A 46,073-nucleotide genomic window follows, 5' to 3' on the forward strand; every position below is an offset into this window, starting at 1 on the left:
GGGATGAGGGCCGTTTTCCCTCGGTCGATGATCAGGGGAATGTCTTGCGTCGGGCGACACGCGGGGTGTTCCTACCACCCCGATTTCCATCGCTGACTTTGAAAAAGCCCCGCCGGGAGTAACGGTTCACCGGTGGGGTCGTTGGTGCCGGGATATTCCCTTGCACCCACGGCGCGGCCGAATTTGAGATTTCGCCTGACCTGGTGTAAGATGGGGTGCCATGCCCTTGTGCACGGCGATCGTCTCTCACGGTTTTTACGAGGCTTTGAGTCCTGCGTGCTCGGACGCGAAGGTCGTTTATCACGCCACGAGGAGGTTAGGCTCCTAATGAAAGTCATGTTGACCCAGGATATAGAGGGATTGGGACAGGCTGGTGAGATCAAGGAAGTCGCTGGGGGATACGCGCGCCATTATCTGATCCCGCGGGGGTTGGCCCTCCCGGCCACCAAGGGGGTGCGCAAGCAGGCTGCGGCCATCCGTGAGGCCGCGGAGCGCCGTCGGGCTCGGGAGATGAATGAGGCGCAGGCGCTGGCGGAGAAGCTGAACGCGCTCACGCTTCGGTTCACCGCCCGGGCGGGCGAAAGCGATCGCCTGTATGGCTCCATCACCTCCTCGGACATCGCGGAGGCCATCGAGCGAGAGGTCGGACAGGCCGTCGATCGGCGGCACATTGAGCTGGAGCGCCCGATCCGCCAGCTGGGCACCCATCAGGTCTCCATCCGCCTGATGTCCAACGTGACCGCCCAGGTGACGGTCGTCGTTGAGCGCGAGGGCGGTGAGGAGGCGGAGCAGTCTGAGGAACAGGAGAAGCAGGAACAGCAAGAACAACAGGCCGAGGAGGCCTGATTCACGGGCGGCTCTCAACGGGAAGCGCCTCTCTCAGGAGAGGCGCTTTTGCTTTCGCCCATATTGGCCATGTGCAACGAGGGCGGGGCGTACGGCGCCGTCGCGTTCCTGCAACCCGGCATCCAGGAGAGCGATGCTCGGCGGCTTTATGGAGCCTCCAGTTTGTCCGGCTGGGGATACGGCGTGATGGGCAGGGGCATCACGATGAGATTCTGGAAGCCGCCGCCCGGCAGCGAGCGGTAAATGACGATCGCCAACCCATCGGGAGGGGGATTGGGGGTCTTCGGCACCTCGTAATCGTCACGCACGATCTCGCCGGGGAACCAACGGGTGGTCGGGTAGGTGCCCTGAACCGGGTGCACCCGGTCGCTCTGCACGAGCCGGCCGTTGTCGAAGATGAGGGCATCCTGGCGGGTGGGACGCAGCGAGATGGACCAGTCATGCCGGATGGGCGCCATGGCCTCCCAATAGAGTCGGATGCGCGGGCCGGGGTAGAAGCGACGGGGGAGCGCCGGGTGGATCTTCGGCTGCGGGCGGTCGATCCCCATCAGCATCAGGCCGTCCCCCAAAGGCATGTACAGGGGGACCTCCAGCGTCGAGCACTCCGGGCACTCCATCTGCGGTTCCGTGCGCACCTCGATCAGGGTCAGCCCGGCCGACGAGAAGCGAGCGTCCGGCAGCACCTCCGCCTGGACGATGGGGATGGCCTCCACCGTGCTGAGGAGAAGGTGCCCCGCGGCCAGCGCCTCCCGGGCCTCCGCGGCGCCACTGGGTTGCAGGTCCGGCCGCACACCCCAGATCTGCGTCAGGTAGTCCAGCGCCAGCAGCTGGTCTAGCGTGCCGAGGATCGCCGCGTCGGCGGGGGGATCGTCCGCGATGATGCGCCAGCCCGGGTCGAGCCCCACATCCCCCGGCCGATTGGAGGAGTCGGCGCCAGGCAGGCTGAGGGTGAACCGATAGCCGACCAGCACGCATAGCGCCAGGATGGTGGCAACTTGCAGGGCCTGGCGGACTCTTCCCCGTCCAAGCTGCCAGACCTCGGTGGCCGCCATGGCGAGGCCCAGCACGATCAGCGGATAGGCCGGCATGATCACCTGATACCAGTTGCCCAGGCGATCGATGAAACAGAAGGCGAGGTAGATGACCAGCGTGCTGTAGATCAGCGTAGCCCGACGGCGCCCCAGCCGGGAGATGCCCCACAGGCCGACCAGGAGCACTGGCCACGTCAGCTCCCGCCATATCAACGCGGGGAACTCGTCCGTCCATAGGGGGAGGAGGCTCCACGTCAGCTCATCACGTCCCTGCCGGGTGCTCACGAACGACCAGAACCATTGCCATGTGCTCTCCCATTGGCCGACGCCACGCCATTCGGGATGCTGGGCGCCGCGCACGTATACGTAGATGTAGCTCAGGAGAGGCAGCGCACACAGCCCGGCGGCCTTCGCGATGAACCGGGGGCGGCGTACCAGGTCGGGACGGCGGGTCAACACGAACCACAGGATCGGCGGCACGACGAACAGCACCGTTACCATGTGGGCCAGCCCGATCCCCGTCAGGAGGGCCAGTGCCAGCAGGTAAGGCTCGCCATCCCGGCCGCGTGACTGGGCTGCCTCCCAGCGGAAGGCCAGCCAGATCATGAGCAGGGTCTGCGCGACGGCCGACGTATACTGCTCGGTGGTCGTCGCATAGTACCAGAAGAAATACGTCACGGCGTAGAAGGCGGTGCACAGCTCCGCGATGATCCAGCGGCCGTCGGTGACGTCGATCAGGAGCCGGTATAGCAGCCACAGGGCGAGCAGGGCCCACAGGGTGGAGTAGCTGGAGAGGATGCGGATCGGGTTGCTGTACGGGCCCAGCAGTAGGCGGCCCAGACGGAACCAGACCCAGCCCCCCATGGTGTATAGGGGATAACCGGGCGCGTTGGATGGCCGCGCCTGGACCTGTGCGTACTGGTGGGTGATGAGATCTCCGCCGCGCAGCTCCTCTGGCTGAAGCCCATCATCCAGGGTCCACAGGTACAGCGCGAGCGCGGCGAGGATGAGCAGCACTCCGACCCACCGGGTGGTGTATTGTGGCCAAAGGCGGGTGAAGGCGAACCGTCGCAATCGCAGGCTGGAGGGTGTCATCTCGACGTTCACTATAGCATAATCCGACACACGTGCCAAGTGGCACAACGCCGCGATGATGTGCCCGGAGCGGGGCGGAAGCGGCGGCAGCTTCGAGTGGCACGAAAGAGATCATTCGTGTATCCTATTGGAGAGAGCTTCCGGGGGGAAAGACCTGGCGGTGGGCTGCTGGTAGTGCCACGTCGCCGGGGATCTCAGAGCGTGTCTGAGAATCGAACCGATAAGGTGTCTGAGGGACTCCCTCTGTTCCTGCCTTTCCCGGCCCTTTCCGCAGGGATCTGGGCCGAGGCTGGGCAGGTCGAAGACGGGAGAAGGACTTTTTCCGGAGGGATTCGCCCCTCCGGGCCTCTCCATGGCAGAAGCAACGGCATTTCTCAGACACACTCTCAGAGCCATCACGAGGAGTCGAGGCGAGATGGATTCACGAGAGCTGGTGCACAACCTGCTGACCGGCGGCGACTACGATCGTGTGGGCCTCTTCGATCACTTCTGGCCTGAGACGCCGGAGGGATGGGTCCGGGACGGGTATCCGACCCGCGTCGTGGTTGAGGATGGCCGTGAGGAGGTCAAGCCGGAGGAGCCTCATCGGCACTTCGATTTCGATATGTATCCCTGCGGCGGGTGGTTCGACGTGTATCCACTGCGCGGGTACGAGGAGGTGCTGGAGGAGACCGACGAGTGGATCGTGAAGCGGAACGGCGCCGGCGCGGCGCTCAAGTATTGGAAGCATAAGTCAGGCACCCCGGAACACATCGATTTCCTGATGACCAGCCGTGCGGTTTGGGAGCGTGACTATCGGCCTCACCTCTTGCAGGTGGATTGGGAACGGCTCAAGCTCGATGAGAATCGGGAGGCCTTCACGGAGGCGCGGGCCGCGCATAAGTGGGCCTTCTATGGGCACATGTTCGTGTGGGAGACCATGCGACAGAGCATGGGGGATTACATCATGTACCAGAGCCTGGCCCTGGACCCCGGCTGGATCCACGATTTCAATCGCGTCTACACCGACTTCTTCAAGGCCCACTTTCAGGCGCTCTTTGACGAGGTGGGCTTGCCTGATGGGATCTGGGTTTATGAGGACCTGGGGTATCGGAACGGCCTGTTCGCCTCTCCCAGGATGTTGCGGGATCTCGTCCTCCCTTACTTTGCCGAGCTGGTGGATTTCTTTCACGGATATGGGCTTTCGGTGGTGCTGCACTCCTGTGGCAATATCACCGAGGCGTTGCCGCTCATCGTGGAGGCCGGATTCGACGCCTTGAACCCGATGGAGGTCAAGGCCGGGTGTGATCTGCTCGCCTTCGCCGAGCAGTACGGGGATAAGCTGGCCTTCGTCGGCGGGCTGGACGTGCGCATCCTGGAGACGAACGATCGGGATGTGATCCGGCGCGGGGTGTCCGATCTGATCGAGGGGATGAAGGCCCGGGGGGCTCGCTACATCTTCGGGACCGACCACTCGGTGACGCCGTTGGTGACATATGACAGCTATCGGTATGCCGTGGACGTGTATCGGCAGCACATGATGTATTGATCTCCCCCCATGATCACGAGTGGCAAAGGCAGGGGCCGCTGGATCGGCCTCTTCGATTCGGGGGTCGGCGGGTTGTCCGTCTGGCGAGAGGTGGCCCGAGAGCTGCCCGGCCAGCCGCTGCTCTATTTGGCGGACCAGGCGCATTGCCCGTACGGCGTGCGGCCATTAGAGGAGATCCGGCGCATCGTGCAGGCGGTGGTGCAGTGGCTGGTCGATCAGGGGGCGGAGGTGATCGTTGTGGCGTGCAACACGGCCTCCGCGGCCGCCCTTTACCACCTGCGCGAGCGCTTCTCCGTCCCCATCGTCGGCATGGAGCCCGCGATCAAGCCCGCGGTGCTGCGCACGCGCAGCGGCCGGGTGGGCGTCCTGGCCACGCCGGGGACCTTCGCCGGGGAGCCATACGCCCGGCTGTTGGCCCGCTATGCCCGGGGCGCAGAGGTCATCGCCCAGCCCTGCCCGGACTGGGTCGAGCATGTGGAGTCTGGGCGGATGGAGGATCCCATCACGGCCGAGTTGGTGGAGCGGTATGTGCGGCCGTTATGCGCCGCTGGCGTGGATGAGCTGGTGCTGGGGTGCACGCACTACTCGTTTCTGCGGCCGTGGATCGAGCGGGCGGCCGGGCCCAGTGTGGATGTGATCGATCCCGCCCCGGCGGTGGCGCGACAGACGCGGCGGGTAAGCGCGGGGATCGGCCTGGCGCCTGGGGATCGGCCGGCCGCCTATCGGTTCGTGACGACGGGGGAGCCGAGGCGTTTCGAGGAGCAATTGCGGCGACTGGTCGGCTGGGCGGGGGAGGCGGAGGCGGCTCGCTGGCGCGATGGGCGCATTTTATCCCCAGTTATCCCAGATAAACCCAAATAACCCAAGCGTTAACCCAAATATCCCAAAGTGATCTTGGGATATTCTTGGGATACTTGGGTTAACTTGCGATATCTTGCGATATTTTTGGGTTTTCCGCGCTCAGGATAGCGTGAGAAAGCGATACCAGCCAGCCCAATCCTCGCGTGCGGCCTCGTAGCGCTCGTTGAGCGCCTCGTGCAGGCGGGCGTTCTCGATGGCGATGGCCCCCAGATCGGCGATAGCCTCCAGGAACTCCACCTCCTCCTCGCTGAAGCGGTGCGGCTGGGCGGAGTAGGCGCGCAGCACGCCGATGATCTGATCCTGCACCTTGAGGGGGACTGCCAACACGGAGCGGATGCCCTCCCGCGCGGCCTCCTCCGGGTACTGGAATCCTACCTCCCGCTCCACGTCGTAGATCATGGCGGGCTTGCCCTGGAGCACCTCACGGTCGATGGGGCTTTCCTTGATCCAGATGTCCCCCTTCTTCAGGTAGCGCTCGCTCAGCCCTTCGGCCGCAACCAGGTGCAGCCGACGCTTACGAGGGCCCAATAGCCGGATAGAGGCCGCCTTGCAGTTCACCTCCTCGATCACATTGCGCAACAGGGCCTTGAGCACCTCGTTCAGCTTGAGGCTGGAGTTCACCTCGGAGGCGATGGTGTGCATCGCGCGGTACAGATGGGCATTGCGGATGGCTCGGGCGGCCAGGTTGGCCACGGCGCCTACCAGCAGTTGCTCGTCCTGGGTGAAGTGATGAGGTTCGGCCGTGTATACTCGCAGCACGCCCAAGTTGCGGTCCTGGATGCGGAGCGGGACGGCCAGGACGGAACGGATGCCCTCGGCACGGGCCTCATCGGGGTACTGCAGGCCGCCGTCATGCACGATGTCGTGCAGGGCCACCGCGTTGCCTCTGAGCACCTCACGATCGATAGGGCTGTGAGCGACCTCGACGGGCCCCTTGGCCAGATAGCGCTCGCTGAGCCCCACGGCCGCCTCCATCTCCAGCGTCTGGCGCTCCTGATCCAGCAGCCGGATCGATGCCGCTTTGTATCCCAGTTCGCGCACGATCGTCTCCAGCATGCGTTGCAGGAGCTCCTGCCGCCCGTAGCTGGCGTTCATCGCCTTGGCGATGTTATAGAAGGCCCGGATCGCCCGGTGAACCAGTTTTTCTTCGTTCATCACTTATCATCCTCCCGCTTCATCCGACCCACAGGCTGGCGAACATCACGGCCAGTACGATCACCGTCACCCCGACGAACGCCCAATCACCCTGGCGAGCCAGGCCGATCGCCACGCCGATCAACCGGACGACGGGGGACGTGATCAGCACGATCAGGCCCAGGGAGAAAAGAAGGCTGGGCCCATGGGCATGGGGCAGGTCGGCGAGCGGCACCACATCGTGAACGGGGGGGAAGCCTGCGAGGGCCTGCCATATCGCGCCGGCGATGAACAGCACGGCGCTTATGATGAGGGTGATCATCAGCAGTCGTTGTACGATGCGGTCTGTCTGCCGCGTACTGCCCATCGCCTCCAGTGCGGCCTCATCCTCTTCACTGATGTCGGCCGCGTCGGGGATGAGCGTGCTATAGTCTCGCTCCTTCATCCCGTGATCGCCTTCCATGCCATCTGAATCGCGAATATGACGAGCAGGACCTGGAACATGCGCTTGAGCGTCAGGGAGCGGGCTCGCCCCCCGAGGCGGGAGCCCAACTGGGCCCCGATCAGCACGCCCAATGCTGTGGGGACCGCCACCTGGGGATCGATCAGGTCTTGCACGTAGTACACCATCGCGCTGGTGGCGGCCGTCACGCCGACCATGAAATTGGACGTCGCGATGGCGGCCTTTAACGGGGCGCCCATGACGACGCTCATGATGGGAACTTTGACAACACCTCCTCCGATGCCCAGCAGGCCGGAGAGATTCCCGGCGATGAAGGCTGCTCCCAGGCCGAGGGGGAGATTCCGAACGCCATACCGCACCAGCTTCCCCGTGAATGGGTCCTTGTAGACGGTATCGAACAGCCCTGTCGGGCGGGAGATGGCCTCGTCGCGAGGGATTTGGCGCATGCTGTACATGACGAACAACAGAAGGACGGCGAACAGGCCATGCAGGACGCGAGGGCTCAGCAGGGCTGCGGTGAGCCCGCCCGTCAGAGCGCCCAGAGTAGTGGTGATCTCCAACACCATGCCCAACTTGGTATGGGTGAGGCTGCGTCCGGCGTACACTGCTCCTGCCGCCGTGGAGGTGGCGATCACGCTCACCAGGCTGGCGCCGATGGCCACCTTGATGGGAATGTGGAAGAAGACGGTTAGCAAAGGGATGATGAGGACCCCGCCGCCGATACCCAGCAGGGCCCCCAGGGCGCCGACGATGATCGCGATCAGGAACAGGACCAAGAACATGCCGTTCTCCCGTGCTGGGGCTTGTTTCGTATGGGAAGCGTCGTAGGGCCGTGAGTGGATGATGCCACTGCGGCGAGCGTTATTTCAGGATGTAGTAGGTTCCTCGCTTGTTGCCGATCTTCAGGAGCAACCCTTTGTCAACCAGGTCTACGAGGTCCAGCCGCAGCGTCTCCGAGGAGACGTGGGGACACAGCTCTCGATACTCACGGTTCGTGATGCGGCCGTGCTCCTGGATGTACTGCAGCGCCCGCAGCTGCCGCTCGTTCATGTTCGCTTCCCACTGCTGCGGCACAGTGGCTCGCTCGATGACGTTCTGCAGGATCACGGTGAAGGAGTAAGGAGTGGCTCGGAACGTGGGCTGTGGATGGCCGGCCTGTACCATGGCCTCGATCATGCGATCGATGCCCAGCCCCAGCTCCTCGATGTATCCCCATTGGAAGAGGCCGTTGACAATGCGTGGGTTGCGGGAGAAGTGCTCCTCCACGATGTTGTCCAGCGTGATATATCCAGGTAGTCCTCCGGGTGACTGCACCTCCAGCCGATCATCGAACATCCGGACCTCGATGCGGCGACCGGCCAGCCGGTAGTCGCGATGGCAAACGGCGTTGATGAGCGCCTCTCGCACCGCGAAGGGGGGATACTCCGGGCGCTCCTCTCGTTTGAGCCCGCGCACCACCGCCTCCACGCGCATCTCCTCCATGACGATGTTCCAGGCGCGCTCGATCAGGCGGGGGAGTGGCCCCGTGATCTCCTCCCGGCGGCCGTAGCCCGGTAGCCCCTCCGGCCCGCGCGGCTCCGTGCCCACGAACTTCACGAACACGATGGCCGACTGGGGCAGGAAGACCTGCGGCTCGCGCCCGAAGAGCAGCATGCCGGCGACGGTCGGCCGACCATCGGCCGTCACCGCCGTGATCTGCCGCAATAGCGTCTCCCGGTCCACGGAGAGCGGGCGGCGCTGACGCTCCTCGCGCTGGGCGATGTACTCGTCAATGATCGCCTCGTCCAGATCCTCGCGGCTGGCGCCGGGCACGGGCTCGGCCTCGAACTCGCCGCTGGACTTGGTGGCGGCCAGCTGTCGGATGGCCTCGCCCCCCAGCGGCTGATTTTCCGTGCCGGAGCGGACCAGCACGCGACCGTCCGCCAGCGAGTGCAGCTCCGCGGAGCGCGAGACGCGAATGCCGACGACGAAGCCGCCGGGGACCTCGATCTGCTCCCATTCGGTGGCTATGGGAGGGCGACAGGCGATCTGGGCCTGGCGCAGGGCCTCCTCGACCTCGTCGGGGAACAGCCCTGTGGAGACCTGCCCCTCCGGCGTCATACCGATGATGATCGTGCCGCCGTCGGTGTTGGCGAAGGCGACCAGCGTCTCCGCCAACAGGTCCGGGTCGGGCGTCGAAAGGAATGCCGTTTGCGGTCCCGGCTTTTTCCCCAGAATGCTTGAGGCGTTCATCGCATCCTCTGGCTCACCTGATCTCGTTTTGGACGGCTAAGCCGTCGAATCTCCCACCTCGCCCGACCTGGCGGTCGCTTCAGGTCGGGTTGTTTTCATTCCCCTGGCCCTCGGGCCCTTTGGCCTGAGAGGGCGTCTTGGCCTGGTTGTTGGTCGCGAGCCGGGCCACGGCTGTGACGCTGTCCCCATCCTTCAGGTTGACCAGCCGCACCCCGCGCGCGGCGCGGCTCATTCGTGAGATCGCACGCACCCGCAGGCGCAGGGCGATCCCGTTGGCCGTCATGAGCGTGATCTCGTCCTGTTCGGATACCACGCGGCCGGCGACCACGAAATCGCCGTTCTGGAGGCGTCGGGCGTTGGTGGTCCGCACCCCGCCCGCGTATCGGTTGCGAATGGGATACTCGGACAGCGGCGTGCGCTTCCCATAGCCGCTGGCCGTCACCACCAGGAGGTCCGCATCCGGGTCGACCACGTCCAGGCTGGTGACGTAATCGCCCTCGCGCAGCCGGATGGCGTTCACACCTGCGGCCGTCCGGCCCATGGGGCGTACCTGGCTTTCGGGGAAGCGCAGGGCCCATCCGTGGGCGGTGACGATGATCAGATCGTCATTCCCGCTGGTCAGCCGGGCCCATCCCAGCTCATCGTTGTCGTCAAGGTGCATGGCGATGATGCCGCTGGGGCGCACGGAGGAGAGCTCGGAGAGCTTCATGCGCTTGATGCGCCCATGCTGAGTGAGCAGGGTGATGTATTGCGCCTGCTCGAAATCTGGGACGGCCACGGCCGCGGTCACCCGCTCGTTGGCCTCCAGGTTGAGGATGTTCACGATGGGCACCCCCTTGGCGTTGCGCCCCGCCTCGGGGAGGTTGTAGGCCCGCTCGGAGTACACGCGGCCCCGGTTGGTGAAGAACAGGATATGATCCAACGTGCGGGCGGCGAACAGGTGGAGCACCTCGTCCTCGCCCCGGGTCTGCATGCCGGTGACCCCACGGCCGCCGCGCCCCTGGGCGCGATAGGCCCGCGCCAGCGTGCGCTTGACGTAGTTATCCGCCGTGATGCTGACCAGGATGTCCTCCTGCGGGATCAGGTCCTCCTCCGAGAAGGACTCGGAGGCGTTGGGGCTGATGACGGTGCGGCGATCGTCGCCGAACTTCTCCTTCAGCTCCTGGAGATCGTCCTTGATCAGCGCCAGGATCTTCTCCGGGTGCGCCAGGAGGTCCTCCAGATAGGCGATGCGCTCCATCACCGCCCGATACTCATCCTCGATCTGCTGGCGTTCCAGGGCGGCCAGCCGGCGCAGTTGCAGGTCCAGGATCGCGCGGGCCTGGATCTCCGTCAGGTCGAACCGGCTCATCAGGGCGGTGCGGGCGGCCTCCGCGCTCTCCGCCTGGCGAATGGTGGCGATCACCTCGTCCAGGAACTGCAGCGCGATGCGCAGGCCCTCCAGGATGTGCGCTCGGTCTCGGGCCTTCTGCAGGTCGAAGCGGGTTCGGCGGGTGATCACATCCTGGCGATGCTCGACGTGGGCCTGGAGCACCCGCTTGAGGCTGAGCAGGCGCGGCTCCCCATTGACCAGCGCCAGCATGTTGACGCCAAAGGTGGTCTGCAACGGCGTGTACTTGAAGAGCTGATTGAGCACTTTCTTGGGGGGCGAGCCGCGCTTCAGTTCGATCACGATCCGCATCCCCTGGCGGTCCGATTCGTCTCGCAGGTCGCTGATCGCGTCCAGCCGCCCGGATCGCACCAGGTCCGCGATACGCTCGATCAGGGTCGTCTTGTTGAGCTGGAACGGGATCTGGTGGACCACGATGCGGTGGCGGTTGCCGCGCATCTCCTCGATGGTGGTGACGGCACGGATGACGATGCGTCCGTTTCCCGTGGCATATGCCTTGCGAATGCCCTCCACCCCCAGCACGATGCCGCCAGTGGGGAAGTCCGGCCCCTGGATGAACTCCAGAAGCTCGTCCAGGACCACGTCATCCCGGCGCTCCCAGTTGTCGATGAGATAGCAGAGGGCGTCCACCACCTCTCGGAGGTTGTGCGGCGGGATATTGGTGGCCATGCCCACGGCGATGCCGGCGGCGCCGTTCAGGATCAGATTGGGCAACTTGCCCGGCAGGACCACGGGCTCCTGTAGGGAGGCGTCGAAGTTGTCGATCCAGTCGACGGTGTCCCGATCGATGTCCTCCAGCAGGGTCTCCGCGATGGGGGAGAGGCGGGCCTCGGTGTAGCGCATGGCGGCGGGGGTATCGCCGTCGATGGAGCCGAAGTTGCCCTGCCCGTCCACCAGCGGATAGCGCATGGAGAAGTCCTGAGCCATGCGCGCCATGGCGTCGTACACGGCGGAGTCGCCATGGGGGTGATACTTCCCCAGCACCTCGCCCACGATACGGGCGGACTTCCGGTAGGGGCTGTTCGAGCGCAGCCCCATGTCGTGCATGGCGTAGAGGATACGGCGCTGGACGGGCTTGAGGCCATCACGCACGTCGGGCAGGGCCCGCGCCACGATGACGCTCATCGCGTAGTCTAGATACGCGCCGCGCATCTCCTCTTCGATGTCGATGGTGCGAACGGTGCCGATGTAGTCAGGTTGTTCGGTCAAGCGTCCCTCTCTCCCAATCCGTGATTCCATTAAACCTTGCTTCTTACATTATACCCGATCCGACGTGGTTAGGCCATTTACGGGGCGGTAGTATCATGTATCTTTATTCGTTGTGGAAGGTGCGGCGGGGGTCTTGAGGGGCACAGCCCCTCAAAAGAACCTTCCAGTTCCCGCCCCCCATCTGCCTTGCCCGGCCTCATCCACCCGAATCGGGCAGGGAAAGGGCAGATGCAAGGCGGCAAAAGGGAATGCTTTGGCGGAGGGAGGTCCCTCCGCACCTCCCCTGGGAGCCTGCGCTGGGCTCTGTGGGTTGTTTCGAGACGTTCTCACCACTTTGGATACACGATCGGCAGTAGTGTATCCTGACTACCCGCCCCGGGCGTTCAGTGTTATACTGCCCATCGTCATGAGCGATGGCGGTGCCGATGCGCCGGATTTGGCATGGTTCGATGGTTTTGACAGAATGAGGAGAGGATGGGATGGCACAGTTGATCACCACATTGGGCCCCAAGGGCCCCGATGAGCTGGGGATGATCCTGGCTCACGAGCACGTCTTCGTCGATCTGCGCACCCCGGACCAGCCCGGGTACGCCGAGGCGGAGGCCTCCGATGTCATCCGGCTGATGGCGCCCGAGATCGAGCGGGCGCGGGCGGCGGGCGTCACGGCGATCGTGGAGTGTAGCGCCGTGGGCGTGGGGCGGCGGGCCGATATCCTGAAGGCCGTCTCCGAGGCGACCCAATTCCCATTGGTGGTCCCCACCGGCATCTATCGGGAGCCGTGGGTCCCCGATTGGGCGCATGCGGCCGGCGAGGAGGAACTGCGGGATTGGATGGTGGGCGAGCTGCAGGGGGAGATCGAGGGGAGCGGCGTGCAGGCGGGATGGATCAAGCTCAGCGCGGGCGATGACGGGATCACCGAGTGCGAGGCGAAGATCCTGCGGGCGGCGGCTCGGGCCGGAGTGGCCACCAACGCCGTCATCGGCAGCCACACGGTGCGCGGCCGCGTCGTGCGCGATCAGCTGGACATCATCGAGGAGATGGGATACACGCCGGAGCGGTTCATCTGGATCCACGCCCAGAACGAGCCGGACTTTGATATGAACCTGGAGATGGCCCGGCGCGGCGCGTGGATCGAGTACGATGCCATCGGCGGCGGCTCGTTTGACGACGACTTCTTCATCGACCGGATCCGGCGCATGTTGGACGCTGGTCTGGGGCATCGCGTCCTGCTCAGCCACGACCGGGGCTGGTACGATCCGGCCCAGCCGGGCGGGGGGACGCCCAGGCCCTTCACGTATATCAGCGAGGTATTCCTGCCGAAGCTGCGGGCGGCCGGCGTGGACGAGGGCGCCATCCAGCAGTTGACGCAGGAGAACCCATTCCGGGCGTTCGCCCGTTGACGGGCGATGCCCGGTTCGGCTCTCGTGTGGTCTTGAGCGGAGAGGAGGATCGACGTGAAGATCACGAACATCGAACCCTATCCTGTGTGGGCGGGGCATCGCAATTTCCTGTTCGTCGTCGTGGATACCGACGAGGGGATCTATGGCATCGGCGAGGCGGGGATCGCCGGCCGGGAGCGGGCCATCATGGGAGCGATCGAGCACTTCAAGCCCCTGTTGATCGGCCAGGATCCCATGCGCACCGAGCACATCTGGCAGGTTCTGTTCCGCGGCGGCTTCTACCCGGCCCAGCGCATCCTCTCGGCCGCCATTTCCGCCATCGACATCGCGCTATGGGACATCAAGGGCAAGGCCCTGAACGTGCCGGTGTACGATCTTTTGGGCGGCCGCGTGCGGGATCGGGTCGTGTGCTACCCCCACAACGTGGCCCATGGCTCAGAGGTCACGCCCCTGGTGGAATCGTGCCTGCAGACCAAGGAGGAGGGGTGGAAGTTCGTGCGCTGGGGATTGCCCCAGGAGGGGGAGATGCTGGAGCCGCGTCGGGCGGTGCGCCTCGCCTTGCGGCAGTTCCAGGCGGTGCGGGATGCCGTCGGCGGGGAGGTGGAGATCGTCTTCGACGTGCACACCCGGCTGGATCTGCCGGAGGCGGTGTGGCTTTGCCAGGAGGTGGAGCCGTTTCGCCCGTTCTTCATCGAGGACCCGTTGCGCTGCGAGAACCCTGACTCGTTCAAGACGTTGCGGCCTCGCACCCGGGTCCCGCTGGCCGCGGGCGAGCAGTTCAGCTCCAAATGGGAGTTCCGTCCGCTCATCGAGGAGGAGTGGATCGATTACGCCCGCGTGGACCTGTGTATCGTCGGCGGCCTGACGGAGGCGAAGAAGATCGCCGGTTGGTGTGAGACGCATTACATCAGGCTGGCCGTGCACAACCCGCTGGGACCGGTCGCCGCGGCCGCGTGTCTGCATCTGAACCTGACGGTCCCGAATTTCGGCGTGCAGGAGCAGTCACGTCGGCCGGGGACCCTGCTGACGGACGTCTTCCCCGTGCAGCTGGAGTGGAAGGATGGGTACCTGCTGCCGCCCACTCGCCCCGGCCTGGGGATCGAGTTCGACCGTGAGGCGGCGAAGGAGCATCCCTTCCGCATGTGGGAGCCGCCTCATCTGCATCGGATGGACGGCTCGTTCACGAACTGGTAGGGAAGGGCCATGGGACGTGCGATCGCCTGGCTGGAGGCGATGGCCCGGCGGGAGATCGCCGGGTGCCGCCTGATCGCGCACGATGGGACCGTTCTGTTCACGCCCGATGGCCAGGGGAACTACGCGGCGTTGTGGACGCGGGACTTCGCCTACATGGTGGAATACGCGTTCGGCCTGATGATGCCCGAGGAGGTCCGCGCGGCGATCGCGTATCTGTTGCGCGGGCAGCGTGCCGATGGCTGTGTGCCCGATCGGGTGCAGGCGGACGGGATGCCCGTGTACAGCGCGGGGCCGGTGGAGGCTCCCCTGGGCGACCCGCCCACGGACAACGCGCAATTCATGGTCAGCCTGGTGCACGCCTACGTCGATCGCACCGGCGATCTGGCGTTCGCCCGGGAGCATCTGGGGGCGCTCAGGCGGGCGCTGGACTTTGTGCCCCGCAGCGGGGACGGCCTGGTGTATATCCCGCCCGGGCGGCGTCAGTCCCCCTACGGGTTCACCGATACGGTGGCCAAGACGGGCGAGTTGCTCTTCTCCTCGCTGCTCTACTGGGTAGCCTGCAGGCAGATGGCCGACCTGTGCACCCGTTGTGGCGAGGAGCCCTCCCCGTATCACCGGCGCGCCGGGCGGATCGAGCGGGGGCTGGATCGGCTGTGGGATGAGGATGTGGGCGCCTACCGGGCGGCGACGGTGGATTGCCGCCAGATCGATGTGTGGGGCAGCGCATTTGCCGTGTACATCGACTTCGTCCGGGGGGATCGGCGCGAGCGGGTGCTGCGGTTCCTGCGCGATCGCTATGAGGAGTACGTCTGGCGCGGGCAGGTGCGGCATCTGCTGCGCGGGGAGTATTGGGAGCGGCTGTTGATCCCCGTCGAGCCCGACACCTATCAGAACGGCGCGTATTGGGCCGCCGCGTCGGGCTGGGTCCTCTACGCGCTGGCGCAGATCGACGTGCCGTTGGCCCGCCGGATGCTGGCGGATCTGCTCGAGGACTTTCGGACGGATGGGATCTGTGAGTGTGTGCATGTCGGCTATCGTAAGCTGGAGCACTATGTGGTCAGTGTGGTGAATCCCCTGGGCGCGCTTCGGCGCGTGCCGTGGTTAGATGATGGTGTGTAGGTTAACAGGTAAAAGGCTGAAAAATTGGTTTTGAAGGGGCGCAGTCCCTCCAAACCTCCCCCTATATTTCCAACCGAGTTCCGTACACTACCTGGTAATGTTAGGGTACCTGATGAGGAGTGACCGATGAACAAGATCGAGCGAGTACAGGCGGCTTTGCGCGGGGAGCCGGTGGATCGGGTGCCGGCCAGCTTCTGGTTCCATTTCCCGTGTGACCGACGCGCCGGACATGCCCTGGCGCGGGCGCACCTTGAGTATTATCGGGCTGCGGATCCCGACTTCCTCAAGGTGATGAACGACAACGGGTACGAGCGGATCGGCGTGGATGGGATTCAGACGCCAGAGGACTGGCGTAAGCTCAAGCCGGCGCCGCTGTCGTCGAAGCCGTTCCAGAACCAGCTCGATGGCTTGAAGGAGCTTGCGGATGCCGTCGGCGATGAGGTGTTGTTGGTGACTACGGTGTTCAACCCGTACGCCACGGGCAATGACATCAGCAGGCGGAAGGTGACCGAGCATCTGAAGGCCGATCCGGAATCGGTGAGCGCCGGGCTAGCGGCCATCGCCGAGAGCCTGGCCGAGTTCGCCCGGGCGTGCATTGAGGCGGGAGCGGCGGGGATCTACTTCTCCGCTCAGGGGGGCGAGGTAGATCGCTTCACGGAGGAGGAGTTCGAGAGATACATCAAGCCGCATGATCTGGCGGTGCTTCGCGCGGCGGAGGAGGCCGGCGCCACCTTCAACTTATTGCACATCTGTGGCGAGCGACTGCGGCTGGACGCGTATGCCGACTATCCGGCACATGCCGTGAACTGGGCGCCTCAGCTGGGCAATCTCGGCCTGCGCGAGGGCCGGGAGTTGTTCCGACGCACCATCGTCGGCGGGGTGGACCAGCGCGGTCCCATCGTCACCGGCCCGCGGGAGGCCATCGTGGCGGAGGTGCGTGCCGCCATCGCCGAGATGGGAGAGACGGGCTTCATGATCGGCGCCGGGTGCACGGTGCCCAGCGACATCTCCATCACCCATCTCGTGTGGGCGCGGGAGGCCGTGGTCGCGTGATCCACTCCCTATGATCGTCGATTCGTATCCTCTGCGTGACGGGGTCGGGGATATGCGGGTGTTGTTTCGCCCGGGTACGGGCGGACTCATTGATGATCTACCGAGCGAGCAGTTCCGGCCGGCCTTGCGCGATCCACGGGCGTTACTATGGGTGGACCTGGATGCGTCGGAGGATGGCGCAAGGGCTCGGAAGCTGCTGCGCGATGTGTTCCACTTCCATCCGCTGACGGTAGAGGACGCTCTGGGAGGAATCGATCACCCCCGGTTGAACGACTTCGGCGAGTACCTGTTCCTCGTCGTGTGCGCGGTGGATGACGGGGAGACGGCCGATCCGGGTGGGCTGGCGATCTTCCTGGGACCCAACTACCTGATCACCTGTCACATGGGGATGCCATCGGCGGTGCGAACCCTGCTGAGCCGGGCGCGGGAGGATGAGGGGATCCTGGCGGGCGGCGCGGCTCGCCTGCTGTGCGAGCTGTTGCGTGATGTCGCCTCCGGGTTCGCCGCCCGGATCGAGCAGATCGAGCGCGACCTCGAGCGGGTGGAGGCCGCAGCCCTGGGACGGCCATCGCCGGAGGTGGTGCGTCGCGCCGCCACGATCCGAGGGGCGATCGCCCGGTGGCGCCCGGTGCTCGCGTCGCAACGGGATGTGGTCGGCGGGCTGATCGATGAGGACCATATCGTCATCCCCTCCGGGGCGTTGCCCCATCTGCGCGATCTGCTCGCTCACCTGGGGGAGCTGGTGGCGAGCGTCGCATATCTACATGACCGGGCTGATGGTGTGATGGATCTCTGCCTGGCGGTGGCCGCGGGGCGTCTGGCGGTGTGGGGATCCGTATGGATGGTGTTCTCCGGCGTTATGTTGCTCTCCTTATTGGCCGCCGTCATGTACGCCGGGGGAGTGCCGTGGGGGTGGCGATATGGCCTCCTGCTTGGAGGGCCGGCCCTGGTCGGCGTGGGGTACATCGTGTGGCGGACGCGGCGTCAGCGGGATCCGCGGTGGTGAGGGGACATGAAAGCGAGATCTCAGCGGGATGAGCCCGATCGAGAGCTCCTCGTGGTGTTGCAGGAGCTTGATGCCACGCTGCAGCAGCTGCGACGGGAGGGATTCCTCGCCCCGGCGGGAGGAATGGGACGGTTTCTCTTCTATCGGTTCCTGGGCGGGATCGCTGCCGGGCTAGGCAGCGTGATCGGCGCGACCGTGGTGTTGGGGCTGCTGATCGCCCTCGTCCGCCAGCTTCAGCTTCTGCCGGTCGTGGGAAGGGTCATCGCCGAGATCGTTCGGCTGGTTCAGGCGAACCTGCTGCAGCCATAGGGCGTTGCATTCGATATGCGATCTCATGCCGTATGTCATGGTGGCGAGTGGCCGGTTGCGGTAAGATGTGGGACGGTGATCGGCGGGATCCCTTGGAGCGTGTCTGAAAATTTACCGGCAGGTGTCTGAGGGTCTCCCTCAACGACCAGCTCCACAGGGGGAGGTGTGGAGGGGGCCTCCCCTCCACGGAAAATCCCACCTTTCCGGTCTGCACCTGCCTTTCTCGGCCCTTCCCAAAGGACTCGGGCCGAGGCTGGGCAGGTCGAAGGCGGGAGAAAAGCTTTTTCCGGAGGGGCGGAGCCTCTCCGGGCCTCCCCACAGCATTCTCAGACACACTCGTTAGACAGGGGGTAGAATGGCGGAGGAAATGCCGGAGACCCGGTTGCGTGTGGGAGAGGCCACGGTGCAGCATGGCAGCGAGAGCGAAAATGAGTTGCTCTTCCTGCGCACCCGGTGGGCGAAGCTGCAACAGGAGCTGGCTGATGTGGAACGGCGGACCCTGGATGCCGGGGAGGCGGGGCGCAGTGCCACTCTGCTGGAAGCCCGGCGTCATCACCTCCAGCGGGAGCAGGCCATCATCGATGAGCTGTTCGACGAGACGGCGCGCGCCAGTCTGGAACAGGCCATCGGCTACCGGCTGAAGAGGTTGCAGCGGGACTTGTTCCGGTCAGGGCGAGGCGGTGACAGCCGGCGTTATTACGGTCAGGGATACTGGGACAGGGAGGCCGATCGCGAGATCCTGAATGGCCTGCTTCAGGACTGGCAGGCATGGAAAAGGTCCCTGCATGGGAATTCAGCGCAAGGCCCCCCATGACGGCCCGCTGAGAAGAGCCCCCTTGGGCCAGGACCCTCGTCGCTTCCTCTTTGCAGATTCCCTTTCCTCGCATTTATGAGGCGTGCGCCTCCCACTGAGCGATCACCTTCCGACCCTTGTCCGACAGGACCCAGATGGCGGTGTCCGTGACCAGGCAACGCTCTTGCAGCGGGCATAGCGTGCATTGCCCCGTGCACTGGCTGGTGACGGGCTGCAGGTAGCCCCGCTCGGCCAGCGTGGTCAGGATCTGTCGGAGGGTCGACTCGCTTAGATGCAGCTCCCGGGCCAATTCGTCCAGGGAGCGGGATCTTCCTTGGGCGGCGATCTGCAGGACCCGGATCAGCGGGTTATCGGTCATATCACACCCCAAGGCCCAGCAGGGCGAAGGTCTGATAGACGATCACGCCCGCGACCAGGGATACGACCAACAGCAGCCCTACGCTCAGGGCGCTCCACTTCCAGGAGCCGGCCTCTTGCCGGATGATCGCCGTCGTCGCCGCGCAGGGGATGAAGAGCATCTGCACGACGAGGAAGGCCAGCGCGGCCGCGGGCGTCAACGTGAGAGCCACGCGTCGGGCCAGCTCCATCCCCTCGCCACGGTAGAGGATCCCCAGCGCGACGATGGTGTTCTCCTTGGCGGCGAAGCTGCTCAGCAATGCGGTGATCAGTCGCCAATCCGTCCACCCCATCCAGCGGCCGATGGGCGTCAACGCTCGCCCCAGCCAGGCCAGCGCGCTCTGCTCCACCTCGCCCGTGGGCAGCGTGGCCAGCGCCCAGATCAGGATGGAGAAGATAAGGATGATCGTCCCCGCCTTCCGGATAAAGGCCACGGTGTTGTGCCAGACGAACAGCCCGATGGTGCGGGCGTTGGGCCAATGGTAGAGCGGGAGCTCCATGATGAAGGCGGAGTCCTCGTCGGAGAAGCCCACGCGGTGGATGACCATCCCCAGGAGGCCCAGGATAACGATGTTGAACGTCACCAGCCCCCAGGTCACGATGGCGGCGTGTGGCCCGAAGAAGGCTGGGGCCAGGAAGGCGATGACGGCCAGCCGGGCGGCGCAGGGGACCAGAGGGCTCAGGATGATGGTCATCAGCCGGGTGCGCCGATCCTCAATGATGCGGGTTCCCATCACCGCGGGCACATTGCATCCGAACCCCAGGAACAGCGGCAGGAAGCTCTTCCCGTGTAATCCCATGAGGTGCATGAAGCGGTCCATGACGAAAGCGGCGCGTGCCAGATAGCCGACGTCCTCCAGCAGGCCGAGCATGGCGAAGAAGATCAGGAGGATCGGCAGGAACGTGAGCACGGTGCCCACGCCGCCGACGATGCCTTCGGCCAGGAGCCCGGATATCCACAGGGGAGCGGCGGCCAGGGCAGACTCGATGCCGGATCGCATGGGCTGTACGATCCCCGTATCCAGCCATGCCTGGAGGGGGGTCGCGATCGCGTAGGTGATCCAGAAGACCACCCCGAAGATGCCGCTGAGCACCGCCAGCCCCCAGATCGGATGCGTCGCCACCCGATCCAGGCGATCGGTGAGCGTGATCGGCCCGGTGCTGGGGCGGACCATGGCGGCCCGAATCATGCGCTCCACCCACTCATAGCGCCCGCCTACGATGTCCAGGAAGGCATCCTCATGGCTCCTCAGGATGGCCTCGACCTCGGACCAGATCTCGGCCGGGGTGGCCTCCCGCATCAGCGCCGTGATCTCGGAATCCCCCTCCAGCAGCTTTAGGGATACCCAATCCTCCGGATAGGGGGCGGGGACATACGGGGCGATAAGGCGACGTACCTGTTGGAGCACCTCCGCGTGGGAGCTGCGAATCCCCGGCCGATTGGGGGTGAATTGCTCCGGATGGGTTGCGGCGTGTCGGGCGGCCTCCAGCAGTTCGTGTAGCCCCTGGTTGCGCGTGGCGACCAGCGGGATGACCGGGATCCCCAGCGCGGCCTCCAGCACGTGGGGCTCGATCTGGATCCCGTTTTGCTCGGCCACATCCAGCATGTTCAGGCCCAGCACGAGGGGGCAGGGGAGCTGGAGAAGCTCGGCCACCAGGTAGAGGCTGTGTTCCAGCGCGGCCGCGTTGACGATGACGATGGTGGCGTCAGGGCGCTCCCGGATGATGTAATCCCGTGCGACGCGCTCCTCCGGTGAGTTCGCCGTCAGGCTGTACGTTCCCGGCAGGTCGACCAGGATGATGTCGATGTCCGGCAGGTGGATCGTGCCCACCTTCTGCTCGATCGTTTTCCCCGGCCAGTTGCCCACGTGCTGGTTGAGCCCGGTAAGCATGTTGAAGACGGTGGACTTGCCCACGTTGGGCTGCCCCGCCAGCGCGATGCGGAGTGTGCCTTGCCGAAGGCGTTGTGCCTGTTCCTGTGAGATTTGTGCTCCATTGGTGTGGCAAGAGGCTTGTATGAGGGATGGGGCCATAATCGCTCACCTTGTCGTGGAAACCAGGATATGGCGGGCCTCGCCGCGGCCCAGGGCCACGCGCGTGCCCCGAACCAGCGTGATGATGGGGCCTCGCCCGTAATTTTGCAGCACGGTGACTTCCGCGCCCGTCGTAAATCCCATCGTTGCCAGCCGATTGACGAAGCCGCGTCCCCCGCGCAGGGAGCGGATGATGCCGCGCGCTCCGGAGGGGAGGGAAGCCAGATCAACGACCTGGTCGGTGAAGGGCGTCGTGTTCGGTGTCATTCGATGTGCCTCCATACGGAGCTGGGATTCATGATGCTTGTGGTGCGTGTGCGATCGTTGACGCTGACCGGACGGATCGGCCGTTTCAATCCGTCCCCCGGCTGCATGCCGCGCATATCCCATGGACGGATAGGCTGGCGTGTGCCTCTGTGATGCCGTGTTCCAGCATCAAACGACGCGTGATCTGCGCGACCTCCGGGGCTTCGAATTCGATGACCCGGCCGCACTTCATGCAGACGAAGTGATGGTGCTCCTCGCCCCGGGCGGGCTCATACCATTCGGGGCCGGGGTCGCGGCTCAGCCGTCGGGTGCGGATAAGCCCCAGGTTCTTGCAGAGCTCGAGGGTCCGATAGACTGTGGACAGGGTGACCCCGGGATCTCGCTCGTGGGCTCGGAGGTACAGGTCTTTGGCCGTCAGGTGGGTGTCGCTCTCCTGCAGGACCTCCAGGATCACGCGCCTCTGGCGAGTCATGCGCCCCCCGGTGCGCGTCAGCGCGGCTTTCGCTCTCTGGACCAGGTCCTCCATAGGTGCTCTTCCTTTGCTGTGAATCGTTCGCATTGGCAATAATAGTGTAACCCGGATCGTGCGGAAACGGTATGATAAAGATTACCCGCATAAGGAAAGGCCACACCCCGTGAAGGGTATGGCCTCCTTTGGTGGAGATGCCGGGAATCGAACCCGGGTCCGGGACATTCGGCCTCGGACGTCTACAAGCTTAGTCAGGGTTTTGCATTTGTCACCAGGCGGGCCGCCCCTGACGGCGTCCCTTTGCCTGGCCAGCCGCTGATCTTAGATCGGCCTTAGCGGCGTCCGGCCGATCGCACCCTGCTGTCTATGACGGTGACACCCGACGCCAGCCGGGACCACGTCGGGGCACCGAGGTCACCCGCAGGTGACCAGCTGTTCTCCTCCGCGTCCGCTATTACGCGGCGACGGCCATAGCCGTGCGCGGCGCGAACGCGAAGTTGAACGCCTTGCCAGTGTTCTTGGCACTTTTTGGGTTCTGCTCTGGTTTAACGAGGGAAGAGCACCTCGGCTTGCAGTCCTCAGCCAGCCTGCCCCGTCGAAACCTGTCATCCCCAGACTGGCAGCTATATTTTACCCCAGTTTGTTGATTTTGTAAAATAGAGTTTCATTAGAATTTCGGGTGGGGGCGACCGCCGTGTCATGGCTCCACAGAAACCCTACCTTGTCCAGCTTGCGCCTGCCTCTCTCGGCCCTTTCCGCAGGGGGCTGGGCCGGGGCCGGACAGGTCAGAGGCGGGAGAAAGACTTTTCCGGAGGGACTTCGCCCCTCCGGGCCTTCTCATGGCAGGAGCAACAGGATCTCTCAGACACGCTCTCAGCCGCAAGAGGGCGGGTAAGAAACCCGCCCTACTTGCTACTTGCTACAAGATGACGGGTGGAGGGCCTCCCTGTCTGCTTGCGGGAGGCCCTCGTTTCTCCCCTGTCGGGAGCGTTGGCGGCGGGAGGTTACTGGCTCGCTAACTTCTCACGCGCTTTCGCCGCCCAATCCGGATCGGCCAACATGGCCCGTCCGATGGCGACCAGATCCACCTTTCCCTCTCGGATCACCTGATCGGCGAAGACCGGATCGGTGATTCCGCCCGCGACGACGACGGGAATGTCGATCTCAGCCCGGATGGCGGCTGCCATGGGGACGAAATATCCCTGGCTGGTGCCGTCCCAGTCGGGCGGCGCGGCACCGCCCAGGCCGCCCGATACGTCCAGCAGATCCACGCCGGCGGCGGCCAGCGCCTTCGCTGCCTCTCGTCCTTCCTCTTCCGTCAGGCCGCCCGGCAGGAGATCGTTGGCCCCCAGCCGATACAGCAGCAGGTGATCCTCGTCCACCACCTGGCGCACGGCGCGGGTCACCTCCAGCGGCATGCGCAGGCGGCCCTTCAGGTCGCCGCCGTAGGCGTCGGTGCGTCGATTGGTCAGCGGGGAGAGGAACTGGCTCAGCAGATACCCGTGCGCCCCATGGATCTCGACGAAGTCGAATCCGGCGGCCAGCGCTCGGCGGGCGGCCGCTACAAACGCCTCGACGATCTCCGGGATCTCCTCGAGCGTGAGCGCCCGGGCTGGCTCGGAGGCGCCGGGGACGATGCCGTCCGATGGCGCCACGGGCTGGGTGCCTGCGGTCTCCCGGGTGGCCTTGCCGCCGCCATGGGTGATCTGGATGCCGACCACGGTATCGCACGCTTTCACCGCCTCGGCCAGACGACGCAGCCCTGGGATCAGGGCGTCATCGTAGATGCCCAGCTGCTGTTTGTTTACCCGGCCGTCCCGGCGGATATACGAGTGCTCGACGATGACCATGCCCACGCCCGCCCGCGCGCGCCGCACGTAATGCTCGATATGCGCGTCGGTCACGGCGCCGCTGTCGTCCGACATGTTGTTGGCCATGGGCGGCAGCACGATGCGATTCTTCAGGGTGAACCGCTTGACGGTCAGAGGGGAGAACAATCCGCTCATCAATCTCTCTCCTTTACGCAACACGCAATACGTAACGCTATCGCTCCACGGTATTCCGGGCGATGACCTTGCTGTACCATCGGCCGCTGCGCTTGATGATGCGCCGCTGTGTGGGATAGTCCACGTAGACGATGCCGAATCGCTTGCTATAGCCGAGCGCCCATTCGAAGTTGTCCAGGAGCGACCAGACGAAGTAGCCGCGCAGCTTGACGCCATCCTGGATGGCGCGATGGGCCTGGATGAAATGCTCGCGCAGGTAGGCCTCTCGTCGCTCGTCATCCACCTGCCCCTGTTCGTTCACCTCGTCGGGGAAGGCGCACCCGTTCTCCGTGATGTAGAGGGCAGGGGGATCGTAATCGCGCTGCAGCCGGGTGAGCAATTCGTATAGCCCTTCAGGATACACCTCCCAGCCCATCTCCGTGTATTCCGGCCCCTCCGGCTTTACGGCCTGCGTCTTGGGGATCTCCGCGTCCGGCGCGTCCTTCACGACGCTGCGCGTGTAGTAGTTGACGCCCAGGAAGTCCAGCGGGGCCTGGATGCGGGCCATATCACCGGGGGCCACCTGGGGCGCCAGGTCTCCGTACAGCTCCAGCATGTCCGGCGGGTAGGCCCCCCGGAACAGCGGGTCCAGGAACCAGCGGTTCTGGAATCCGTCCTGTCGGCGGGCGGCGGCCTGATCGGCCTCACTCTCGCTGGCCGCGTGGGCCGGCGAGAGGTTCAGGGTGATGCCCACCTGGGTGTCGGCGTCCCCGGCATCTCGCAGCGCCCGGGCGGCCTCGCCGTGGGAGAGCAGCAGGTGGTGGGAGACCTGGAGCGCCAGCCGAGGATCGGTGAGGCCCGGCGCGTGGACCCCGTACAGATGCCCCACGAAGGCCACCACCCATGGCTCGTTGTGGGTGATCCATTGCTTGACGCGATCCCCCAGGCGGCGGCCGATGAGGGCCGCGTAGTCGGCGAAGTAGTACGCCACGTCTCGGTTCCCCCATCCGCCGATCTCCTGCAACGCCTGGGGCAGGTCCCAGTGATAGAGGGTGACGAAGGGGCGAATGCCGGCCTCCAACAGCCCATCCACCAGGCGATTGTAGAAATCGAGCCCGGCGGGGTTGGCCTTCCCGCGGCCCGTGGGCAACACTCGCGGCCAGGAGATGGAGAAGCGGTAGCCCTTCAGGCCGATCTCCTGCATGAGCTGGATATCGTCCTTCCAGCGGTGGTAATGGTCGCAGGCCACATCACCGGTGTCGCCGTTGAGGACCTTCCCTGGCGTGTGCGAGAAGCGGTCCCAGATGGACTCCCCCTTCCCATCCTCGTTCCAGGCGCCTTCGATCTGATAGGATGCCGTTGCGGCGCCCCACAGGAACCCGGCGGGGAATTCATGTTCTTCTGCCATACGGTGTCCTCCTTTGCGATAAGCTTGCTCCGGCCTGCTCATTATACCTGATCCTGAGAGCTTCGCCAGCGCGTCGGAGGTGGGGTAGCGTATCTTTTTCGGTGGAAAGCGGAGGCATCCGGCGCTCGCCCCTTGTATTGACCATTCCCCACCGCCATTGTATAATCTCGCCGCCATGAGCCCTGCAAATGTGATCCGTCCGACCGCCCTCTCCGGGATGACCATGGTCGTCATCCCCACCTACAACGAGGCCGACAACTTAGCCGACCTGGTTCGGGAGCTGCTCGGCCTGGACGTGCCCGACCTCCACGTGTTGATCGTCGATGATGCCTCTCCCGACGGAACGGGGGAACTTGCAGACCGGCTGCGGGAGCGCTATCCGGGCCGTATGCACGTGATCCACCGGCCGGGGAAATTGGGGCTGGGCACCGCGTACGTGACCGGTTTCCGATACGCGTTGGAGCAGGGCGCCAGCTTCATCGTGCAGATGGACGCCGATTTCTCCCACTCGCCATCGTACGTGCCGCGCTTGCTGGCCCCTCTGAGCGAGTACGACGTCGTCATCGGTTCCCGCTATGTCCCCGGCGGCCGCCTGGATGAGCGCTGGAGCTGGTGGCGCTACCTGCTGAGCTGGTGGGCGAATTCCGTGTATACCCGGCTGATCCTGGGCATCCGGGTGCGGGATGCCACGGCCGGTTTTAAGGCCTGGCGTCGGGAGACCCTGGAAGGGATCGACCTCAGCCGCATCCGCTCCAACGGCTATGTGTTCCAGGTGGAGATGGCGTACGTGACGGAGAAGCTGGGCTTTCGCGTGCTGGAAGTGCCCATCTACTTTGAGGATCGACGCATCGGTCGATCCAAGATGACGGTCCCGGTGAAGCTGGAGGCCGCCTGGCGGGTGTGGGAGCTGCGCTGGCGCTATCGGCATCTGCAGCGGATCGGCCATCCGGCCGTGACCACGCCTGCCCCAGACCACCTCTGAGGCTGCGGACACCGTGTTCCACCGTATACGAGGGAGCGTGCTGGCTGCGCTCCTGCTACTCCTCCTCCCGCTGCTGTGGTTTGCGCCGGTTCTGACCGGCCGCCACACGTTGCTCCCCGCCGATAATTTCTACGCCTGGGAACCCTGGCGCAGCTTCGCTGAGCAGATGGGGGTGGACGTCCCCCACAATGAGCTGCTGAGCGACCTCATCCTGGAGAATTATCCCTGGAAGCGGTTCATCCGGGAGAGCTTGAGCGCTCGTCAGATCCCTCTGTGGAATCCCTACCTGTTCTCGGGCATGCCGTTCCTGGCGGATGCCCAGCATTCGGCGTTGTATCCCTTCAGCGTGCTCTTCTGGATCATGCCGCTGGAGGTGGCTTACGGCTGGTTCACCGCGTTGCAGATCGCCCTGGCGGGGTTGAGCCTGTACGCGCTGGCGCGCGTGCTGCGCCTGTCCCGTCCGGCGGCCTTGATCGGCGCCGTCGCCTACATGCTCAGCGGCTTCTTCATGGTCAGCGTGGTCTTCACCATGATGATCGCCGCGGCCGCGTGGCTGCCCGCCCTGCTGGCCTGCATCGAGGTCGTCATCCGTAAGCAGGAAGACAAGGGAGATGTCCCCTATTCGCCTGTGCCCTACGTCGCGCTGGGAAGCCTGATCCTGGGGATGCAGGTGTTGGCCGGGCATGTGGAGATCACCTACTACGTGCTGGTGGTGTCCGGCTTCTACGCCGCGTGGCGGCTGGTGGGCTTGTGGCGTCGGCTGGGGCGGTGGCAGCCGGCGGTGCGATTGGGCGCCTGGCTGCTGGCGATGGTGGCGGTGGGCCTGGCGCTGGGCGGCATTCAGCTCCTGCCGCTGATCGAGCTGGCCCAGAGGAACTTCCGCCAGGGCTCGGTGACCTACCGGGATGTGGTGGGCTGGGCCTGGCCCACACGGCAGGTGCTCACCTTCGTGCTCCCCGATGTCTTCGGCAATCCCAGCCATCATGGCTACTGGGATATCTGGTCGTTCCGCTGGGTCCCAGCCACCGTGAACGCGCTGGGGCAGCCGGCTCGAACCATCTTCTGGGGCGTGAAGAACTACGTCGAGGGGGGAAACTATCTGGGCCTGCTGGCGATGGGGCTGGCCGGGGTGGCGCTGGTTCGGGCCGTCCTGGACCGCCGCGGCGGGGAGAGCCGCAGACGTCGGGATCAGACCGCGTTCTTTGCTCTCCTCAGCCTGATCTCCCTGGCCAACGCGTTCGGCACGCCCGTGTACGCCCTCTTCTATTACGGCCTGCCCTGGTATAAGCAGGTGCACTCGCCGTTCCGCTGGGTCTTCCCCCTCACCCTGTCGGTCGCCGTGCTGGCGGCGTTGGGGGCGGACGCGCTCCTGCGGGCGTCGGAGGATCGGCGATGGCTGCGTCGTGTGGCCCGGCTGATCGCCCTGGCGCTGATCGTGGCCGGGGGAGGCGCATTGCTCGCCGTGGGCGCCAGCCTGGTGTGGCCGGATCCCTTCATCGCCGCGGGCCAGCGCGTGGTCGACGGCTCCGACCTGGCGCAGATGGCCTTTGCCGATGGCCGGATGTTCTGGAGCTACCAGGCCGTCAATCTGCTCAAGTTCGGGATCATGGCGGTGCTCTCCGGCCTGGTGATCTGGGTGGCGGCCCACCGTCCCACGGGTGACCGCCGATCGATCCGACGCCTCTGGCCCGCGCTGGCGATCGTCGTTCTGGCGTTCGATTTCTGGCTGGCCTTTGGGCGCTTTAACCCGGCTGTCGACCCCAAGTTGCTTCGCTTCACGCCGCCCAGCATCGCGTGGTTGCAGGATCGTTTGGACGAGCCGGATGGCCCCTGGCGCTTCACCACCTTCAACGCACCGGGTGAGAAGACGCTGAACGCGAACGCGGGATGGCTCTACGACCTGCAGGATGTGCGCGGGTACGACTCGATCATCCCCAAGCAGTACACCGACTACATGGACCGCATCCAGCCGCAGGCCGGCGAATTGCTCTACAACCGGATCGCCCCCATCTACACGCAGGGAAGGGGGCCCTCCGGCTATGAGGCGTTGGACTCCCCCTGGCTGGCGCTGTTGGGCGTGCGGTACGTTGTGACGACGCAGCACATTCCCAATGCCACCTATGAACTCGTCTATCAGGATGAGGTCCGCATCTATCGCAATCGGGAGGCCATGCCGCGCGCCTTCGTCATGCGTTGCGCCGCGGCGGAGCCGACGTCCGAGGTAGACTGGGCGGCTGTGGACCCGCGGACGGAGCTGGTGTTGGAGACGGAGGAGGCCGTCGAGGGGACGGGATCGGGATCGGCTTCCTTCCTGCATCTTGCGCCGTGTACCCTGGACCCGGCTCGCGTGGTGCGTTACACCGGAAACGAGGTCGAGGTCGAGGCGTCCGGGGGCGAGGGCGCCTACCTGGTGTTGGCGGATGCGTACTTCCCCGGGTGGAAGGCGTACACGCGCCCAGTCGCAGGCTCTTCGTCCGACGAGCGGGAGCTCACGATCTATCGGGCGTACGGGAACTTCCGGGCCGTAGAGTTGGGGGCGGGGCAACAGATCGTGCGCTTCAAATACACCCCCATGTCCTTCAAGCTGGGGGTATACGTCTCCTTCCTGTCCTGGGTGACGCTGCTGCTGGCCGCCGGGTGGTGGGCCTGGGGACGCTTCTATCGCGAGGTGAGCGGGGAGGCGGCCGAGGTCCGCCGGGTGGCCAAGAACAGCCTGGTTCCCATGGGGCTCTCGTTGGTGAACAAGGGCATCGACTTCGCCTTCGCCATGTTGCGGCTGCGCATCCTGACCCCCACCGGTGAGGGCTCTTACACCTTCGCCATCAACTTCTATGCCTTCTTCGAGATCCTGGTGCGCTTTGGGCTGGGGACCCTGCTGACCCGGGAGGTGGCGCGGGACCGAGAGCAGGCGGGACGCTATCTGAGCAACGTGGTCATGCTACGGGTGGCCCTGTGGCTACTCGCCCTGCCGGTGATGGCCGTGGTGGGGGCGGCGTATCACGTCTGGGGCGGGCTGACGCCGGAGGAGGCGCAGGCGATCGCCCTGTTCGCCATCGCGCTGCTGTTCGCCGGGCTGGCGGATGCCATCAGCGCCGTCTTCTACGCGTATGAGCAGATGGAGTATCCGGCGGGGATCGCGTCCGCCATCGCCGTGGGCAAGGTCGCTTTGGGGGCGCTGGTGCTCTTGCCGCCTTTGAACTGGGGCTTCGTGGGGCTGGCGGGCATCTCCGTGGTCATGAACCTGGTGCAGACCGTCTGGTTGTATCTGCTGGTCCGCCGGAAGCTGCTCACGCCACAGGTCGTGGTGGATCGCCGCCTGCAGCGGACGATGTTGCAGGAATCCGCCCCGCTGATGATCAACCATCTGCTGGCGACCATCTTCTTCCGCATCGACGTGTGGATTTTGAAGCCCATCAGCGGCGCGGTGGCGGTGGGATTGTACGGCGCGGCGTATAAGTACATCGATGGGCTCAACGTGATCCCGTCCTACTTCACGCTGGCCATCTTCCCATTGATGTCCCGCCTGGCCCGGGGCTCACACGAGTCGATGGTGCGCGCGTACGTTCTGGCGTTGCGCCTTCTGCTCATGATCAGCCTGCCCATCGCGATGGTGACCACGTTCATCGCCCGGCCGCTGATCCTGGTCCTGGGCGGCGAGAGCTTCCTGCCGGGATCCGCGCTGGCCTTGCAGATCCTCATCTGGTCCATCCCGATCGGCTTCTTGAACAGTGTGACCCAGTACGTGCTGATCGCTGTGGACCAGCAGCGCTTTCTGACCCGGGCTTTCGTGATCGGCGTCGTGTTCAACGTGGTGGCCAACCTGATCTTCGTGCCGCGCTATAGCTATATGGCGTCGGCGGTGATCACGATCTTCTCCGAATTCTCCCTCCTTATCCCCTTCTACTATGCCGTGCGGCGGTATGTGGCCCCTGTGCCGTGGGCGAGCGTGATCTGGCAGCCGGCTGTGGCGACGGCCGCCATGGGGGCGGTGCTGTGGATAGGGGCTCGATGGTCTCTGTGGGCGGCGGTGGTCTTGAGCGCCCCCGTCTACGCGCTGGCGCTGGTGGCTTTGGGCGTCTTTCGGCAGCCGGATATGGCCGTGTTGTTACGTGGGCTGCCATGGGGGCGACGAGGGCTGCCGGACGCGAACGGAGCGGCCCATTCGGCCGCCCCGTGAGGCTCGCTTCGAACGGCTATTTTATTCCTCTTCCTCTTCCCCCTCTTCGTCCTGGGGCGGCGAAGCGGGGCTTGTGAGTCGGCTGAGCCACTCCTCGGCGCGAAGCTCCGCGCTGGTGCGTGAGGTCCGATTCGACTCCGGCTCCTCCGTGATCATGCGGAACTCGCCGTTGTAGAATCCGCCCTCCTGCACGATCAGCCTGCGCGCGACCACGGTGGCTTCCACCTGGCCGCTGGGCATGATCTGGAAGGTATCCTGGCAGGTGACCTCGCCTTCCAGCTCGCCTGCGACGGTGACGTTGCGGGCCGTCACCTTCGCCCTGACCCGGGCTCCTTTCTCGACGGTGAGTGTGCCCTCGCATTCGATCTCACCCTCGGCGATCCCCTCCACACGCAGGTTGTGCTTGGTGCGATACAGGCCGTCGAAGTGGGAATCGCGATCGACCAGGCTCTCGCTGGTGGGGCGTTCGGCCGTGGGAGCGGTCATCGTGGGTTGTGTGCTGTGTATCGTGGAAGCCATCGCCCTCACCTCCCTTCACGTGACATCACGAATCGACAATTCACGGTGGAACCTTCCTCCACCACCAGGATGGAGGTGTTGATCTCCCCCTTGATGCTACCGGTGGGGGTCACCCGGAATCGATTCTGACAGACGATCTGACCATCGAACGAGCCGGAAATGATAACGTTGTTGGCCCGGAGCTGGCCCTGCGCCTGGGCTTCCCTCTCGACCAGGATGGTCTCCTTGGCCTCGATTTCGCCCTCAAAGGTGCCCTCGATCAGCACGTTGCCATCGGAGCGCAAGGTGCCGGAGAGCTGGGTGTTCCTGTCGATGATGGCGGCGGCGTCCCGGGAGAACTCAGTCGTGGTAGGCCGGGTCGGCGTCGGCGTCGGGGTTGGGGTCGACGGCGTTGTTGGGCTGGGCGCTGTCGTGGCCGAGGGACGCTGCGATGGTGTCACCGCGGGCGTGGGCTGCGTTTCATCCCTGGTCTGGTTGGAAGGAGTCGTCGTTGTAGAAGGTCTGGAGGGAGGTGGGGCTGACCTGCGGCCCTGTACGCGATCACGTCTGAACAGGCTCATGGACGGTACCTCCTTCGGTTATGGAAAAAACTATGCATACATGCTCAGGGTAGTGGATTATGCCATAGGATACCATAAAAGGCCATATCGTGCCAGCGCCTTCGTCTGACGGTTACGCCGCGTCCGGACTACCGCTGATGTACGGATATTCGCGTAGTCGAGGTCCGTTTCCCGCCTGTGAGGGAGGGGGCACGGCGTCCCGGTTGACAGTACAGGCCGGACGGGATATAACATAGCCACACAGGTTTCAGCGGAGGATACTTTGAAGGGAGAGATCATCGACCCGAAGGATGCGGACTTTCGCTCTCGCAAAGAGGCGAGCTTTTACCGCTCCCTGCGTGAGAAGGTGAGGAAGTGGGGGGAGGAGCGCAATCTAGATCCGGCGAAGCTCGAGTATCTGCTGGCGGCCCCGGACCTGTTCGTTCTGCTCTCTCGACTGGCGACGGATCCCCGCGTGCCCACGGATGTGAAGGCCAAAGTTGCGGCGGGCCTGGCGTATTTCGTGATGCCCCTGGACGTCATTCCCGATTTCCTGGGGCCGGTGGGGATGTTGGATGATGTGTTCGTGGCCGCCTGGCTGGTGCAGACCGTCGCCAAGGAGCTGAACGCGCTGGATCCGGCCATCCTCCAGGATCATTGGGAGGGGGAGGGGGATGTGCTGGAGATGATCCGCCGGGTGCTCGCTCAGGGTGAGCAGATTCTGGGGCGGGTCATGGCGTTGCGGCTGAAGAAGGTGGGGCGCCGGTAAGGGGTCCTCAGGAGCGATAGCGCTCGATGGCGGACATGGCATCCGGCCCGAACCCCAGCTCCGGCAGGGTATGGCGCCAGCCGGCTGCCTCGGCGGCGGGCTCCCGCCATCGGTATAGCGGCGTGCGGTAGATCCAGTGGTGGCGGCGGATCGCCTCATAGGCGACCTCCGGGTCGCCGGTGAAGGTGCGCAGCGTCTGTTGGGCTTGCTCCAGGGCGGGGGCGTCGCCTTCCGCCTCCGCGATCTCGTAGCGCACGGCTGAGCCGATGATGTTGGCCTCCAGCTCTCGATAGAGGGTTCCACGCAGCGGGCTGCGCGTCCCGCGTGCCTTCCCCTGCATCTGGTGTGTGATCTCGTGGGCCAGCCAGGGCGTCGTGATCTGGATGGGGAGGGTGGTGAATTTGTGTGGAAAGACGATGATGCCGAACCACCACGCTCCCGCCCAGGGCAGATCTACGGGGAGGATCCAGACGCGCAGGGGATGACGATCGGCGAATTGGGTCACGGCATAGCCAACCGGCCCGATGGTCAACCTCTGGTAGGCGGATAATTCGCTGAGTATGGTGCTCATTTGTCGTCGTCCTGGCGGCGCAGGTGGTTCTGGATGTCGGTGGGCGAGGTGCTTGTATTTGCAGAGGCTGCCACCCGCTGAGTGGCCGGGGGAGGTGGTGATCCGCCCTCGCTTCAGAGATGATCGGCGGGTCCGCTGTTGTGGAGGTATGCTAGCGCGGCACGCGTGAGTTGTCAAGTGCAGGTCTGCGGGGCGCTTCCCGCGTCGCTGTTGAGAAAGCCCGAGTGGACGATGCCGCTGTTTGACAATCTCGCGGGCGCTGTGCTATAGTATTCGTGCTTGACAATCGCATACCAGCAACGATGCAGGTGCGCCAGCCGCCCGGATGCGTGGCGCACAATGGGGGAAGACCGGTGAAAGTCCGGCGCTGTCCCGCAACGGTAACGGGATCTCGCAGAAGCCCGAAGCCCGATGACCCGCCTGCATCGTCGCTCCGCACCACCTTCGCGGAAAGGGGGAGGAGCGCGGCGCTGAGAAGCCCGTAGCATATCCCCCGTCATCATGACGGGGGTTTCCATTTCCAAAACCCGACCTCGCGAGGTCGGGTTTTTCGTTTCTGGCGCATCTGGATCGCCGTGGTTGGCTCGCCCTCTGCTGCCGACCTGTGGTGCCGCCCATGGCTTCCCGTGGGCGTGTGATTCATGGATCCCATTACGACACGACGAGGAGGAAAGATGTACGCTCGAAAGGTTGTCTTCTCCCTGTGGTTGGTGTTGCTGGTCTCGTTGATGGCCGCCTGCGCGCCGGTGGCCACGCCGGTCGCTCCCGCTCCCGCGGCGACGCCGGTCCCGCCAACACCAGTCCCGCCGACGCCGACGGCCGTCCCCACGCCGGCCGCTTATCCCCTGACGATCGTGGATGGTCTGGGCCGTGAGGTCACCATCGTCGCCCGGCCGGAGCGCATCGTCTCCCTGGCCCCCTCCAACTCGGAGATCCTGTTCGCCGTCGGCGCCGGGGATCAGGTGGTGGGCGTCACCAAGTACTGCAACTATCCGCCCGAGGCCTGCGAGGGCAAGGAGATCGTGGGGGGCTTCTCGGCCAAATCCCTGAGCGTGGAGAAGATCCTGTCCCTGGAGCCGGACCTGGTTTTCTCGGCCGGCGGTATCCATCAGCCCGTGATCGAGGCCCTGGAGCAGGCCGGCGTCCCGGTGGTGGCGTTGACGGCCAGCACCTTTGACGATGTGTACGCCAACATCGAGCTTGTGGGGCGGCTGACGGGCCACCCGGAGGAGGCCGCCCAGGTGGTGAAGCAGATGAAGGAGCGTGTGAGCGCCGTCACGGCAGCGGTCGCCGCCGTTCCGCAGGAAGAGCGGCTGCGGGTCTTCTGGGAGACCTGGGATGAGCCGCTGATGACGGCCGGGCCCTCCACCTTCATCGGTCAGATGATCGAGCTGGCCGGTGGGGTGAACATCTTCTCCGACGTCACCGAGGACTATCCCCAGATCAGCGCGGAGGAGGTCGTGAAGCGTAATCCGGCCGTCATCCTGGGCTCGGACTCCCATGGCGACAAGCTGACCGTCGAGCAGGTCGCGCAGCGCCCCGGCTGGGATCAGATCGACGCCGTGCGGGAGGGGCGCATCCACCTGATCAACGGCGACATCGTCTCCCGGCCCGGGCCGCGATTGGCGGAAGGGCTGGAGGCGATCGCACGTGCGCTTTACCCCGACCTGTTCCAGTGATCGGGGCGCGCAGTCTTGCTGCGGGGAAGCAGGGGCCGGGACACCCGGCCCCCATTCGCATCAACTTAACAGCATAAGCGAGGCCCCCGCCTGTCGCTTTTTCCCTTCACGGATGGCCGCACCTGAAAGGGGAGGTGCGGAGGGGCTTCCCCTCCGCAGGAAAACTCTTTCTCTCGCCTTTTGCCTGCCTGGTTGGGGCTTTGGCCGGTGGCCTCCGGCCCCACGGGGCAGGTGAGGGGCTGAAAATAGAGTTCTTCGGAGGGGCTACCGCCCCTCCGAGTCACCCCAAAGAAAAGTGGGGGGCCATGGAGGGGACCTCCCCTCCACAACTCCCCCCGCAGGGCTGGTAGCCAAGGGGGTCCCTCAGGTGCTGCGATCGGATGGGACTGAGCCCACTTTTGCGTGAAAGGATGTCACATCGATGCCAGAAACGTGCTCGACTCACGTATATCACATCACGTATGGATCGGAGGTGCAGATCGTTCATCTCTATTTCTGGGGATGCAACATGTCCTGTAGGGGGTGTATTCGGCGGCTGCATGGGTGGGACAGCCACCTGGCCAATCCCGGTGGGCCGAAGGCGACGATTCAGCCTCGCCTGCTCACCCTGGACGAGGTCCTGGATGTGTTGTCCCCCTATCCTGTCCGGCGCATCTTTTTCCTGGGCGATGACGCAACCGCTGATCCCGCGCTGGAGCCTCTGGCACAGGCTCTGAAGGATCGCTTTGGGGCGGAGCATATCTTGCTGACCAACGGCCTGGTCTTCCCACCCTATCATCTGTTTGATGATATCCAGCTCAGCATCAAGGCTGTGACCCCGCGGCTGCACCGGGATTTCACCGGGGTGGACGTGGCCCCGGCGTTGGAGAATTTCCGCCGCCTGTATCAGGCTGGCGTTCATCTGCGCTCGGAGAGCATCGTCATCCCCGGGTATATCGATGCGGAGGAGATCGGCCGGGTGGCGGAGTTCATTGGCTCGGTGGATCCGGATATCCCCTACCGGCTGGACGCGTATATCCCCGTCCCCGGGGCGCCATGGCGTCGTCCAACCCCTGATGAGATGGCTGAAGCGGTCGCCGCCGCCCGACGGCGCCTGCGGCACGTCAGCACGCTGCATGGCGGGGGCGACAAGCGGTATGAGGTGACGCTCCTGGTATGAGCGAGCGCCGATGGGTTGCCTTTTTGTGCCTGCTGTCGGGGATTCTGGCCCTGACGGTGTTGATTAGCCTGGGGGTGGGGGCCGTGTCGATCCCGCCCGGACAGGTGCTCTCGGTGGTGCTGGCCCGAGCGCTGGACTGGCCGGGGGCGCGATCCACGCAGGCGACCATCGTGTGGGACCTGCGACTGGCGCGGGTGTTGCTGGCCGTGGTCATCGGCGCCGGGCTGTCCGTATCCGGCGCTGCCTATCAGGCCCTCTTCCGCAACCCGCTGGCCGATCCCTTCATCATCGGTGCGTCGGGGGGCGCGGCCCTGGGAGCCACCCTGGCCATCATCCTGGGGGTGCCCGCGGTCATGCCGGCGGGATTCCTGGGGGCGCTGGCTGCGGTGGCCCTGGTGTACACCCTGGCCCAGACCGGCGGGCGGTCCTCCGCTGTGGATCTGCTCCTGGCCGGCGCAGCCCTGAGCACCTTGCTCTCCGCGGCCGTCTCGTTGCTGATGTTCCTCAACGATCGTAACCTGCACGAGGTGTTCGCCTGGCTGATGGGGGGGCTGAGCGGGCGGAGCTGGCCTCATCTGCGGACGGCAGCCCCGGTGGTCGGCCTGGGGGTGGTGGTGTTGTGGCTGCTGTCCCGGCCGCTGGATGCGCTGACCTGCGGTGAGGAGAGCGCGCAGAGCCTGGGGTTGAATCTGGCCTGGGCGCGAACCATCGTCGTGGGAGCGGCCACGTTGGCGACGGCCGCTGCCGTTGCCAGCGGCGGGATCATCGGCTTCATCGGGCTGTTGGCGCCGCACATGGCGCGACGGTTAGGCGGCGGCGCGCACCTGCGCCTGATCCCCATGAGCGCATTGATGGGGGGGATGTTGCTCTTGCTGGCGGACGATCTGGCTCGCACGGTGATGGCGCCGCTGGAGCTGCCCGTTGGGGTGCTGACGGCGCTGTTGGGGGCCCCTTTCTTTCTCTGGCTGCTGAAGCGAGGTTGATCCCATGACCACTGTGGAGGTTACGGGCCTGTCCCTGGGATACGACCGACGTGAGATCCTGCGGGGCTTGCAGCTGATCGCCCGCCCGGCCAGCGTCCTGGCCCTGGTCGGCCCCAACGGCGCGGGCAAGACGACGCTGTTGCGGGCGTTGGCCCGGCTGCTGCGCCCCCGGCGCGGGGCCGTGTTGGTGGACGGGCGGGATGTATGGCGCCTCTCCACCCGGGAGGCGGCGCGAAGGATCGGGTTGGTGCCCCAGGGTGAGGCGTTGGACTGGCCCCTGACGGTGGAGCAGGTGACGGCTTTGGGGAGGGCGGCGCGCCGGGGCTGGCTCCTGCCGTTGTCTCGGGCGGACCGGGCGGCCATTGAGGACGCCCTGAGACAGACGGGACTCTCCGGGTTGCGGGACCGCCTGGTGACCTCGCTGTCTGGTGGTGAGCGCCAACGGGTGCTTATCGCCCGGGCGCTGGCCCAGGAGCCGGAGGCCCTTCTGCTGGATGAGCCGACGGCGCACCTGGATCTGCGCTATCAGGGGGCGGTGTTGGGGCTGGCGCGGCGGCTGGCCCGAGAGCGCCGGTTGACCGTGGTCTTGAGCCTGCACGACCTGAACTTGGCGGCTCTCTACGCCGATCGAGTGGTCCTGCTGGCGGAGGGACGGCTGTTGGCGGAGGGCACGCCGGAGGCGGTGTTCACGCCGGAGAATTTGAGGCGGGCCTATGGGGTGGCGGTCGTCGTGAACCGGCATCCGGTCTATGGCACCCCGTTGGTCACGCCCGCCCTGGAGGTATCGGATCGTCCGGTCAGGCCTCCTGAGAATGGTCAATCGGGTTCGTGACGAGGATGGAGTAGATCCTCTGCATCCCCGGGATGGCTTGGTCATGTCTGCGTGGAGGTATGTAGGTGTGTAGCAGACGAGGAGATAGATGAGGAGGGCGGCTTTCCATAGCCGCCCGATAGTGGTAGAGCAGATGTGGAGATCTGTCCTATTCGCATCAACTGAACAGCATGGGCGAGGCTTCCGCCTGTCGCCTTTTCTATCCACGGGCGGTCGCATCTGGAGGTACGGAGAGAAAGCCCCTCCGAGCCACCCCAGGGATGCGGGGCCACGCTTCCGTATCGCTTGTTTGATACCAATGGGCAGATATGGAAATCTGCCCCTACTGCTGGAGGATGCCGGGCAAGGAGGGCGGCTTTCCATAGCCGCCCGGTAGTGGAAGCGGATATGGAAATCTGTTCCGCCCTGGCTGTGCGAGGCGGTATATGTAGTGGGTGTTTCCGTGTTGGGTACAAGATATCGGGTGGTAGTAGCAGATATGGAAATCTGCCCCTACTGCTGGAGGGTGCCGGACAAGGAGGGCGGCTTTCCATAGCCGCCCGATAGTCCTGGAGGATACCGAGGGCTCTTCAAGGAGGTTGGATGGGAATGGATGAGATGGCTCGCCGCACCGCGCGGCGAAGGAATGTCAAGAAGGGTTTGGTGATCGTCCATACGGGCGATGGGAAGGGGAAGACGACGGCCGCTCTGGGCATCGTGCTGCGCGCCTGGGGACAGGGGCTTCGCGTTTGCGTGATCCAGTTCCTGAAGAACGAGAACGCCCGCTACGGGGAGGTCAAGGCGGCCGGCAAGCTGGGCATCGAGTGGATGAACGTGGGGGATGGCTGGACCTGGACCAGCAGGGATATGAGCGAGACGCAGGCCCGGGCGGTGTACGGATGGGAGCAGGCGAAGGAGAAGATCGTCAGTGGGCGGTATGATCTGATCGTGCTGGATGAGTTTACCTATCCGCTGCACTTTGGCTGGCTGGACACGGCCGAGGTCATCCGGTGGTTGCAGGCGAACAAGCCGCCCATGCTGCATGTGGTCATCACCGGGCGCCATGCGCCCCAGGCGCTCGTCGATTTCGCCGATCTGGTGACGGAGATGCGGGAGATCAAACATCCGTTTGCGGAGCAGCAGATCCGGGCTCAGCGGGGGATCGAGTTCTAGATGCCCGACAAAGTAGGGCGGGTTTCTTACCCGCCCAGTTAAGAGGCGGCTATAGAAAGCCGCCCTACGTGGTTGTGTGAGGGATGTGGCGCGGTAACGCGGTAGGGCTGCCTGTTGCTGGAGGTCATGTTGGTCGGTGAGGGACACAAGGAGCACGGCACGGCGGTCCCACGGCTGGTGATCGCCGGGGCGAGCAGCGGCGTGGGCAAGACCACGCTGACGGCCGGGCTCATCGCCGCGCTGCGCCGCCGGGGTATGGCGGTGCAGCCCTTTAAGGCCGGGCCGGACTATATCGATCCCTCCTATCACACGCTGGCCGCCGGCCGGCCGTGTCGCAATCTGGACACCTGGATGCTGCCCCCTGCCGCCGTGCGAGCCTCCTTTTTGCGGGCCTGCCGGGGAATCGACCTCGCCGTCATCGAGGGGGTCATGGGGCTGTATGACGGGTTCGGGTATGAGACGGAGGAGGGGAGTACGGCTCATCTGGCGAAGTTGCTGGATGCCCCCGTGGTGCTGATGCTGGACGCGGCCCGGATGGCGCGCAGCGCCGGGGCGGTCGCCCTGGGCTATCTGCGCTTCGACCCGAATCTGTCACTGGCGGGTTTCATCGCCAATGGCGTCGGGAGCGCCTCACACGGTCAGGGCGTGGCGGCCTCGGTGGAACGGGCCACCGGCCTCCCGTGCTTCGGATGGCTGCCCCGCCTGGACGACCTGCGCATCCCCGAGCGGCATTTGGGGTTGGTGCCCACTGCCGAATCCGGCCGCTGGGAGGCCTTCGTCGACGCGGCCGCGGAGCACGTGGCCCGCTACGTCGACGTGGGCGGACTCGTCGCCGCCGCTCGTCGTGCTCCGGCGCTCCCCTGCTCGGACGAGAGCCCATCGAGGGGCCGGGTTGCCTCTGTCTCCCGCGTGCGTGTGGCCGTGGCCCGGGACGAGGCGTTCAGCTTCTACTATCAAGACAACCTGGACTTGCTGCGCTCGGCGGGGGCGGAGATCGTCTTCTTCAGCCCGCTGCGCGATGGGGAGTTGCCGCCTGGTGTGTGTGGCCTCTACATCGGCGGCGGCTTTCCGGAGATGTATGCGGCGGCGTTGGCGGAGAACGAGCCCCTGCGCGTCGCTTTGCGGCGGGCCATCGAGAGCGGCCTGCCGACTTACGCCGAATGTGGCGGCTTGATGTACCTGACCGGCTCCATCACCGATTTGAGCGGCATGACCCATCCCATGGTGGGGGTGCTGCCAGGGCGCTCCGTGATGGTGGAGAGGCTCACCATGGGGTATCGCGTGGTTACCACCTGTGCGGAGACGATCCTGGCCCCGGCCGGGCTCGTCCTGCGCGGCCATGAGTTCCACTATTCGGATTGGGTCGATCGCCCCGCCGACCTTCCTGCCGCCTATGCGATCGCCCCTCGACGGGGCGGTCCCGCCCGTCCGGAGGGCTATGCCCGGGACAACCTGCTGGCCTCTTACGTGCATTTGCACTTCGGGGCCGCTCCGCAGCTGGCCGCCCGTTTCGTGCGCGCCTGTCGGGATTGGGCCGCGCGTCTGGGCGCGGGAGGACGTGGTGAGTAGCCGGGCTTTCGTCCCCGTACTGGCCTTTCTGATCGACGGGGTGTTGGGCGATCCGCCCAACCGGTGGCATCCGGTGGCCTGGCAGGGGCGCCTGCTCGCCTGGGCGGAGAGATGGGGCCCGGCGGGAGATGGGGCCCGCTTCCTGTACGGCGCGATGGTGGTGGCGTTCGGCGCCGGGCTCAGCGCGGGCACCGCCGGAGGGATCAGGCGGCTGAGCCGGCATCTGCCCATGGCGATCGGCGTGCTCATGGAGGCCGCCGCCCTGAAGCTGGCGATCGCGGCGCGTGGGTTGGATCGTGCCGCCGCTCAGGTGGAGACGTCCCTGCGTCAAGGGGATCTGGAGGAGGCGCGTCGGCTGCTCGGCTGGCATCTGGTCAGCCGTCCCACGGACGACTTGTGTGCGGAGGAGGTGGCCGCCGCCGCTGTGGAGTCGGTGGCCGAGAACCTGACCGATGGCCTGATCGCCCCGCTGTGCGTCTGGACTGCTGGAGGGCTGCCGGCCGTGTGGGCGTATCGCTTTGTGCAGACGGCCGATAGCATGTGGGGGTATCACGATCCGGCTCATGAGTGGCTGGGCAAGCCGGCCGCCCGGCTGGATGATGTGCTCAACTGGCTGCCGGCGCGGCTGGCGGTGGGGCTGCTGCTGGTGGCGGCGATGTTCCTCGGGGAAGACGCGCGGGGCGCATGGCGGGCGCGTCGCTCTGAGGCGGGACGTACCGTCAGCCCGAACGCTGGCCAGACGATGGCGACCATGGCGGGCGCGCTGGGGGTCACGCTCACCAAGCGAGGGCATTACTCCCTGCGCGGCGGCGAGGCCCCGATCACGCCCGAGACGCTGCGCCGGGCGAGGAGGCTGGTCGCGGTGGCGGGCGCGCTGGGGGTGGCGTTCTGCGTCGCCTGGCGGCTGTTGGTAGATAGGACTCGACGATCCGATTGCGGAGGGCGGTGACGAATGCAGACGGAGCTCCTGTCCCCTGTGCCACGGCCGGAGGTGCTGAACCTTCGACCGGATGCGCATGGCGGTCCGGACTACGCCGAGCTGGCTCGCCTGGGCCTGAGCCCGGCGGACGTGTTGGATTTCAGCGCCAGCACGAACGCCTATGGGCCGCCCCCGGGCGTCGTCGAAGCCATGGCTGCCGTGGATGTGACCCGCTATCCCGACCGCCATGCCACGTCCCTGCGTCGGGCCATCGCCGCCCGAGAGGGGGTATCGCCGGCCGAAGTGTTGGTGGGCAACGGCGCCGCCCAGCTCATCTGGCTGGTGGCCATGGCCTATCTACGTCCCGGCGATACGGCTTTCATCATCGGCCCCACCTTTGGGGAATATCGCGTGGCCAGTCGGTTGATGGGGGGGCGGGTCGTGGAGTGGCGGGCGGCCGAGGAGGCCGACTTCCACCTGGATCTCCCCGCTTTGGAGGCGGCGCTGGCGAGCCGTCAGCCTCATCTGGTCTGGCTGTGCAATCCCAACAATCCCACCGGCATCTACCTGAGCGCGGGGTCGATCGCCCGGCTGCGTGCGGCCGCCCCTTCCGCCCTGTGGGTGCTGGACGAGGCCTATCGCTCCTTCGTGGCGGAGCCGTGGCCGAGCATCCCCTTGATCGCCGACGGGCGTGTGGTGTTGCTGCGCTCCCTCACCAAGGACTACGCCTTGCCCGGCCTGCGGCTGGGCTACGCGCTGGCCGCGCCGCCGGTGATCGACGCGCTGGCCCGGGTGCAGCCGCCGTGGAGCGTCAGCGCGGTGGCCCAGGCGGCCGGATTGGCGGCCCTGCACGATCGTGAGCACGTGCTGCACACCGTTGCCTCCCTGCGCGCGGAGGGGGCCACATTGCGAGAGGCGCTGCGTGCGCTGGGGTGGCGGGTCCTGCCGTCGGCCACCCACTTCTTCCTGGTCGAGGTAGGCGATGCGGCGGCCGTCCGGAGTTGGCTGCTGCGGGAGCATCATATCCAGGTGCGGGATTGCCGTTCGTTTGGGCTGCCGCGCTTCATCCGGGTGGCGGCCCGGTGTCTGGAGGAGAACGTTCGCCTGGTGGCGGCGATGGAGGCCCTGCGATGCTCGCGGGAACGCTGATGGTCCAGGGGGCCGCCTCGTCTGTAGGCAAGAGCCTGCTGGTGACCGGGCTGTGCCGCCTGTACGCCCGGCGTGGGTTGCGGGTGGTGCCCTTCAAGGCCCAGAACATGAGCAACAACGCCGGCGTCACGCCCGAGGGGGGCGAGATCGGCCGCGCGCAGGTGAGCCAGGCTGAGGCGTGTGGCATTCCCCCGCACGTGGACATGAACCCCATTCTGCTCAAACCCGAGGCCGACAGCCGCTCCCAGGTGGTGGTGCTGGGCCGTCCCTGGGCTACCCTCCCCGCGGGCTCCTATTACCGCCGGAAGGCCGAGCTGTGGGATGTCGTCGTTGGGGCGCTGGCCCGCCTGCGCGCTCGCGCCGACCTGGTCATCATCGAAGGGGCCGGGAGCCCCGCCGAGCTCAACCTCCGGCGGGGGGACATCGTCAATATGGCCGTGGCCCGGCACGCGCAGAGCCCGGTCCTGCTGGTCGGCGACATCGATAAGGGGGGCATCTTCGCGCAGTTGTTGGGGACGCTATGGCTGCTGGAGCCGGAGGATCGGGCCCTGGTGAAGGGGCTCATCGTCAACAAGTTCCGGGGTGCCCCGGCCCTCTTCGTGGAGGGCGTGCGCATCCTGGAGGAGCGCGGCGGTGTTCCCGTCCTGGGCGTCGTCCCCTGGCTGCCGGATCATGGCATCGCCGAGGAGGACGCGGCGACGCTGGAGGAGGCCCCGCCCTCCTCGGGGTCGGACGCCGGCGGGCGAGAGCTGGACATCGCCGTGATCGCCCTGCCCCGCATCGCCAATTTCGACGACTTCGATCCGCTGAGCATGGAGCCGGGCGTGCACGTGCGCTTCGTGCGCACGGTGCGTGCGCTGGGGCGGCCGCACGCGATCATCCTGCCCGGCACCAAGCACACGCTGGCCGATCTTGCCTGGCTCCGGCGGACCGGGCTGGCCGAAGCGATCCTGGCGATGGCCCGTCGCGGTGTGGCGATCGTGGGCATCTGTGGCGGATATCAGATGTTGGGGCAGTCCATTCGTGATCCCGAAGGGGTGGAGGGCGGCGGGGAGGCGGAGGGCCTGGGGCTGCTGCCGACCCGGGTGGTCTTTCATCGGGAGAAGGCGACCTGGCAGGTGCGCGCCCGGCTGTGTGGAACCCTGCCCTGGCTGGAGTCCGGGGATGAGCTGACCGGCTATGAGATCCACATGGGGCAGGCGGAGACGCCAACGCCCCTCCTGGAGATCTACCGTCCCGACGGGGAGCGGGTGCCTGACGGCGCCGCCACGGCCGACGGCCGGGTGTGGGGTACGCACCTGCACGGCTTGTTCCTGAACGACGCCTTCCGGCGGAGCTGGCTGCGCAGCCTGGGATGGCGGCCGCCGGACGAGGCCCGCTCTGCCGCCGCCATCCGGATGGCCGCCTATGATCGTCTGGCCGATGCATTGGAGGCCGCGCTGGATATATCGCGCTTGGACGCCATCCTGGAGGAATCCTGAAAAACCGCCGAGGCGCGGAGGACGCAGAGGCAAAATCTACCTCTAAGGCAGGTTCTTCTGAGTGGGGGGATGCCGGTTGTGTAGGGATCTTTACTCAACTTCAAAACCTCTGTGCTCTCTGTGTCTCTGCGGTGATTTTTTCAACGTATTCCTCGGATGGTGAGGCCATGCGGGACGTCGTCTCCTCGGAGCCCATCACCGCCACCGTGACCCTCCCCGGCACCTGCGGCGAGTGGGTGCAGGGGACCCTGGAGGGCGTTCCCTGTCTGGTCTCCTGTCCCATCGACTGGTACGCCCATGTGACGGTGACGCTGGACGCCCCGCCGGGGGTGTGGCGTGTGCCCTCCCACGCTCCCAAGGCCGCCGCCGCGCTGCAACTGGCCCTGGCGGCGCGAGGCGATCCGCCGGTTGGCGGCGCCTTGCGGCTGGACAACCCCCTGCCGCGCGGGCGTGGATATGCCTCCAGCACCGTAGATGTGGCCGGGACCATCTACGCCGTTGGGGAGGCGCTGGGCGTGCCCTTCACCCCGCCCGAGGTGGCGGCGCTGGCCGTGCAGGTGGAGCCCAGCGACAGCATCCTCTTCCCCGAATGGACCCTCTTCGCCCACCGGGATGCCGCTTTCCATCGGCCGTTGGGGACGCCGCCGCCGCTGGCGGTGGTGGTGCTGGATCCCGGTGGCTCCGTGGACACCCTGGCCTTCAACGCGACGGACCACCGGGCGATGTTACGCCGGCTGGCGCCCCTTCACCGGGAGGCCTTCGCCTTGTTGGAGGCCGGCCTGGCCGCCGGTGACGCGACCCTGGTGGCCCGGGCCGCTACCCTCAGCGCCTCGGCCCATCAGCAGATCCTCCCGAACCCTTTGGTGGACACGGCCTTGCGTTTGGCGCGCCGATCCGGCGCGCTGGGCGTCTGTCGGGCGCACAGTGGCACGATCGTGGGGCTCCTGTGCAGCCCGGGGGACGCGGCAGAGATGGCCTCGTGGATCGCCGAGCGCTTGCCCGGCGTCCTGGTTCGTCCTCATCGCTGCCTTTGAGGAAGGACGAGCCGTCGCTAGTGTGCGACGGCTCGGGGCTGGACCTCGGGATTCACCGGGTTGCGTGGCCTCTGGCCGGACAGAACCCGGACGACCTCCTCCGCCGCCTTCTGCTGCAGCTCCACGATGGATCTCTCCGAGTACCACGCGATGTGCGGCGTGATGATCGCCTTCGGCTCCGAGAGGAGCGGCTCGTCCGGCGGCGCGGGCTCCTGTTCGAGCACGTCCAGCCCGGCCCCGGCGATCCATCCTTCCTGCAGGGCCTTCAGCACCGCCGCGTTGGAGACGATGGGGCCGCGCGCCGTGTTCACCAGGATCGCAGTGGGCTTCATGCGTTGCAGCTCGGCCTCGCCGAACATGCCGCGCGTCTCCTCGGTCAGCGGCGTGTGGATGGACAGCACGTCGGAGCGGGACAGGAGCTCGTCGAAGGATACCGGCTCCGCCCCGGCCGCGGTGAACTGTTCAGGCGGGATGTAGGGGTCGCAGGCGATGACGCGAAAGCCGATCCCGGCCGCCTTGCGCGCCGCCGCCGACCCGATGCGCCCCAACCCCAGGACGCCGAAGGTCAGCCCGGCCAGGCGGGGAACGTCTCCCGTCACGCTTTCCCCCCAGCTCGGGCGATGGGCGACCTCGATCTCCCATGGCAGGCGGCGCAGGCAGGCCAGCGTCAGCAGGATGGCGTGGGCGGAGACCTCGTCGATGCAGTAGTCGGGCACGTTGCACACGTAGATCCCGTGCTCGGTGGCGGCCTCCACGTTCACGTTATCGTATCCGACGCCGTAGCGCACGATCACGCGACATCGCCGCAACCCGGCGATGATCTCCGGGGTGATGGGGGCCATGCCGACCAGCAGCGCGTCGGCGTCGGCTGCGATGGAGAGGATGTCCTCCGGTCGGGGAGAGGGGGAGACCACCAGGTGGGCGTCTGCCTCCTCCAGGATGCGGATCTGCACGTCCAGGCTTGGGTATTGGTGATCGGTCACAACAACGGTAAATGCGGGTGTCATGGGGCCTCCTCCAAGGTTGATCGGCGATCAGTGTAGCCGGCTCGTCGGGGGACGTCAAGTGGGAACGGGAGTCGGTTCCCGTATCGCGCAGGGGGATCGGGGCCTGTTCGCCCCCGGCTTGCAATCGCGATGGCGTTGCGCTATGATGGCCGTGTATTCGGTTGCAGCCGGGTTTCCATGATTCGAAGTGGAAGCCGCCTCAGGGCGCGCCTGAGGATGTGTCTGAAAAACACATCGCGAACCTACAAAGAGTGTGTCTGAGAAATGTCGCTGCTTCTGCTGTGGGGAGGCCCGGAGGGGCGGAGCCCCT

39 protein-coding genes, 1 other RNA gene and 1 riboswitch are annotated in these 46,073 nt (G+C 65.8%); of the genes, 23 read left to right on the forward strand and 17 right to left on the reverse strand.

What is annotated here, in order from left to right; genetic code table 11:
- Nucleotides 1-327: 327 nt before the first annotated feature.
- A complete protein-coding gene (locus GXP39_02685) occupies nt 328-846 on the forward strand; it encodes a 50S ribosomal protein L9 (GenBank protein NOZ26943.1) in 519 nt (172 codons plus the stop codon).
- Nucleotides 847-992: 146 nt separating this feature from the next.
- On the opposite strand, the gene GXP39_02690 is transcribed toward GXP39_02685, so the two are convergent.
- A complete protein-coding gene (locus tag GXP39_02690; GenBank protein NOZ26944.1) occupies nt 993-2,984 on the reverse strand; it encodes a DUF2723 domain-containing protein in 1,992 nt (663 codons plus the stop codon).
- 403 nt (nt 2,985-3,387) lie between these two features.
- Here GXP39_02690 and GXP39_02695 point away from each other — a divergent pair, with 403 nt between their 5' ends.
- Both GXP39_02695 and murI read left to right on the forward strand, forming a co-directional pair.
- Nucleotides 3,388-4,500 carry a hypothetical protein gene (locus tag GXP39_02695; protein NOZ26945.1) on the forward strand — a complete coding sequence of 371 codons (1,113 nt, stop codon included), beginning with the start codon at nt 3,388-3,390 and terminating at the stop codon, nt 4,498-4,500.
- A gap of 9 nt (nt 4,501-4,509) precedes the next feature.
- Nucleotides 4,510-5,361 carry a glutamate racemase gene (murI, locus tag GXP39_02700; protein NOZ26946.1) on the forward strand — a complete coding sequence of 284 codons (852 nt, stop codon included), beginning with the start codon at nt 4,510-4,512 and terminating at the stop codon, nt 5,359-5,361.
- Nucleotides 5,362-5,460: 99 nt separating this feature from the next.
- Here murI and GXP39_02705 read toward each other — a convergent pair whose 3' ends face one another.
- The 5 genes from GXP39_02705 to gyrA all read right to left on the reverse strand — a co-directional run bounded on the left by GXP39_02705 (nt 5,461) and on the right by gyrA (nt 11,819).
- Nucleotides 5,461-6,516 (reverse strand): GAF domain-containing protein, encoded by a 1,056-nt coding sequence (locus tag GXP39_02705; GenBank protein NOZ26947.1) that lies wholly within the window; start codon nt 6,514-6,516, stop codon nt 5,461-5,463.
- 19 nt (nt 6,517-6,535) lie between these two features.
- Nucleotides 6,536-6,940 (reverse strand): DUF1634 domain-containing protein, encoded by a 405-nt coding sequence (locus GXP39_02710; GenBank protein ID NOZ26948.1) that lies wholly within the window; start codon nt 6,938-6,940, stop codon nt 6,536-6,538.
- The gene (locus GXP39_02715) at nt 6,937-7,740 is read right to left on the reverse strand and encodes a sulfite exporter TauE/SafE family protein (GenBank protein ID NOZ26949.1); all 804 of its coding nucleotides are present in this window, start codon (nt 7,738-7,740) and stop codon (nt 6,937-6,939) included. The genes GXP39_02710 and GXP39_02715 overlap by 4 nt, the downstream gene beginning before the upstream one ends.
- Nucleotides 7,741-7,819: 79 nt before the next feature.
- Nucleotides 7,820-9,190 (reverse strand): transcriptional regulator, encoded by a 1,371-nt coding sequence (locus GXP39_02720; protein ID NOZ26950.1) that lies wholly within the window; start codon nt 9,188-9,190, stop codon nt 7,820-7,822.
- 79 nt (nt 9,191-9,269) lie between these two features.
- Nucleotides 9,270-11,819, reverse strand: coding sequence for a DNA gyrase subunit A (gene gyrA / locus GXP39_02725; protein ID NOZ26951.1), 2,550 nt, complete (start codon nt 11,817-11,819; stop codon nt 9,270-9,272).
- Between the two features lie 449 nt (nt 11,820-12,268).
- Between gyrA and GXP39_02730 the strand changes: the two genes are divergently transcribed.
- The 7 genes from GXP39_02730 to GXP39_02760 all read left to right on the forward strand — a co-directional run bounded on the left by GXP39_02730 (nt 12,269) and on the right by GXP39_02760 (nt 18,684).
- Nucleotides 12,269-13,189, forward strand: coding sequence for an esterase (locus GXP39_02730; GenBank protein NOZ26952.1), 921 nt, complete (start codon nt 12,269-12,271; stop codon nt 13,187-13,189).
- 54 nt (nt 13,190-13,243) lie between these two features.
- Nucleotides 13,244-14,383 (forward strand): galactonate dehydratase, encoded by a 1,140-nt coding sequence (gene dgoD / locus GXP39_02735; protein ID NOZ26953.1) that lies wholly within the window; start codon nt 13,244-13,246, stop codon nt 14,381-14,383.
- Between the two features lie 9 nt (nt 14,384-14,392).
- The gene (locus tag GXP39_02740) at nt 14,393-15,502 is read left to right on the forward strand and encodes a hypothetical protein (GenBank protein NOZ26954.1); all 1,110 of its coding nucleotides are present in this window, start codon (nt 14,393-14,395) and stop codon (nt 15,500-15,502) included.
- Nucleotides 15,503-15,628: 126 nt separating this feature from the next.
- Nucleotides 15,629-16,555: a hypothetical protein gene (locus GXP39_02745; GenBank protein NOZ26955.1), complete on the forward strand. Its 927-nt coding sequence runs from the start codon at nt 15,629-15,631 to the stop codon at nt 16,553-16,555.
- Between the two features lie 10 nt (nt 16,556-16,565).
- The gene (locus GXP39_02750) at nt 16,566-17,561 is read left to right on the forward strand and encodes a hypothetical protein (GenBank protein ID NOZ26956.1); all 996 of its coding nucleotides are present in this window, start codon (nt 16,566-16,568) and stop codon (nt 17,559-17,561) included.
- 6 nt (nt 17,562-17,567) lie between these two features.
- Nucleotides 17,568-17,870, forward strand: coding sequence for a hypothetical protein (locus tag GXP39_02755; protein ID NOZ26957.1), 303 nt, complete (start codon nt 17,568-17,570; stop codon nt 17,868-17,870).
- Nucleotides 17,871-18,225: 355 nt separating this feature from the next.
- A complete protein-coding gene (locus GXP39_02760; GenBank protein NOZ26958.1) occupies nt 18,226-18,684 on the forward strand; it encodes a hypothetical protein in 459 nt (152 codons plus the stop codon).
- 73 nt (nt 18,685-18,757) lie between these two features.
- On the opposite strand, the gene GXP39_02765 is transcribed toward GXP39_02760, so the two are convergent.
- The 7 genes from GXP39_02765 to GXP39_02795 form a co-directional block, all read right to left on the reverse strand.
- On the reverse strand, nt 18,758-19,042 hold the full coding sequence (locus GXP39_02765; protein ID NOZ26959.1) for a helix-turn-helix domain-containing protein: 285 nt from the start codon (nt 19,040-19,042) through the stop codon (nt 18,758-18,760).
- Between the two features lies 1 nt (nt 19,043).
- Entirely contained in the window at nt 19,044-20,996 is a 1,953-nt protein-coding gene (gene feoB / locus GXP39_02770) for a ferrous iron transport protein B (GenBank protein ID NOZ26960.1), read from the reverse strand.
- 123 nt (nt 20,997-21,119) lie between these two features.
- On the reverse strand, nt 21,120-21,380 hold the full coding sequence (locus tag GXP39_02775) for a ferrous iron transport protein A (protein ID NOZ26961.1): 261 nt from the start codon (nt 21,378-21,380) through the stop codon (nt 21,120-21,122).
- Between the two features lie 85 nt (nt 21,381-21,465).
- Nucleotides 21,466-21,906 (reverse strand): transcriptional repressor, encoded by a 441-nt coding sequence (locus tag GXP39_02780; protein NOZ26962.1) that lies wholly within the window; start codon nt 21,904-21,906, stop codon nt 21,466-21,468.
- A gap of 129 nt (nt 21,907-22,035) precedes the next feature.
- Nucleotides 22,036-22,462: a transfer-messenger RNA gene (gene ssrA, locus GXP39_02785) on the reverse strand.
- Between the two features lie 391 nt (nt 22,463-22,853).
- The gene (locus GXP39_02790; GenBank protein ID NOZ26963.1) at nt 22,854-23,855 is read right to left on the reverse strand and encodes an NADH:flavin oxidoreductase; all 1,002 of its coding nucleotides are present in this window, start codon (nt 23,853-23,855) and stop codon (nt 22,854-22,856) included.
- A gap of 37 nt (nt 23,856-23,892) precedes the next feature.
- Nucleotides 23,893-25,242 (reverse strand): beta-glucosidase, encoded by a 1,350-nt coding sequence (locus tag GXP39_02795; GenBank protein NOZ26964.1) that lies wholly within the window; start codon nt 25,240-25,242, stop codon nt 23,893-23,895.
- A gap of 217 nt (nt 25,243-25,459) precedes the next feature.
- Between GXP39_02795 and GXP39_02800 the strand changes: the two genes are divergently transcribed.
- Together GXP39_02800 and GXP39_02805 are read left to right on the forward strand one after the other, a co-directional pair.
- Nucleotides 25,460-26,224: a polyprenol monophosphomannose synthase gene (locus GXP39_02800; GenBank protein NOZ26965.1), complete on the forward strand. Its 765-nt coding sequence runs from the start codon at nt 25,460-25,462 to the stop codon at nt 26,222-26,224.
- 37 nt (nt 26,225-26,261) lie between these two features.
- Entirely contained in the window at nt 26,262-30,401 is a 4,140-nt protein-coding gene (locus GXP39_02805; protein ID NOZ26966.1) for an oligosaccharide flippase family protein, read from the forward strand.
- A gap of 21 nt (nt 30,402-30,422) precedes the next feature.
- On the opposite strand, the gene GXP39_02810 is transcribed toward GXP39_02805, so the two are convergent.
- Nucleotides 30,423-30,920, reverse strand: a complete 498-nt coding sequence (locus GXP39_02810) for a polymer-forming cytoskeletal protein (protein NOZ26967.1) — start codon at nt 30,918-30,920, stop codon at nt 30,423-30,425.
- A 5-nt stretch (nt 30,921-30,925) separates the two neighbouring features.
- Complete coding sequence (locus GXP39_02815) at nt 30,926-31,480, reverse strand: polymer-forming cytoskeletal protein (GenBank protein NOZ26968.1); 555 nt, start codon at nt 31,478-31,480, stop codon at nt 30,926-30,928.
- A gap of 262 nt (nt 31,481-31,742) precedes the next feature.
- Here GXP39_02815 and GXP39_02820 point away from each other — a divergent pair, with 262 nt between their 5' ends.
- Complete coding sequence (locus GXP39_02820; protein ID NOZ26969.1) at nt 31,743-32,228, forward strand: DUF1232 domain-containing protein; 486 nt, start codon at nt 31,743-31,745, stop codon at nt 32,226-32,228.
- A gap of 7 nt (nt 32,229-32,235) precedes the next feature.
- Here the strand turns inward: GXP39_02820 and GXP39_02825 are convergent, their stop codons facing one another.
- Nucleotides 32,236-32,799 (reverse strand): hypothetical protein, encoded by a 564-nt coding sequence (locus GXP39_02825; protein ID NOZ26970.1) that lies wholly within the window; start codon nt 32,797-32,799, stop codon nt 32,236-32,238.
- A gap of 289 nt (nt 32,800-33,088) precedes the next feature.
- A riboswitch (cobalamin riboswitch) is annotated at nt 33,089-33,238 on the forward strand.
- 235 nt (nt 33,239-33,473) lie between these two features.
- On the opposite strand from GXP39_02825, the gene GXP39_02830 reads away from it, so the two are divergent.
- From GXP39_02830 to GXP39_02875, 10 genes are all read left to right on the forward strand, one after another.
- Nucleotides 33,474-34,478 carry a cobalamin-binding protein gene (locus GXP39_02830; GenBank protein NOZ26971.1) on the forward strand — a complete coding sequence of 335 codons (1,005 nt, stop codon included), beginning with the start codon at nt 33,474-33,476 and terminating at the stop codon, nt 34,476-34,478.
- Nucleotides 34,479-34,899: 421 nt separating this feature from the next.
- A complete protein-coding gene (locus GXP39_02835) occupies nt 34,900-35,637 on the forward strand; it encodes a radical SAM protein (protein ID NOZ26972.1) in 738 nt (245 codons plus the stop codon).
- On the forward strand, nt 35,634-36,620 hold the full coding sequence (locus GXP39_02840) for an iron ABC transporter permease (protein ID NOZ26973.1): 987 nt from the start codon (nt 35,634-35,636) through the stop codon (nt 36,618-36,620). Before GXP39_02835 ends, GXP39_02840 begins: the two co-directional genes overlap by 4 nt.
- Nucleotides 36,621-36,624: 4 nt before the next feature.
- Nucleotides 36,625-37,452 (forward strand): ABC transporter ATP-binding protein, encoded by an 828-nt coding sequence (locus GXP39_02845; protein ID NOZ26974.1) that lies wholly within the window; start codon nt 36,625-36,627, stop codon nt 37,450-37,452.
- Between the two features lie 588 nt (nt 37,453-38,040).
- Nucleotides 38,041-38,604, forward strand: a complete 564-nt coding sequence (cobO, locus tag GXP39_02850) for a cob(I)yrinic acid a,c-diamide adenosyltransferase (protein ID NOZ26975.1) — start codon at nt 38,041-38,043, stop codon at nt 38,602-38,604.
- Between the two features lie 126 nt (nt 38,605-38,730).
- Nucleotides 38,731-40,173 carry a cobyrinate a,c-diamide synthase gene (locus GXP39_02855; protein ID NOZ26976.1) on the forward strand — a complete coding sequence of 481 codons (1,443 nt, stop codon included), beginning with the start codon at nt 38,731-38,733 and terminating at the stop codon, nt 40,171-40,173.
- Nucleotides 40,166-41,122 (forward strand): cobalamin biosynthesis protein CobD, encoded by a 957-nt coding sequence (gene cobD, locus GXP39_02860; protein NOZ26977.1) that lies wholly within the window; start codon nt 40,166-40,168, stop codon nt 41,120-41,122. Before GXP39_02855 ends, cobD begins: the two co-directional genes overlap by 8 nt.
- 3 nt (nt 41,123-41,125) lie before the next feature.
- Complete coding sequence (locus GXP39_02865; protein NOZ26978.1) at nt 41,126-42,241, forward strand: histidinol-phosphate aminotransferase family protein; 1,116 nt, start codon at nt 41,126-41,128, stop codon at nt 42,239-42,241.
- Nucleotides 42,223-43,722, forward strand: coding sequence for a cobyric acid synthase (locus GXP39_02870; protein ID NOZ26979.1), 1,500 nt, complete (start codon nt 42,223-42,225; stop codon nt 43,720-43,722). Before GXP39_02865 ends, GXP39_02870 begins: the two co-directional genes overlap by 19 nt.
- Before the next feature lie 167 nt (nt 43,723-43,889).
- Nucleotides 43,890-44,756: a GHMP kinase gene (locus GXP39_02875; protein ID NOZ26980.1), complete on the forward strand. Its 867-nt coding sequence runs from the start codon at nt 43,890-43,892 to the stop codon at nt 44,754-44,756.
- 17 nt (nt 44,757-44,773) lie between these two features.
- On the opposite strand, the gene GXP39_02880 is transcribed toward GXP39_02875, so the two are convergent.
- Nucleotides 44,774-45,763, reverse strand: a complete 990-nt coding sequence (locus tag GXP39_02880; protein ID NOZ26981.1) for a C-terminal binding protein — start codon at nt 45,761-45,763, stop codon at nt 44,774-44,776.
- Nucleotides 45,764-46,073 lie beyond the last annotated feature (310 nt).

It is taken from the genome of Chloroflexota bacterium (assembly GCA_013152435.1).
Lineage (GTDB): Bacteria > Chloroflexota > Anaerolineae > DUEN01 > DUEN01 > DUEN01.

What these genes read in the sequence shown, in the direction of transcription:
- GXP39_02810 (NOZ26967.1), bottom strand. Translation starts at nt 30,920, where the DNA reads ATGGCTTCCACGATACACAGCACACAACCCACGATGACCGCTCCCACG.
- GXP39_02865 (NOZ26978.1), top strand. Translation starts at nt 41,126, where the DNA reads ATGCAGACGGAGCTCCTGTCCCCTGTGCCACGGCCGGAGGTGCTGAAC.
- GXP39_02830 (NOZ26971.1), top strand. Translation starts at nt 33,474, where the DNA reads ATGTACGCTCGAAAGGTTGTCTTCTCCCTGTGGTTGGTGTTGCTGGTC.
- GXP39_02780 (NOZ26962.1), bottom strand. Translation starts at nt 21,906, where the DNA reads ATGGAGGACCTGGTCCAGAGAGCGAAAGCCGCGCTGACGCGCACCGGG.
- GXP39_02815 (NOZ26968.1), bottom strand. Translation starts at nt 31,480, where the DNA reads ATGAGCCTGTTCAGACGTGATCGCGTACAGGGCCGCAGGTCAGCCCCA.
- GXP39_02800 (NOZ26965.1), top strand. Translation starts at nt 25,460, where the DNA reads ATGACCATGGTCGTCATCCCCACCTACAACGAGGCCGACAACTTAGCC.
- GXP39_02845 (NOZ26974.1), top strand. Translation starts at nt 36,625, where the DNA reads ATGACCACTGTGGAGGTTACGGGCCTGTCCCTGGGATACGACCGACGT.
- GXP39_02740 (NOZ26954.1), top strand. Translation starts at nt 14,393, where the DNA reads ATGGGACGTGCGATCGCCTGGCTGGAGGCGATGGCCCGGCGGGAGATC.
- GXP39_02695 (NOZ26945.1), top strand. Translation starts at nt 3,388, where the DNA reads ATGGATTCACGAGAGCTGGTGCACAACCTGCTGACCGGCGGCGACTAC.
- GXP39_02755 (NOZ26957.1), top strand. Translation starts at nt 17,568, where the DNA reads ATGAAAGCGAGATCTCAGCGGGATGAGCCCGATCGAGAGCTCCTCGTG.
- GXP39_02685 (NOZ26943.1), top strand. Translation starts at nt 328, where the DNA reads ATGAAAGTCATGTTGACCCAGGATATAGAGGGATTGGGACAGGCTGGT.
- gyrA (NOZ26951.1), bottom strand. Translation starts at nt 11,819, where the DNA reads ATGGAATCACGGATTGGGAGAGAGGGACGCTTGACCGAACAACCTGAC.
- GXP39_02875 (NOZ26980.1), top strand. Translation starts at nt 43,890, where the DNA reads ATGCGGGACGTCGTCTCCTCGGAGCCCATCACCGCCACCGTGACCCTC.
- GXP39_02730 (NOZ26952.1), top strand. Translation starts at nt 12,269, where the DNA reads ATGGCACAGTTGATCACCACATTGGGCCCCAAGGGCCCCGATGAGCTG.
- GXP39_02775 (NOZ26961.1), bottom strand. Translation starts at nt 21,380, where the DNA reads ATGACACCGAACACGACGCCCTTCACCGACCAGGTCGTTGATCTGGCT.
- GXP39_02715 (NOZ26949.1), bottom strand. Translation starts at nt 7,740, where the DNA reads ATGTTCTTGGTCCTGTTCCTGATCGCGATCATCGTCGGCGCCCTGGGG.
- murI (NOZ26946.1), top strand. Translation starts at nt 4,510, where the DNA reads ATGATCACGAGTGGCAAAGGCAGGGGCCGCTGGATCGGCCTCTTCGAT.
- GXP39_02760 (NOZ26958.1), top strand. Translation starts at nt 18,226, where the DNA reads ATGGCGGAGGAAATGCCGGAGACCCGGTTGCGTGTGGGAGAGGCCACG.
- GXP39_02880 (NOZ26981.1), bottom strand. Translation starts at nt 45,763, where the DNA reads ATGACACCCGCATTTACCGTTGTTGTGACCGATCACCAATACCCAAGC.
- GXP39_02825 (NOZ26970.1), bottom strand. Translation starts at nt 32,799, where the DNA reads ATGAGCACCATACTCAGCGAATTATCCGCCTACCAGAGGTTGACCATC.
- GXP39_02745 (NOZ26955.1), top strand. Translation starts at nt 15,629, where the DNA reads ATGAACAAGATCGAGCGAGTACAGGCGGCTTTGCGCGGGGAGCCGGTG.
- GXP39_02750 (NOZ26956.1), top strand. Translation starts at nt 16,566, where the DNA reads ATGATCGTCGATTCGTATCCTCTGCGTGACGGGGTCGGGGATATGCGG.
- GXP39_02840 (NOZ26973.1), top strand. Translation starts at nt 35,634, where the DNA reads ATGAGCGAGCGCCGATGGGTTGCCTTTTTGTGCCTGCTGTCGGGGATT.
- GXP39_02855 (NOZ26976.1), top strand. Translation starts at nt 38,731, where the DNA reads ATGTTGGTCGGTGAGGGACACAAGGAGCACGGCACGGCGGTCCCACGG.
- GXP39_02795 (NOZ26964.1), bottom strand. Translation starts at nt 25,242, where the DNA reads ATGGCAGAAGAACATGAATTCCCCGCCGGGTTCCTGTGGGGCGCCGCA.
- GXP39_02870 (NOZ26979.1), top strand. Translation starts at nt 42,223, where the DNA reads ATGCTCGCGGGAACGCTGATGGTCCAGGGGGCCGCCTCGTCTGTAGGC.
- cobO (NOZ26975.1), top strand. Translation starts at nt 38,041, where the DNA reads ATGGATGAGATGGCTCGCCGCACCGCGCGGCGAAGGAATGTCAAGAAG.
- GXP39_02710 (NOZ26948.1), bottom strand. Translation starts at nt 6,940, where the DNA reads ATGAAGGAGCGAGACTATAGCACGCTCATCCCCGACGCGGCCGACATC.
- GXP39_02705 (NOZ26947.1), bottom strand. Translation starts at nt 6,516, where the DNA reads ATGAACGAAGAAAAACTGGTTCACCGGGCGATCCGGGCCTTCTATAAC.
- GXP39_02790 (NOZ26963.1), bottom strand. Translation starts at nt 23,855, where the DNA reads ATGAGCGGATTGTTCTCCCCTCTGACCGTCAAGCGGTTCACCCTGAAG.
- GXP39_02765 (NOZ26959.1), bottom strand. Translation starts at nt 19,042, where the DNA reads ATGACCGATAACCCGCTGATCCGGGTCCTGCAGATCGCCGCCCAAGGA.
- GXP39_02835 (NOZ26972.1), top strand. Translation starts at nt 34,900, where the DNA reads ATGCCAGAAACGTGCTCGACTCACGTATATCACATCACGTATGGATCG.
- GXP39_02720 (NOZ26950.1), bottom strand. Translation starts at nt 9,190, where the DNA reads ATGAACGCCTCAAGCATTCTGGGGAAAAAGCCGGGACCGCAAACGGCA.